Origin of the sequence: Limosilactobacillus mucosae, from assembly GCF_046939755.1 — a bacterium.
In the GTDB taxonomy this organism is placed as follows: Bacteria; Bacillota; Bacilli; order Lactobacillales; family Lactobacillaceae; genus Limosilactobacillus; species Limosilactobacillus mucosae_A.
Window position 1 is genome coordinate 1 of the sequence record NZ_JBKZAY010000019.1, and the last position, 41,864, is coordinate 41,864.

Here is a 41,864-nt window from a genome sequence, read left to right on the forward strand (position 1 = left end):
ATTATTTATTACAGGTTTTCATCTGTGTTAAAATTCAAAGGACAGTAATCCGTCATTTTGGTGATTAATTCTAAGCTTAACTGACGATAGGCGTTTAAAACATCGGTCGCGAAGTTTTCCGACTGACGCGTCAAGTAGTTGGTGAGTTTGGCGCCGGCCAGACCAGCTGCCTTTTCATCAGTGGCTTGGATCATGGCAATAGCTTTAGCGTTGCAGTCTTTTTGGACATCGCGCAGCATTGGCAGAAAGTCATGCAGGTGACTGTCGACCAAAACGCTGGCGTGCTTAAAGATCCAGTATGCGGAATTGAGCTGAGCCGGCAGCTTGCCCCGTTTGTATGGCGCCGGCGTGTCGTTGATATTGCTGAAGAATGGGACAAACGTTGATTCATTGGCAACGCCCATGGCAATCCAGTGAATGCTGTTTTTGGAAGCTCGCGACGTCTGCAGAATATGGGCTTCCTGTGTCTTGGCCAGGCTGATCGGGCGGTAGCGGTGCTTTTCTTCATCTGAACCGGTACCAATTGGATCAAATGGCGTTCCTTCATAATGCGAGCCAAGGTAGGCCTGGGCGTCAAAGATTGACAGCTTGCGTTCGGGCTTCATCAAAAATGGCAGGTCGGTAGCTTCCGGCTGCTCGTCTTGTGCGGCTTTTGGGCTGAACATTTGATGACCATACCAAACGCGTGGTTCACTGTAGACGGCATCTGAGCGGTCAGCCGTACCAAAAATCTGGCGGAAGTTAAAGGTACCAGGGTGCGGATTAAGATTGTTTTTTTCAACGAATTCCTGAATTCCGGGATGATACATGAAGTTCTCCGAATCGTCAAAATCAATCTCTTGAATGGCTAATTGATTGGCAACGACAGCATAGCAGTCATCAGGAATCCGCTGAGCAACCCAGTAGTGACCAGCACCAGTCTCGAGGTACCAAGCTTCATCGTCATCAGCAAACAGAATGCCGTTGGTTTCGCCAGTTCCGTATTTGGCAACCAGCTCGCCAAGTCTTTGCACCCCTTCGCGAGCAGTCTTGACGTATGGCAAAACGACCGTAACCATGGCCTCTTCATTTAAGCCTTCTTTAACGAGTGGATCATAGCCTAACACCAGATCGTTGGAATAGGCGCTTTCGGTTGCACTCATGGCCACACCGTATTCATTGATGCCGGCTTCTTCAAACAGGCCGTATTTGTCGGTCCATTCTGGTGTTGCCGTATAGCGAGCACTGATCTTAGGCAGCGTCAGTTCAAGTTTGGTATCCTTAGAAACGAATTGAGATGGCATTTCGCCGCGTGCGTGGACAACCAAGCGTTTGGGCCAGGCTGCCTTGGCATCTTCATTGCGGCCGATCATGATTGAGCCATCGCGACTGGCCTTTTTGCCAATCAGAATGCTGGTACATGCCGATAGTTTTTGTGACATTTTCAGGTCCCCTTATCTGGATTTTGTAACTTCATGTATTTATTTTAACCCAAACAATCAATAAAATTAAACGAAAAGTGGAGGAAATTAAATAATGGAACAGCTTTCAATGTTTGTTATTATGTTTTCAGCCCTGCTGATTCCAATCTTAATGGCGCGCTTTAAAGTTGCCAGTGTGCCAACTGCTGTAGCGGAAATTATCGTTGGGATTATCTTGGGCAAGAGCGGCTTTAATCTGGTCGTCCAAACTCATGACTTGACTTTCTTATCCAGTCTGGGCGTGATCGTCTTGATGTTTTTATCAGGGATGGAGATCAACTTCAGCCTATTCAAGAAGCGGCCTGGGGCACCCAAGGACAAAAAATCACCGGTTAATCTGGCCGTTGCTTCATTTGTTGGTATCATGCTAACCGCGTTTGTTCTTGGAATGGCATTGAAGACAACGGGGATGTTCAATGACGTTCTACTGGCAACGATCATTTTCTCAACGGTGGCGCTGGGCGTAGTGATTGCCACGCTGAAGGAAAAAGAAATTCTCAGCCGGCCGATGGGACAGACGATTCTTTTGACGGCCGTTTTAGGCGAGGTCGTTCCCATGCTTTCGCTGACGGTGTATGCGTCGATCAATGGTGGCAATGCCGAGCGTTTATGGATGATCGTGCTGCTTTTTTTGGCGGCAATCGTGCTTTTGAATCGGTTCAAGCAGCCGTTTATCTGGTTTAACAAAGTCACCAAGGCAACGACACAGCTGGATATTCGGCTGGCTTTCTTTCTGATCTTTACGCTGGTGACGCTGGCTGAGACGGTTGGGGCCGAAAATATCCTGGGAGCCTTTTTAGCCGGGATGGTAATGAAGCTGCTGGAGCCAAGTGAAGCTACCCAGGACAAGCTTACCTCAATCGGCTATGGCTTTTTCATCCCGATTTTCTTTTTAATGACCGGTGTCAAGCTGAATCTGCGCACGCTGCTGACCAATCCGCATGCTCTGGCGCTGATTCCGGTACTGGTAGTCTGCTTTATCCTGGCAAAAATTATACCAATGCTGGTCTTTCGGCAGCGATTCAACGGTCGGAATGCGTTTGCTGGCGGGTTCCTGCTGGTTACGACGATTACGCTGGTTCTGCCAACGCTGCAGGTCGCGCGCAATCTGCATGCCATTACTGCGACACAATCAGATGCCTTTGTCTTGGCGGCCGTGATCGTCTGCATTATCGCGCCAATCGTCTTTAACTCAGTCTATCGTCTTGCACCAGAAGACAAGCTCAAGCAGCGTGTCGTCTTTTTGGGGACCAATGTTTTCAGTGTTCCCGTTGCTCAGCAGCTGTCGCGTAACTGGTATGAGGTACGAATGGTTACGGACAGTCAGGACAACTATAAAACCTATGACAGTGAAGTTAAAAATCTGACCTACCTGCCGGAACTAAGCGAAGCAGCCTTAGAGAAGGGTAAGTTTTTTGACTGCGACATCATGGCGATTGACTATCTGGATGATGCCAAAAACTTCCGGCTGGCCAAACTTGCTAAAGCGCACCACGTCAACCGCGTGATTGCTGGTCAGAATCAGCGTAATCTGGATGAGGATCAGCGCAACAAACTGCAAAAACTCGGGGTTGAGATCTTTAATGTCTACAATGTGCAAACAAGTGTGCTGCGGGCCTTGATCGAGTCACCATCCATTATGACGATGCTCAATAGTACCGAAGCCGGGCTTTATGAAGTCGTGGTCCGCAATCGCCGCTATACCGGTCAGCAATTGCAGGCACTGCCGTTTATCGATCAGATGACGGTCAGTCGGATTCGTCGTGGGACGCAGTGGCTGATTCCAAGGGGGACGACGGTGATCGAACCTGGCGACCATTTGATCTTTACTGGTAAAGCCAGCGATGTTGCCAATATTCGGGCCGAACTGCGCAAACGCAACTAGGAAAAATCAAAAACAGTGCCATGGCAGGTTGATGATCAAATCTGCAATGGCACTGTTTTATATTACTGAAAGCTGCCGATAACGGGATGAACGGGATGTCAGTTTGATTATTTTTGCTCAAATAAAAGCGCGCAGACAATCATGACGGCAGCCAGACCCCAGGCAGCTGCTTTAAAGATCAGCAATCCCTTAGGCGTGGTCTTAATTTCGGGATGGCGTTTCCAGTAGATCGGCATTAAAACGGCCAACAGCACACAGCCGGTTGCAATTATCCAAAACATATTAATCACCTCACGTATATTCGTAAAAACTTTACCATATATCCAGCAGGTTTTGACAATCATTAATCATTTTTTGGATAATTTGGGATTGATAAAACGAACATAAAAGGTAGCCATTAATCAATAAAGCAATTAATTGCACTGGACAGCGAAAATCGATAAACTAGGTTACGTTTGCAAGATTTCATATTGTGGGGGAAATTTAATGGAAAAAACATATATCGTTGCTGCGCGACGGACGCCAATTGGTAAATTTGGCAAGTCTTTAGCGGCCGTTTCTGCCGTGGAGCTTGGCGCAGCCGCAATCGCAGCCGTCGTCAAGGATAGCGGCGTGACCAAAGAGGCAATTGATCAAGTTTTGATGGGCAACGTAATTCAAGCTGGGGCTGGCCAGAATCCAGCTCGTCAAGCCGCAGTTAGGGCCGGGTTGGACTATGCCACGCCCGCAATCACGATTAATGACGTTTGTGGCTCAGGATTGTCAAGCGTTAATCTGGCAGCCAGTCTGATTCAATCAAATCAAGCGCGGATTGTGATTGCCGGCGGGATGGAAAGCATGTCGCGGGCGCCATATATCTTAAATCAGGCTCGTGGCGGCTATCGATTTGGGGATGGACAATTAATCGATGCTTTACAAAAAGATGCCCTGATTGATGTTGAAAATAACTATCCAATGGGAATTACCGCGGAAAACGTTGCTGAGCTTGATCAAATCAGTCGTCAAGCGCAAGATGAATTTGCCCTGCGCAGTCATCAAAAAGCAGTTGCGGCACAAACCAGTCATGCCTTTGATCATGAAATCGTCCCAGTCGAGGTTCCGACCCGCAAAGGCACCATGCTCGTTAAAGAAGATGAGTCCCCGCGCGCGGATACCTCACTTGAAGCATTACAGAAGCTAAAGCCGTCATTTACCAGTCAAGGAACGGTTACGGCGGGGAATGCTTCGGGACTTAATGATGGGGCGGCAGCCGTGATGCTGGTCTCGGAATCGGCAGTCAAGCAATATGGACTGCAGCCTTTAGCCGAGTGGCAGGCCGCAACCCTGGTCGGTATTGATCCGGCCTATATGGGACTAGGGCCAGCCTACGCGATTGAAAAATTGTTTAAGGATAATGGGATCAGCCGTGATGATATTGACCTGTATGAAATCAACGAAGCCTTTGCCTCACAATCAGTTGCCTGTCTGCGGCGGCTCAAGCTGGACGAACGGCGTGTTAACCCTCGTGGTGGTGCATTAGCGTTGGGGCATCCGGTGGGCTGTTCCGGAGCTCGAATTCTGGTGACGCTGATTCATGAAATGCATGATCTCGATGCACAGACTGGGATTGCCAGCCTGTGCATCGGTGGCGGCATGGGCGTGGCCTGCCTGGTTGAAAAGGCATAGAAAAGATTAATCTTAAAACAGCCAAAGCTCTTTTAACGAGTCAGGCTGTTTTTTAGACCAATGATTGGTTGAGAGATGAGCCTTGCCAGCGTGTCTGAGCAGCTTGGCTCAAAAGAAGCAATCAGAAGTAATGACTGGTCGAGAATAAACATTGGTAAAGGAATGGAAAAATAGTAAAATACTAATTTAGATGCTTAGTTTTGAGAGGATTTTGATTATGAAAAAGTCGCGTTGGATTGATTTTGGCGTTGTCTGTGGTTTGTTTTTTCTGGCTTTCATGTTTGCTGTTTTGCGTCATGACTCCCAGATCAAAACCATGGACCAGGCTGGCTTTGCTTTAACGATGCCAATTACGGCTATGAAAACTCGCGTCATGCTTTTCATTACCGCATTCGGCTCGCCACAGTTTCTAGGACCGGTAACGCTGGTAATGATGCTGATTCTATGGTGGAAAAAACAGCTTGGCATCAGCATGTGGTATGGCGCGATGCAGTTTGTGGGGTATCTGCTGGTAATTTTCTTTAAGACCAGCGTTATGCGGCCTCGTCCTGCTCATCGATTAGAAAAAATCGGCGGGTATAGTTTTCCTAGCGGCCATACCTTTGCAACCGTAATTTTTGTCCTGACGATTTTGGCTTTGCTTTGGCCACTCTTCAAGTCGAACTGGAGCCGACTGCTTGGCAGCGTTCTTGGCGCTTGCTGGATTTTTCTGATTATGTATTCGCGCGTCTATCTGCACGTCCACTATGCCAGTGACGTCTGGGCTGGTTTGTTGCTGGCGCTTTGCTGGTGGCTGATCGCCAACTCGCAAAAAGAACGCTTTATGAATTGGCTGGCTGAAATTCAAAAATAATTACTTACTACTCTTGTCAAATCTGTAAAAATTCGCTATACTAGTTAGCGTTGACTTATGGAGAGTTGGCAGAGTGGTAATGCACCGGACTCGAAATCCGGCGAACCCGTGTTGAGCGGGCGCGCAGGTTCAAATCCTGTACTCTCCTTTTTCAAGGTTTTTAACGAAAAATAATAGCCTTCAAACGTTGATATATCAGCATTCTTGATTTTGCTAATATCCGTTTGAAGGTTATTTTTTATTAAATCCACGACAATTTCACGACAAAATAAAACCTCTTGCTGGCATGGATAGGCCGCCTTTTTTAAAGGGTGGTCTTTTTTTATTTTGCCGTAATTGCGGGGTTCGATTTAAGGCTTCAAAGTCAAGTTTTGACTGGTTTTAATGTTAGGTTTTGTTAGGTAGCTAAGCCCCTTGTTCATCTCTTGAAAGCTGCCTATTAGGTGAGTCCAAAAATGGATTGTCCAAAAAAAGGGCCAAAACCGGAAATTTTTGGAAATTAGGCAGCTTGTTCCTGGTTGTTATTTCGCCATTTTCTCGGCTGCGGGATTTTCCGCAATCGAATTATTATCTTTATATCTGATTGCGTTGCTAGGTTCACAATTAAATCAATCAGAATTATCTGACTACCTTTATTTCATCCCTCGCAAGTCGCTTTGCCTATCCCTTAAAAGCCGCTTAATTGTGTAAAATTGTGAACTAACAACCGTAACTGTTCCCACTACTGATTCCTTTTTATACCAGTCTAATCTGCCACTTTGAGTAGAAAACTAGCTGCTTGATATGGCTTTGCTAGTTTTTGATAACTGCTAAAATGTCCAATTTTGTCCAGCCTTTGCTTTGTGTCCAATTGTGGACAATCTAATCATTTTGAGTTGTCCAGTTGTGGCCAACTTTTTTCAGGTTTTATCAGGTTTCAACCAATCCAGTTTTGGCTTGGTTCATCCCTGCCACTTGTTGGGTTTCCTTATTTTTAAGGTGGCCCAATCCAGTTTTGGATTCGGCTGCTTTCGGCAAAAGTGTCGAAAGTGCAATATCTGCTACTTGTTGGGGATGTCATTCTCCACTTGTGGTGAAAGTTTATTTATGGCCTGTAATGAGCGGACTTTAAAGTACGGTCGTTACTCAATAACAAAACGTTATTGAGTTTCAAAACTCTTATTTAACCGGGCTCAATTTTGATCTGGGCTTTTGATAGTCCATTTTTGGGCTCTCCATTTTCTCGACTGTCGAATTTTCGACTGTCGAATTAACATTTAGACTCATTTAAGCGGCGTTTTTCCCAATATGTTGAGAAAATGATCGCTCTGCCAAGCCTTGATGTCTTTCATCAAATTTGTAAAAAGGGCCGTTTTGTCCAATTTTGTCCAAGTCAATCATGGTAAATAGATAAAACCAATACTGGATTCATTTTCGCTTGTCTATGTTGGGCTTTATCAAACATGAATGGTCAACTATAAGCGGCTACTGCTTTTCATTGCGTTTAAATTGCGTTTAACCCTAGCATTTCCTAGCTTTTAGCGTTTAAGGTTAACATTAGTTAACAAAGATAGGCTCAATTTTGATCCTTTCTCTTTTAATGATCATGAACGATCAACTATTAACAGATACTGCTTTTCATTGTGGCTCAGTGCCGTTTATAGCCCCCCTACACTAAAATGTTTTTAAAAGCCGTTACCGTTAAAAGCAATGGCAATGTGTGCGCTCTGCCAATTTTTAGGCAGGGCGGGGGGATGTTTGTTTTAGGTGGTTTAGGAACAATTTCTTTATTGCTATATCCGTCTTCAAAGTCAAGCCTGACAATGGTTTGCTGATCTTTTGTCAGCCTTGAAAAAGGGTCGTTTATTGCTCCATCTTGCTTAAGCCAATTAAAAAAGGGGTCGGTAAAACGCCGATCCCTTTTAATTCCTACATTTTCCTACATTTCAAACAACTAATTCAGTTTTCAGCAAATACTCTTAATTCTCTGCCGTATCTAGCATAATTTTCGGCAAACTCGCAAAGGGCCTTTTGTTGATACAAGCCATATTGCGACTTGCTAAGGCAAAAATATTCCTCCATTTGTCGGTGTGGCCGTTCTTCAATGCACCTCATGATAATTATCTTTTTAGTTTTTTCGCTACACGTGTTAATGGCTGCCGCTATGGTTTCTAATTCTTGGTCAGCATTAACTGCCTCTAAATAGCATGATTCAATGCCATTGATTGCGTGGTTGCTGCTGCCAGTCTTGGTTAAGTTTGGGGATGTAATAAAGCCGGTTAGTTTTCTGCCAGCCATTGCTTGCAATTCTTGCACGTCATTTTTAAAAAAGGCTCTAACGTTTGCGCCGGTCTTTACTTTATCTACCGGTTTTGTTTTAAACAATACTCCCAAAGTTTCATCCCCCTTAACTCAAAACAAAAAGCACGGTTACACTTATAAGCTGCTACAAGTGTTATAATTAGGCGTGCTTTTTACTTACTATGCTTTAATTTTAAGTTTTTCCCCGTTGCCTGCTGGTAGCGGGGTTTTTATTTTGTCCAGCTGACCGCTGACCATAGCCCGCAATAGATTAGCAGCAATATTTGTTTCGTCCATATTGGCTAAAAAGTCATTGGCTCGCTGAACTGCTATTGATTGATGTTGTGTTAGATGTAAGGCTGCTAGGCTATTACCGCTAACGGTTCGCTTTTTGCTCTTTGTATTTCTGTAAATCGTGTCCAGTCTTTCAACCGCTGACAATGTTTTGAACGTATCACCATTTAATGCCAGCAAGTCCATTACTTTCTGATATACGCCATTGTTTAGGCTCAATACAAGCCAATAGCAGGCTTTGATGTTATTCAGGTCATGGCCAAGTAGTGGCAGCATAGTTTCAGCAATATCATTTAGTTTCTTGTCGCCTTGCGTTAACTCATAGCGATATAGGCTTTTAATGCCTTTTAGTGCCGTGTGGTAGTCATATCGTAAGGCGTGGCCGTGTTGGTCGCTGATTGTGATTAATCTCATGTTCATCCCTCAATTCTTTCTATTAATTATTTGCGGTGCAATTCTAGCTTATTTTGCACTGATAAATATATTCTTGATAAAAAGGCGGCCTTAATAACCGCCTTTATTTGCTTAATACCATTCGTTGTTGTCTGAATCCTCTGCATCTGCTAACCGGTCTAACAAGCTCCAAGCAATGTTCCTTTGCTCCTCTGTTGATGTGGGGTCATTTAGTACAGTACTAGCTGCCATCCTAACTGCGTAACCATCCATTAATACATGGCCATCTTGTACTTTAAAATGCTGGTCGGGGATGTTACCAAGTTACTGTTTTTTGTCTGCTTCTCATTCCTATATATATGGATAGGGGTATAGCTTTTTTACTATATATTTATTTACTTTATATAAATAATAGTAACTTGGTAACTCGCTTACTGTCGCAAGGGTTAACGTGGCAAAAATAGCGGTAACCGGGTAGTAACTTCGGTAACTTTTACACTTTTTCAGACTGGTTTAATTTGATGTTGATGTAACTCTTATACGCTCTACCATCAATTTTTGCGGTGGTGTCATATATTTTAGGTGTAGTATCCAACCGCTTTAATTCTTTGGTAAATTGAACGCTGGAAAGTGGCTTATAACCATTCTCAAAGCAGAAATTCTTGTACGCTTGATAAACGTAAACTTTCTTTTCTCTTGCATCCTCTTCAACAGTGCAATAATCATCTACAAATTCAATAACATGGTTGTTTGCCCCGCTCCATTCATCATTTAGTTTGTCCATAGTTGGGGATGTTTTAATACGTTCCTGGTTGTGAACTTCCCAAAAAGCCCGCATACACTTATAAGCAAACTGTGGAATTTCACGATAGATAGCCTTTAAACTGAAACGCTCTCTAAAATTAGGAATCTTTTTAAAAGGGATGATGATTGCCCGGCGTTTGAAGCCACCAGAATTGTCTTTGAAGGCTGGTAAGTCATTAGCTGCAAACATTAACTTAGTAAACAATTTGACTTTATAGGCGTCCTTCCCTTTGTTTTCTACGTCTATTCTGTCATTACCAGATATTTTTTTAAGTTTATCTGGCTTTCTGATTAGTGCATTGGTAATGTCTGCATCATAATTTAGTTGCATTCCAACAAGGCGGGAAAGTGCAAACTTGTTGTTCTCAATAGCTAAGTTTTCCAGTGATACCGTGCTAGTATTTTCATCCCCAATTAATTCATCTAGCCAATTAAAGAATGTACTTTTACCATCCCCGCCATTAGCAAGTAAAATAATGAATGCTTGCCAGGTTATATTGGTTCGATAAAACAGATAGCCGATATATTGCATTAATAGGGTATAACCATCTTCCCCTACGCTTTCGATTAACCATTTATCTGTGTTCGGTGTAGGCCGCTTGCTAGGATTGAGTGAGTAGTTGCGACCTCGTGAAAAATAATAATTAGGTGAGTGGGGTAGCATTTTATCTTCTGCAAAACTATAAACACCATTTTTAAAATGTACTTTGTCAACGTCCACAACGTCATTGATGGTATAACTAGCATTAAGCGTATCAATTGAACTAATAACAAATGTTGTTGTGTCGTGCATTTTACGGCTTGACCAGTCATTAATTTTGTTAAGTTGGTTTGTAACCTGTTTGTCTATTTGCTGCTTAGTGATAATCTGCCATAGTCCTAGTTTTGAATTGTAAGAGTATAAATCTAAGTTTTTGCCATGCTGGAAGTACATAAACTTATTACTATCTAGGATATGTTTTCCTAGTAATGGCGGGGTCGTATAAATTCCATTTTTCCCTTTGATAGCCCACGCTGGGACTGTGGGGGATTTTTTCTTTTTGTTGTCTAATTCATCAAATAAGGCATTAACAGTGGAATCATTAATTTGATGGTTGTTACTGCTCATTTTTCAGCTCCTCTCTTAATACACTGGCAACAATTCGGCTTAACTCTTTATCATTCAGTGGTGGGGTATTGAATTGATTAGCATAATTAATTAGCGTCCAAACGGTGTATTTTTCTGCGCCGGCGTGAATCATCTGCCCGCATAACCGGGTCATGTAATCATTCCTCTGGCCTTCTGGTGCGCCTTGTACAATGTTATCTAAAACAATACCCGTCCATTTCTTGCCAGGCTCATAGTGCCATTTTTGGTGGCTTGTTTGGGGATGATAATTGCTTATCATATCAACTAGTAGCTTGCTGGGTTTTCCTATTGGCGTATATGAATTAATCCAATGATAATTGCCTTTATCTGTTGTTGACGGTGGAACTAATACATAGTTGTTTTTATGTGCCTTAATATCTATGCCAGGAAGTAATCCAATTACTTGTTTAACCTGGCCATTTTTGGGCTTGCTATAAAACATTTGAAAGCCACCGCTTGATGTTTGCTGCGTCTTAGTCGGTAAAATAGTACCTTGTGGAAGGTTCTTAATTGATGTCAGCCCATCATGCCCGTGTGCTTTCTTGGTATCAATATCAACTACAAAAAAATCAATGGTTCGCAATGCAATGTTGGCATTAGGCCACTTCCCCCAATAATATTTAATCTGGTCAACGGTCAGCGGTGGACGGTTAGCGAACTTAATTAACGGCTGCTTGCCATTCATTGGCAGAACTGAAAAACCTAATTCAGCATATTTAATAGCGGCGCTTAGCTTATTCATTGGCTTTCATCCCTTCTAGCCGTGTGATTTACCGTCCGCTTTAACTGTTGCATGATTCAGCAGACTTTTAATTTTGTTGATGGTTTCGCCATAGTCTTTAAAAAATCGTTCATCTGTAATGATTCCATTGTTTCCTAATTTTTCCATTTCTTTAGTGAAATGCCCTTGAACCGCTACTAGCGCTTTGTTGCCTTTGTGGTCATCAGTCATGTAAAATTTGTATTCTTGTTCAGCCATGTTTTACCTCTTTAATTTCTTGTATTAGTTAGCATTAAGGGGTCGATACTTCATAGACCCCCAGATAAATATTGGGGATGTCCCCGCTAAAAGTGATTCATGATAAAATAGGCAAGGCGGTTTAATTACTGCTTTATCTATTTATTTGGCCTGTTAATGCTGTTTGATGTGGTAGTTAGTCAGCATTAACGGCTTTTTTTGTTTCATGAAGCATTATTCTTGGTCCTCTAAATTAGCGTTACTGATTGCTTCTGCCCGCCGGGTGATTTGTGCAATTTGTGATGTTAACGGGGCTAGGGCTGCCATTCGTTCATCATTGTTAGTAATTTGAAAATAACCGTTATTTGGATATTCATACTTTGCACCAATAGGTTGATGATGTACAACTATCAAACGGTAAATGGTGGCCCGGACTTTGCGACTATTCCAGCCGGTCAGTGTAACCAGCTCTTTTAATGGTCGTGGTCGGTCCATCCCTTTTGGAATTAGCGTTAATAATTGCTGCTCTTCTTTGTCCATATTGATATTTCATCCCCTTAATCAAATACTAGGAACAGTAAATCTATAATCAAAATTACGGCGGGCATTGTTGCCAGATATGCCCAAAACCTATCTTCTGGATAGGCATACCAAAAATTTAAAATCTGATTGTCGATTGCTTTTAATAGTTTCATCCTCATTACTCCTAAAAACTCCATGCCGGCAAGCTGTGGAATTGTTATTTTTCGATAGTATCCATAAAGTTATCTAGGGATGTACGCTTGTAGCGTTTAACGCCTTCAATCTGAACAACAGGGATGTTATAAATCCTTTGCCATTTATTAAAAGTGCCTGGTGAAACGTGCAAATATTTACTAGCTTCTTGTTGTGTCATATACGGCGGGAAGCTGTTTTTATTTCGGGCTTCTGCTATTGCTGATTTAATAGCGGTGGCCACCATTTCACGGGTAGCCTGTTCCAATTCCGGTGGCAGCTTTAATCCAATATCCATGACTTTCACCTCGATTGTTTTTTCAGATTGTCATAAATAGTCTTTGATACTGAAATATCGAGGTTGAAACGTTTTTTAGCATTCATTAGGTCCACAACGTCATTGAGAACAGTAGGCCGGTCACGTTTCATGTTAGAAGTCATTTGATTTTTACTAATCATCTTGGGCAATCCATATTTATTGGCAATTGCCTTATTTGCAATGGAATTGGCCTTGATGTAGTCCACTTTGTTGTTAGCGTCCAGCCGTTGCATGGCCTGTTTTTGAATACGAGTATCAAGCATTTTAAAGGCTTCATAGCCCTGTAAACCCGTTTGCCTTCGTAATTGCTTAATTACCTGGTAAACCCAGTCTTGGAACTGTTCAGCTTCTGGTTTATGGCTGCCAAACACAGCTTTATAAATGCCCGGTTCAGTTAATAAGATGATTTTCCCGCCTTGACTATTAACCCCCAGTTTGGGGGTTAACTTATATTTAGCGGGGATTCGCCGGGTAAGGTGTTCAGCGTCTGAATAGTCAAGCGCTGCTGCTACGTCTTTAGCAACAACCGGCCAATCATTATTAATCTGAACAAAATGAATAGGGAAGTCATCCCAATATTCAACCTTGATAGTTAAATCATGTTTCTTTGCTGCGGCTTTAATAATTTCTTCTGTCATAAATCGCCATCCCTTTTATTTGTCTTGCGTTGTCACTACACGATGGTCAGTCATGAATTTATCTATGTCAGATTTTGCAATACGTTTAGAATTACCTACTTGGATAGTTGGCAAACCGTCTTTGATGTATTTTCGCAATGTGGTAGGTGACTTAATTCCTAAAATTTTCATAGCTTGTTGATAATTAAAATATTCAGTCATTTTTCTTCCCCCTTTTCTTCCGTTTTTAGTTAAAAGACAAGTATTGTTGTCTTTTAATGTTGAAAATCATAGCATAATAAAAAATAAAAGACAACTATTATTGGCTTTGAATGACAATAATAGTTGTCTTTTGACTGATAATGCTTTATCTTTGATAAAAAAAGAGGTGCTTATAATGATTCGGAACAGATTAAAAGAACTAATGGATGTACGAGGGTTAAAAGCTACTCGTATAGCTAACGATATTAACAATTTATCCAGAAATACTATAAACGCAACTGTTAGTAATAGCGGAAAAATGATTCAGTTTGAAACCGTTAACTTATTATGCCAATATTTAGGCGTTACACCTGCTGAATTCTTTGAGTATCTACCATTTGATGTGGATGTATCTATTGATGCTGATAACGACCCATTTATCGATTCTTCAGACCTTAATGTTGCTGCGTCTGACTGGTATATCGAACCTTTTTATTTAAATCTTTATCTAACAAAAACTAATAACAACTATTCAGCAGGGGAAAGTAAAAAAACATTCGAATTATCAGTTATTTCTGAAAATAAAATTTCTTTTAATCCTTCTAATGAATTTGGAAATAATAATCTTATTATGGATATTCCCAAACTTAAAGTTGTTTTGGGGAATCCACCAAAAGAGGAAAATATGAAATTACAGAAGGAAAACTTTTTAAATTTTTGGAATAATGATTTAACAGAAGGTTTTAGGCAAGTAATTCAAAGTAATATAAAAAATTCAATTGATAACTATCTCATAAAATTTCAATCACATATTGCTTCTGTTGAACTTCCACAATATATTTCTGTAAGCTTTAGGTTTGATGATTTTGAATCTGATTATTCAAATTTATCTAGCGGAATAGTTATGACGTACCAGCATCAACAACTTCCCTTTTAATTAAAATAAATCTTGTTTTCTAAGTAATATTTTTAGCTGCTAGGGATGTACTCGTTTATCAATAAGGGCACAAAACTGTGCTGTTCTAACTCTGCCACTTTTGGCAGAATTGTTTTTGCATTCAGTCGTGGCCATAAAATTCACGTAAGCAATCAAAATCCATTTTTGGTTTTTGAATTCGTGCTGCTAGGGATGTAGCAATTTGTAGTAGCATAGCCGTTTAGATAGCTAAATATAGTTAGTGAATAGCTTGAATGTTCATCCCCTACTATTGCCCCAATGTTGTTTTTTCGTTGGGCCTTCTTCATATTATGGACTGGACCGGGTAAATGTCCGGGCTGGTCCGCTCATAAAAATAACCTTCAATCCATGCCGGCAAGCTGTGCGATTGAAAGGGGTAATAATATGAGTTATGTAAGAAAAGCTAAAAAAGGCTATTACGGTTATGCCAGCTTTCGGGATAGCAATGGCAAATGGCGGCAAAAATCTGTTGGCTGCTTCAAGCTAAAACGGGAAGCACTGAAAGCTGCTGCTGATAAAGAAAACGAACTGGAAGCCGTGAACATAGATTTAGCGTCAATGTCCTTTGTAGACTATTACGAAAGATGGTACAAAATCTATAAAGCTAACCAAGTTTCTAGTATTTCTTTAAGTCGATATAGGACAATTCAAAAAGTAATTGGCCAGTATTTTGATAATACGGCATTGGTTGATATTAAACGTTCTGAATACCAGGAATTCATTAATTGGTTTGGGAAGAATCATGCTCAAAGTACAGTTTCTAAGTTGAATAGCATTATTAGGGCTTGTATTGGCTACGCAATTGATGATGATGTTATCACCAAAGACTTCACTCATAATGTTCAGCTTGTCTTTAACATGAAAAAAAGGAAAGTTGAATATTTAAATAACGATGAACTGATAAAACTTAAAACGGCCGTTATTGAAAGCCTTAATCATTACAATACTAGCCGCTATATGATATTAACTGCCATCTATACAGGGATGAGAAAGAGTGAAATACAGGCGCTTACCTGGAAAGATATAGACTTCCTTCACGCTACGATTACCATAAATAAATCGTGGGATGATACAAAAAAGGCCTTCAAACCAACTAAAACAGAATCTAGCAACCGGATAATCAAGGTTAACCGGGAATTGCTGAAACGATTAGCAGATTTGAAGGCTAATAATACAACTATGGTATTTCAAAATGTGCTAGGGACTATTCCAACTAGCAGCGCTTTAAATAAAACTCTTTTATCTATTATGAAGGATGTCGGCATAGAAAAACAAGGCTTTCACTTCCATTCATTACGTCATGTTCATGTGGCCTATCTGTTAAGCAAGGGGATAGATATATACGCCATTAGCAAGCGTTTAGGTCATTCAGATATTACTATTACACTACGAGCCTATTCATACTTGATTGATGAGTATAAGGCCAAAAATGATAGTTTAATTATTGATAAACTTGCGGAACTTTAAGCTCCACGACAATTTCACGACAAAACAAGCGACAAACGTTGATATATCAATGACTAGTTTTCCTGTACTCTCCTTTTTCAGAGACATCTAAAACTGACTAAAAGCCCCAAAGCCTTGATATGATAGGTTTTGGGGTTTTAGTAATCACTAGAAATTGCAAAGTGTAGACACCATATAGACACCTAGACACTTAATAGTTTTGGGCCTTTGTTAAATCGGATTGGTGAAGATCAATTCCCTGCTTCAAAAATGAAGTGGGGATTTTTTTACTGCGAAACTGGTTGATACACCGCTCAAATTTTCAAAATTATGTCGAGGCCGTGGCTGAATTTATTCAATAATGAATTTAAAAGCTGAAACTTGAAAGCACAGAACCGTGGGATTTTACCTTCGTTCTGTGCTTTCTTGCTCTAAAAACAAAAAATGCAGTTGCCCATCAGCAATAATGCAAGGTTGAGATGCTTTCTGGACGTTTTTGCACATTTTAGTTAATCTGGTTCATTAATAGACAGACTAGTAATCTGAACTTGTTCCAACGATTTGTAAGCGCTATAATAAACGTATGAACTGATGTTATCGCTTTCGCAAGGTTTATTTTACACTGGAGGGGTTTTTATGTATTATTCCAACGGTAATTATGAAGCATTTGCACGTCCTCGCAAACCTGAGGGAATCGAACAAAAACACGCCTATATTATTGGTGGGGGGCTGGCCGGCTTGGCAGCGGCCGTTTTCATGATTCGTGATGCTCAGATGCCTGGCGAAAACATTCATATCTTAGAAGAGTTGCCGGTTGCGGGGGGCTCACTTGATGGTGAGAAGCGTCCCGGCGTTGGCTACGTCATTCGGGGCGGTCGAGAAATGGAAAACCACTTTGAATGCCTTTGGGACATGTATCGCTCAATTCCTTCCCTGGAAATCCCAGGCGCCTCTTATCTGGATGAGTACTACTGGTTGGACAAGGATGATCCCAATTCATCAAACTGCCGCCTGATTCACAATCGCGGCGATCGGGTACCTAGTGATGGCAAGTATGGCGTCGAGAAGTTTTCAAAATATATCGTTAAGCTGGTCTTGACCTCAGAAGACAAATTAGAGGGCAAGACGATTGGCGACTGGTTCCCAGATGAGTTCTTTGACACTAATTTCTGGCTGTACTGGTCTACTATGTTTGCCTTTGAAAAGTGGCACTCCTTGATTGAAATGCGGCGCTACTGCATGCGCTATATTCACCATATCGATGGGCTGCCAACGCTGAGTGCCTTGAAATTCAACAAATACAACCAGTATGAGTCAATGACTAAGCCGGTCTTGGCATATCTGCAGGATCACAATGTCGACATTCAATACGACACCGTGGTCAACAATGTCTTGGTTGATACCAGCAATGACAAGAAGATTGCCAAAAAGATTCTGCTGACTAAGGATGGCAAGGATGAAGAAATCGTCTTGACCGACAACGATTATGTCTTTGTTACCAATGGCTCGATTACTGAGAGTTCAACTTATGGCGATCAGAACACGCCGGCACCGATTACGCACAGCTTAGGGCCAAGTTGGAAGCTGTGGGAGAATCTTTCCTATCAGGATGCCGATTTTGGTCATCCCGATGTCTTCTGCAAGAACGTTCCTGACCGGGCCTGGTTCATCTCAGCTACGGCAACGCTTAAGAACCGCAAGCTGGCACCATACTTTGAACGGCTGACCAAGCGCAGTCTTTATGATGGCAAGGTCAACACCGGTGGGATCATCACGGTTACCGACTCAAACTGGATGCTGAGCTTTACGATTCACAGACAACCGCACTTTAAGGATCAAAAGCCGGATGAAACGGTTGTCTGGATCTACGCGCTTTATTCCGACACGGAAGGCAACTACATCAAGAAACGGGTCGTGGACTGTTCAGGCAAAGAGATTACTGAGGAATTGCTCTACCACCTGGGCGTTCCGGTTGATGACATTGAGGGCTATGCCGAAAACGACGTCAATACCGTACCAGTATACATGCCTTATGTTACCAGCTACTTCCAGCTACGTAAAAAGGGTGATCGGCCGGCAGTCGTGCCAAAGGGATCGCAAAACCTGGCCTTCTTGGGCAACTTTGCCGAATCGCCAACTCGCGACACGGTCTTTACCACGGAATACTCGGTTCGGACCGCGATGGAAGCCGTCTACACGCTCTTTAACGTTGATCGCGGCGTTCCTGAAGTCTTTGATTCCGTCTTTGACATCCGCCAAGAACTGCGGGCCCTGTACTACTTGAGTGACAAGAAGACATTGCCAGAGATGGATCTGCCGGTACCAAAGCTGGCTGCCAAGACCGCGCTGCGCAAGCTAAAGGGAACTTGGATCGAAGAAATTCTCAAAGAGCAGCATCTGCTTGAATGATTGAAGCAATTTAAATAACCAGAACGTCAAAAGACCACCAGCGCTGATCTGCGGGTGGTCTTTTGATATTGAGCAAATAAATTAAGATAAGTGAGTCAACTTATGGCTGCTGATTGGGCGGACTAGTCGTGATGAATCAAGCGGACGCGAGTGATGGCATCGACTTGGCTTAAACGGTCAATCACTTTTTGCGCGGTTGCCGGCGTGAGGTTTGAAACATCTAGCATCGTATAGGCATAATTGCCGCGCGAACGGTTGACCAGGTTTTCAATGTTGATGCCTTCATCGGCCATAAACGTCGAAATCTGCCCCAGCATGTTCGGGATGTTTTGGTGAATCAAGGTGAAACGATCAGGACTGGCAAATGGCGCGGCTACATCCGGCAGATTGACCGAGTTTTTGATGTTGCCGGTTTCCAGATAGGTCATGATTTCATGAGCCGCGATCTGTGCACACTTGACCTCAGCTTCGACCGTTGAGCCGCCGATATGCGGCATGATGACGATATCAGGATTATTCAGGATCTGAGCCTCGCTGAAGTCAGTGTAGTACTTTTTCAGCGTGCCATCAGCCAGGGCCTTGACGGCAGCGGCATTGTCAACGATTCCTAAACGCGAGTAGTTGAGCAAAACGGCGCCGTGCTTGAAATGCTTTAATTCTTCCGTGCCGATCAGTCCAGTGGTTTCTTCATTTTTAGGAACGTGAACCGTTACGAAATCGGCGCCTTTGATAGCATCGGCAATTGTCTGTGCGCGTTTGACCTGACTTTCCAGCTGCCAAGCCGATTCAACGGAAAGATAAGGGTCATAGCCGATGACGTCCATGCCCAGATCAACGGCGGCGTTGGCAACCAGCGAGCCAACGTGGCCCATGCCAATGACGGCGATGCGCTTGCCTAAAAGCTCAGTGCCGTTGAAGCTGGTCTTTTGTTTTTCGGTCCGCAGCGTAATATCAGCACCAGGCTTGGCATTGGCACTCCACTGAACGGCCGCGATGATGTTCCGGCTGGCCATAATCATTGAGGCAACGACCAGCTCCTTAACGGCATTGGAATTGCCGCCAGGTGTATTGAAGACGACCGTGCCGTTTTCAAGGGCTTTGTCCAATGGGATGTTGTTAAAACCGGCCCCACAGCGCGCGATGACTTTCAGACTCTTGGGAAACTCATGATCATGCAGATCCACGCTGCGAATCATGTAGGCATCGGGCTGGGCTTCAGGATTATTGATCTGGTAGTCAGTCGTAAATTCATCAAGTCCGGCTTGAGCAATAGCGTTATAGGTTTTGATCTGGTACATGAAAGATTCCTCCTAGCGATTTTCTTTTTCGAATTGCTGTATAAAGTCACACAAAGCAACGACACCATCATATGGCATGGCGTTATAGATACTTGCCCGCATGCCGCCAACGAGTCGGTGACCTTTTAGATTCAATAGACCGTGTTCCTGAGCTTCTTTGATGAATTTGGCATCCAACTCAGCATTGCCGGTTACGAATGGCACGTTCATGAGCGAACGATAGCGAGGATCGACATTGTTTTTAAACAGCTTGGAGTTATCCAGACAGTCGTACAGCAATTGGGCCTTCTTGCGGTTGCGAGCGTCCATGGCCTTAACGCCACCTTGTTCATCGATCCATTTCAAAACCAGCCCGGCAACATAGATTTGGAAGATAGGCGGCGTGTTGAGCGCGGACTTTTTGGCGGCCTGCTTGGTGTAGTCGAGCATGCTTGGCAGTCCCTTGACATGACCCAGCAGCGATTTTTTCAAGATTACGATCGTGACGCCAGCAGGAGCCAGATTTTTTTGCGCACCGGCATACATCAGGGCGAATCTTTCAAACGGATAGTCTTGACCTAAGAAGTTGGAAGAAAGGTCGCCAACCAGCGGCGTACCGTTAGTTTCCGGCAGTTCTTGCCAAGCCGTACCCATGATGGTGTTGTTGGTCGTAATGTGTACGTAGTCATAGGTATCTTGTGGAATGGCTGGTACTTTTGGCAGGGTGGTGTAGTGCTGGTCTTTAGAGGAGGCCAGAATATCGGCTTCCACGCCTTTGATCAAGCGTGCTTCTTCAACGGCGCGTTCAGACCAGTGACCAGTGTCGATATAAGCGGCACGATGATGCTGACAGGCAAGGTTCAATGGCACGGCCGTAAACTGCGTGGTACCACCGCCCTGCATGAACAAAACGTCGTATTTCTGATCATCCAGATTCATCAATTTGTAGATGCGCGCCTTGGCATCCTCATAAACGTCAACAAACAGCTGAGAGCGGTGCGAGATTTCCAGAATGCTCATACCGGAATTATTGAAATCTAATAATTCAGCCTGCACTTTTTTCAAGACTTCTTTTGGCAAGACGGCCGGACCAGCCGCAAAATTATAGACAGTCATTGTCATTCCTCCAAATCTTAAACTAAAAAAGCACCCACTTGATTAAGTGAGTGCCCTTCAAATTCAGTCTCGGATTTGAATTGACCTCACTTATCGCGAAGGCCAACTCAAAATACGGCCTTCTAAACGCGGGAAGACCATGATGAGGAAACCATCAATGCAAAATCAAAATTGTTTAACAGCATATTCAGTTCCCTCCTCATCAAATTATTAATTATTGTTAACAAAATTATAATCTGATTGCAAAAAAACGTCAATAATAAATTTGATTCTGGTATAATGACCAAAAACCAAAGTCGAAAGGAAAAGAATATGACCGAATTTTACATCGTTCGCCATGGCCGCACTTTTGCCAATGCGGCCGGGCTCAAGCAGGGAACCATTAATACGCCGCAGACCTATCTGACTGACGAGGGACGCGCGCAGGCACAGCTTCTGGCCCAAAATTTTGATCTGCGTGATTTTGACGCGCTTTATGTTTCGCCTTTGGAACGCACCAAGCAGACCGCGGCGATTCTAAATGAGGAAGCGCGGCTGCCGGTCATCGAAGACAGGCGTTTATTGGAGATTTCTTATGGGGACTGGGATGGTCAACCGAATGCTGATCTGATGAATCAATATCCAAAATTGTTTTCGACGTTTGTCAAGGATGTACGTCCCGAATATGCTGCGGTTGCCCATGGCGAAACATTTGAACATGTGGAAAAGCGCGTTCAGGACTTTATAAAAGACGTTACGGCTCAGCATCCAGACGAGCGGGTCGTTGTTGTTACGCATGGCTTTACGGTCCGTTCGTTTGCGGCCAGTGCCACGCATGCGCCAGGCTTGACGATTCTGGAGCCAGAAAACTGCAGCGTTACTAAATTAATCGTTGAGCCCACCTCGCTTGAGCAGCATCTGATCTATTACAACCGTTCTACTCAAGGATTCTAAAGCATCAAAAAGACTGATCACGCGCAATGCGGGATCAGTCTTTAATTGTTTGCTGACGTTTAAGAACAGCCGTCAAAATTAGCTGAACCGCTGAAAATGCTGCTAGTTTTGTTTTTGCATACCATGCTTAGGCTTTTGACCAAGGTTGGCGAAAAAGTGCTCGTAAACCAGATCCGTCCAGCGCGTCAGGTGGGTCAGACTGGAATCGCCGGTCAAAGAAAGTACGAAGGCAAATCCCAGAGCAACTGCCGAAACGTGGTCAATGCCAAACAGACTGCCAAACAGCGACGCACAGACTAAAAGACCCATGATGCAGCCATAAAAGATGATGCTGCGGAACTTGTTAAGTGGATGACAGATCTGGTAGAGCACCATGAAGCCGACCGCGGCCAGAATCATGGTTGAGGCCGTTGAGATGTCTTGGCGGCTGAGGCCAAACAAGGCTCCGCAAACCACAATGACGCCAACCGTAAACATATCGGTGATTCCACCAGGCAGGGCCCGGCGCAAAACGTTGGGCAGAAACTTGCCATGGATGCGCTGATGATTGGTTTCCAAGGCCAGCAAGAATGAGGGCGTCCCAATCGTAAACAGGCTGATCAGCGTGATGTGAGAAGGATCGAGCGGGTAGTTGAAGGCAAAGACCAGCGTAAAGATGGATAAAAGCAGTGAAAAGATGTTTTTAACCAAAAACAGACTGGCCGACCGTTCAATATTATTGACGACTTGCCGTCCTTGCGCGACAACCTGCGGCATTTTGGCAAAGTCAGAATCAAGCAGAACCATCTGAGCGGCATTCATGGTGGCCTCGTTGCCTGAAGCCATGGCAATACTGGTATCTGCCCGCTTCATGGCTAAAATGTCATTGACGCCATCGCCGGTCATGGCAACGACTTCACCTTGTTTTTGCAGCGCGGTGACGAACTTTTGCTTTTGATCTGGCGTCACTCGGCCAAAAACCGTGTATCGCTGTAGGGCACTTTCATATTCGCGATCAGTTAAGGCAGCCGCGCTTACACAATTTTGCGCGCCTTCAATCTGCGCCTGTTTGGCTACGCTGGCAACCGTTAATGGATCATCACCCGAGATAACCTTGATCTTGACGCCTTGTTCGGCGAAATAGCGGAAGGTGGCAGGGGCAGTCTTGCGGACGGGATTTCTCAGCAAAACGAATCCTAGTGGGATAACTGGGGCGCTAAGACTAGCTTTGCTCAACTGACCTTGATACTTTCCGAATACCAGGACCCGATAGCCTTGCTTGGCATATGGCTCAAATTCATTGCTAAACATGGCGACACTGTCTCTTAGTACCATTTCTGGGGCGCCTAAGACGTAGCTTTCATTGCCAAAGCCCACGCCCGAGTACTTCCAGGCAGAACTGAACGGCACGATCTGATTAGCTTGGCGGCCGCTGCCTTGCGCAAAGTATTCTTTCATGGCTTTCATCGTTGAGTTGTCGCCAGGCATGACCGCGCAAAAATCACTGATCAGGCTGCGCAGCTGATGGTCGTTGATCGGAGCCTGCTGGGCAATAAAGAAACGCTGAACCTGCATTTGATTTTCGGTGATCGTCCCGGTTTTATCAACGCACAACACCGTAACACGGGCCAGGGTCTCAATGCTTTTCATACTGTGCAGCAAAACCCGCTGCTGTGCCAAGCGCATGGCACTCAAAGCCAGCGCGACGGTTGCTAAAAGGTAGAGCCCTTCAGGAATCATGCCGATCAAGGCTGCTTCCATGGAAACGATGCTTTGCTTAAGCGGGTTGCCATTATGCACGTATGATTCATAAAACAGTGCGGCACCAATTGGAATAATAATGATGCCGACGAATTTGATCAGCCGATTGAGTGATTTGATCATGGCTGATTCTTCGGTCGTATCCATTTTTTGTGCCTTGGCTGTCAGCTTGGCGGCATACGAATCAGCACCGACATGCGTCAAGCGAACCCGTGCCGAACCGGAAACGACAAAGCTGCCTGACATCAGATTGTCGCCGGGATGTTTGGTGATCTCATCAGCTTCCCCAGTCAGCAGCGACTCATTGACGTTGAGCGAACCGGTTAAAAGCTGCGCATCGGCTGGAATCTGCTGACCGGTTTTCAACTCGATGATATCATCCAGCACCAGCTGATCAGTTGGCAGCTGAATCGTTTTGCCATCACGAATTACCGTTGCCTTGGCTGCATTTAGCACTGTCAGCTTTTCCAGCACCTTTTTAGAGCGTAATTCTTGGATAATGCCAATTACGGTGTTGGCAATAATTACGGGTAAAAAGGTCATATCCTTGTATGAATGAACCAGCACCAGTAAGACCGCCAAAACAACGAAAATTAAATTAAAAAAGGTAAACGTATTGCTATAGACAATCTGCCGCGTGGTTTTGAAGGTCGTATTGATGGCGGTGTTGGTCAAGCCAGCCTGGGTGCGCTGCGCCACTTGATCTTTAGTCAAGCCGGTGTCGGGAGCGGCATTGAAGTGCTCAATCTGCTCATCTTTAGTGGTTGCTGATTGTTGATGATGTCTGCGCATCCAATCATCCCTTTCTGCTTTATTTTTAATTTTATTTTAGCATTCTTTGCGATTTGGTACGGTTACCTTTAAGATAAATTAAGAACGATTTTGAGAGGATGGTTGATATGAGCACAGAACCGACTTTTGAACGCGGCGTAATCACGTTTTTAAGCGGCCGGCTGACGCTAAAAGAAGCCGCGGCAATTTTTGCCCACATGCCATATGAATTGGATTACGTTAACAAAAATGATGAATATGTCTGGTATTCGCCCAACCCGTGGCGCGACAACGACCGGCTGCAGAAACGCTTGACGCATTCGGTGCTGGGCTGTCATCCTAAGCCTGTACAGCCACTGGTCAAGCAGGTTTTAAAAGCTTTGCATACCGGTACAAAAGACGTGGTTGAATCGCCACAGGTTATGGGCGGTCATCGCGTGCTGATTCGATATTATGCGATTCGTGATGCTCAAAATCAGTACCTGGGGGCGTTACAGGTTACCGAGGACGTTGAGCGGATCTGCGAGCTTTGTGAAGCCCATGATTTTGAACATGGGATAGTTGATGGTAAAATAATTGATGGCGTATCGGCGGCTTCAATCCATGCCAATCGTTTGCAAAAAGGCGAGCAGCTTGCCGACATCCAGACGCCGGACAAGACGCAGGACGCGGTTTCTGGCGCTTCAGTAGAACAATAGCAGGGGGAATTGATTTGGCTTCAAAAAAGTTTTATGCCGTGCGCCGTGGCAAAAAGCCCGGCATCTACACCAGCTGGCCGGAATGCCAAAAACAGGTTGCTGGCTTTGCTAATGCGCGCTTCAAGGGATTTATGACCAGAGAAGAGGCTTTGGCGTGGCTGCAGCAGCCGGAAAAGAGCAAGCCGCGGGCCGTCAAGCATGCAACACAGACCAGTCTGGATCTATTCGGCGAGGAACAGGGCCCCCGATTTATTCCGACGATTGTTTTTTATACAGATGGCGGTTCACGCAATCATGGCAATCGACGGGGCGATCACGTTCATCAAGACGATCTAGCAGCCTGGGCTTATCTGATTCGGTTTGAGGATGGCTTAAAAATCACCGATTCAGCTGGTGAATTGGGTGCTACCAACAATCGGATGGAGGTCATGGGGCTTTTAAAGTGTCTGCAGCGTCTGCTTGAGTTAAACCTGCAAAACGAGCCGATTGAGGGCATTCTCGACTCGCAATACGTTTTAAATGCGATCAATAAAGGGTGGCTGTACGGTTGGGTACGGCGCGGCTGGAAGACTTCTGGCGGTAAGCCGGTTGCCAATCAAGAACTGTGGGCCGAGGTGAGCGTGCTGCTGCCTAAATTCAAGCAGCTGCGCTTTAAATGGACCAAGGGACATGCCGACAGTCACGGCAACGTTACGGTCGATCAGTTGCTGAATAAAACGATGAATGATTTCAAAGCCTAGGTATCAATAAAATAGAAAACTCGCTTGATTTCGCTGACTGCGAATCAAACGAGCTTTTTAATTATGTATAAATAAAAAAAGCTATCAGATGACGATCCCCCGCAGTTTAAAGAAACGGAATCGCACCAAATAGCTGGTAGTCAAGAAAGAAGTGAATGTCGGCACTCCTTACGATTAATTATATTACTATACTGGATCGAAAATGAAAACCCCTAAATTGAAATTTTATAAGAAAAAACGTGAATATTTTTCACATTTCAGTTTAAAGTTGCAATTACAACCGACAGTCGATATAATATTGATCATGAAAGGAGGCGGGACGGTGATTGATGTATTACGCGAGATGGGAATGGCATCGCGAGCCTTGGATGCCATGGCCAACGCGGAATTTAAAAAAATAGAGCTGGCACGGGGACAGTTCGTATATTTGGTTCGAATCTATGAGCATCCTGGCATTATTGCGCGGGATTTGGCCAAATTAATTTTGATGGATAAAACGACGATTGCCAGAGCGGTTGCCAAATTGGAAAAAAACGGCTTAATCGTGCGACGTTCTGATCCGGCCAATCATCGGATCAAGCGAATGTATGTAACGAAAAAAGGAGCGGAACTATACCCGTTTATTATTCGTGAAAATGAACATTCAAATGAGGTCGCTTTACAAGGCTTTTCGCCCCAGGAAGCTAAGCAGGCTCATGACTATCTGCAGCGGATGCGCCAAAATCTTGAAAAAGACTGGGATTTTGTTAAAGCAGGCGGTCAAAGAAATTATTAACGATATTTAAGAGATAATAGAGACATTAAATGAGTAAAGGAGTTTTATTATGAAACGTGTCGTAGTAGATGAAAGTTTTTGGGAAGTCTTTCCTGATGCAGAGATTGCAATTATGTACGTTGATGGGATTGATAACCATGATACGGATGAGAACAAGGCCGAACGTGCTGAATTATTAAAACAGGCAACCGCGGAATCAGCCAAGTTCACCAAAGAAGAAACTTTCCGTGATAATCCAGTCGTTGCACAGTGGCGTGAAGCCTATGCCAAGTTCCCTAAGCGTAAGGGTGCCCGAGCATCAATTGAGGCACTGCTCAAGCGGGCCAGTCAAGGACACGTTTTTGAACCGATTGAGCCGCTGGTTGACGTCTACAACAGCATCTCGCTGCGCTATGGCGTTCCTGTTGGTATCGAGGATCGTGATAAGATTGCCGGCGATATGCATCTAGGCAAGGCCAAGGGTGGCGAAAGCTTCCAGCCGGTCGGTGCTGACAAGGATGATCCAGCCCGGGAAGGCGAGATTCTCTATTATGACGATGCCGGTGCCGTTTGCCGCAGTTTGAACTGGCGCGATGCACAGCGTACGATGCTGACCAGCGATTCTAAAAACGTGGTCATCGTTATGGAAGCCATTAATGAAGAACAGATTCAGCGGACGCATGCGGCCATGGACGAACTCAAGCAATTGATTGAACACTACTTCGGTCAGACGCCAAGCGAACCGCACTACCTGACTAAAGAAAACCCAGTGGCCGATGTGGATTAGGTAAGTGCAGATGAAGATTGGAATTGATAAGATGGCGTTTGCGACAACGTCAGAATATATTGATTTGACTAAACTGGCTAAAGTGCGCGGTGTCGATCCCAATAAATATCTAATCGGGATTGGTCAAAGCGAGCAGGCAGTTTTACCGCCTACGCAGGATATCGTGACAATGGGAGCTGCTGCTGCCGACAAGCTGCTGGATGAAGATGATCGTGAACGGATTGCTACGGTTATCGTTGCTACAGAATCAGGAATTGACAACTCCAAGGCCAGTGCGATCTATATTAAGCGGCTGCTGAATCTGGATGACTACGTAAGGACCGTTGAAGTTAAGGAAGCCTGCTATTCAGCAACGGCAGCGATTCAGTTTGCCAGAGGTCAGGTCGCGCTGGAACCAGAAAAGGCGGTTTTGGTAATTGCAGCTGACGTAGCGCGTTACGGCTTAAAGACGGCTGGCGAGGTTACGCAGGGTGCTGGAGCGGTTGCCATGCTGATTGCGGCTGAACCAGGGATCTTGGCGATTGAACGGACCAGCGTTGCTTATTCGCAAGACGTGATGGACTTTTGGCGGCCGCTTTATGCTACTGAAGCCATGGTTGATGGCAAGTATTCGACCAACGTCTACATTGACTTTTTCAAGCACACACTGAATCGCTATGAAAAATTAACGGATCGCAAGCTGGATGATTTTGGGGCAATCGCTTTTCATCTGCCATTTACCAAGATGGGCAAAAAAGCTTTGGAAGCTGTCTTGGGTGAACGGGATGATCAAACGGCCTGGCGCCTGCGTAAAGCATTGTTGGCCAGCCAAAACTACAGCCGCCGGGTTGGCAATCTCTATACCGGGTCGCTTTATCTAGGCCTGATGTCGCTTTTGCAAAATGATTCTGAGCTAAAGCCTGGTCAGCGCATTGGCCTGTTCAGCTATGGATCGGGCGCGGAAGGCGAGTTTTACAGCGGAATTCTGCAGCCGGGATATCAAGAACGGCTCAGCAACGTAGCCGGTGATCTCAGTGAACGCCAGCTGATTTCGATCGCAGCCTATGAGCAGCAGTTCAACGACCAGCTGGGGATGAATAAAGAAGACGTTGAATACGACATCAGCGCGGATCCGGCTCGTTTCGTCTTAGCCGGCCAAAAAAATCATCAGCGTCAATACGTGGACAAGCACCAGCTGTAAAGTTTTTAAGCTGACTGAGATTGTAATTTAAGCTTAGCCTGTTTATAATTTATTAAAAAATGATTATAAAAGAGGCGGCTTTGATGAGAGATGATATTTATTTTGACCCCAATACGGTTGAATGGGTAATGACACATTGTAATGTTGCCCAAATCGGCGTACAGGATGGTGATTCGGTTTATATCGTACCGGTTCACTTCGGTTTTGAATTGGATGAGCACCAGCATTTTTGCCTTTACTTTCATGGCAATGACGCAGGCAAGCGGGCGCGCTTAATGAAGGCTGATCCGCATGTTGGCGTAGAGATGTGCAGTGATTATCAGCTACTTCCGGCAGCGCGGGACTGCCTTTTCAGTGCCAGTTTCCATAGCGTAATTGGCAAGGGGACGGTTAAAGAATTGACGGCAGCTGAAGACAAAGTACACGCACTGACCGTAATGATGCACCATTACGTGGCACGTATGCCACATCCGTTAACCGCAGCGATGGTTGACCAGGTTCATGTTTGGCGCGTGGATCTGGATGAGGTTGCCTGCAAGGTGAAAAATCCTGACGAAAACGACCAGCAGATCTTAAAGGAGTTTGGGCATCAAGTTGACGTTCCCGATGCGGTCAGTTCCAGCAGTCAAAAAGCTGATGAAAAAGAGCCGACAGATTAGCAAAACAAAAAAGAGGTGGGAATTGCCCCATCTCTTTTTTAGTAGATGCTGTCGCGGAAAAGCCCGACGACTTTACCTAAAATGGTTACCTGATCCAGAATAATCGGTGCCATCGTGTCGTTTTCCGGTTGTAGGCGATAATGACCGTTTTCCTTGAAGAAACGCTTGCAGGTCGCCTCGTTGTCATCATTCATGGCAATGACGATGTCGCCGTTTTTAGCGGTATCCTGCTTCCGAACAATGACTTTATCGCCGTTTAAGATGCCCATGTTGACCATGGAATTGCCTTGGATCTGCAGCATGAACAGGTCGTTATGGTCCGGGATCGAAGGCGGGATTGGGAAATAATCCGTTGCATCTTCAACCGCGAGAATCGGCTCACCGGCAGCTACGATCCCTAATAATGGAATCTTTTCCTGCTTTGGCGCAATTCCTAAGACGTCCATGCCGGCGGGCGTAATCTCTAGGGCACGCGGCTTGGAAGGGTCCTTTTGCAGATAGCCCTTCTTAATAAGCCGATTGATATGCCCGTGAACGGTAGATGTAGATGAAAGGCCGACAGCTTTACAGATTTCGCGAACGGTTGGCGGATAGCCGTGAGTGGCGACCTGTTGATGAATGTAGCTGAGAACGGCCATTTGCTTGCTGGCTGCTGTTTTTACCATGTTGCCACCTCATTTTCAGATTTAGAGCAATTATATCATACTTGCCAAGCATTTTCAAACATACGTTCGTTGAAACTTAACGACACGGATTGCTTGCTAAATAATGCGGCGTTCGCTACACTAAATAACGTAAAAATCACTGTTTCAGGCAGAGGGGAAGAAAATTATGGCTGATTCAAAAGCACAAGAAAAGCTGCTCAAACGAATTAATGAGCTGGCACATAAAAACAAAACAGAAGGACTGACCGTGGCTGAAAAAGCTGAACGCAAACAGCTGCGTGATCAATATTTGAAGAATTTCCGGGAAGCTTTTCGCTCAAACATTGAAATGATGCGGGTCTTTGACAAAAACGGCAAAGAGGTCACGCCGGAAAAAGTTCGGCAGATTCAACGCAAAAAAGGGCTGCGTGACGACTGATTCAATGATTAATTCATCGAATGCGTCTTTTATTTGACGCCGATATCGTGTAACATTAGTATCGTTATCTAAAATAAGGGGGAAACATCCATGAGTACTGGGCTTAGTATCATGTTGATCATCCTGGCACTGCTGGTTGGCCTTTTGGTTGGCTTCTTTGGTGCTCGGAAATACATGGAAAACTACCTGCGTAACAATCCGCCGATTTCTGAAGATATGCTGCGGACGATGATGATGCAAATGGGCCAAAAACCTTCAGATCGCAAACTGCACCAAATGATGCAAGCGATGAAGGCTCAAGCGCGCAAGGCAGGTAAATAGCAATTAAAAAGGACCGGTGCACTGCATCGATCCTTTTTGATTAGTATTGACAAAAATCCTGGTCAGTCTGACTGATTTTTAGTGGCCAGCTGTCAGGCTAAAGCCAGGACTTAATTTAAAATTAATAAGCCCGATTAAAAATCGTCGTCTTTTGGTTTTTCGGGCATGTAGTAGTGGTAATTGGGATCAAGCTCGTTATCCAGCTGATCGAATGCGATCTGCATCTGGCGTTCCAGTTCCTGTTGATTCTCATCGGTTAGGCGCAGCTTGCGGTCAATATAGATGGGCTCGCCGAAATTGATCTTGCGTTTTTGTCGTTTGAAGATGCTGCTTAGTTTCAACGGTCCCTGGTAGACGGCTGGCACCAGCGGCACGTTGGCCATTTTAGCAATGATCAGCGCGCCGCCTTTGATTTTGCTGGAATAGCGCGAGCCGGTCGGAAAGATGATGGTTGAGCGATCGCCGTTTCTAAGCAGTTTGACCGGTGTTTTAATAGCGGAAGGGCCTGGATTTTTGCGATTGACGGGGAAAGCTCCCAGCTTGCGCAGAAACCAGTTGGCAAACCGGCCTTTGAAAAGCTCTTCTTTAGCCATGAACGTAAATTTCTTAGGGTAGACGGCCAGAGCCAATAGAACCGGGTCCATCCAGGTACGGTGCGGTGCGACGATAATATAGTTGCCCTCAGGAAGGCGATCTTTATGTTCAATCTGAGGCCGACCATTAAACAGCGTTAACAGCGGATTGACCAGATGAACCAAGAAATCATAGAGCATTTAAACAACTCCCAATTTTTAAAGTAATTTTATATATTTAGTATGACGAACCATACTCAAACATGCAAGCAAACATATATAACTACAGCAAATTATTAGCAATTAAGTGAGGAAAAATATGACAACCGTTCAGCTTAAACCAAACGAGCGTATCGATCAGCTCAGCGCGCAAGGAGTACAAATCATTCAATCCAGTGAAGTTTTTGCTTTTTCGTTAGATGCCGTGCTGCTGGCTGATTTTGTGCGGCCAAATCGGCGTCAAAAAACCAAAATCGTGGATCTGTGTGCTGGGAATGGCGCGATCGGTCTGTTTTTGCATCATAAGCTGGGCGGGCATTTTTATGAGATCGAGCTGCAGGAACGGCTGGCTGATATGGCTCAGCGATCAGTGGCCTTAAATGATCTGACGGCCCGCTATGACGTGGTCAATGACGATGTTGCCAACGTTTACCAGTACGTAGCTAAAGACCATGCCGATGTGGTTGTCTGCAACCCGCCGTATTTTAAGAACGCGCCAGCCAGTCAGAAAAATCCCAACCGCTATCTGGCAATTGCCCGCCACGAATTAACGATTAATCTGGCAATGGTCTGTGATCGCATGAGTGGCCTTTTGAAAATGAATGGGCGCGGCTATCTGGTACATCGGCCAGATCGGCTGCCGGAAATTCTGGCTACGATGACGACCCATCGCTTGGCGCCGAAAAGAATCAAGTTTATCTATCCCAAACCGGGGATGGAAGCCAATATGGTGCTGATCGAGGCGATTAAAGACGGTAAGCCAAATGGGACGCGCATTATGCCGCCATTGATCGTAGCGGGTGAAGATGGTGAGTATGGACCGGAAGTGCAGGCGATGTTTAATGGTCAAAACGTCTGAGCGGCATTATTATTTTTACGTGCTCTATTGCGCGGACCAAACACTGTATGGCGGCTACTCCACGGATGTCTGGCGGCGTTTGGCAATGCATCAATCCGGCAAGGGAGCCAAGTATACCCGACCACAGAAACGCCGTCCGCTCAAGCTTTTGTATTATGAAGAATTTGATAACCAGCATGATGCGCTGAGTGCGGAATGGCATTTTAAACATCAGTCGCGCGCTAAGAAAATTGCCTACTTGCGAGCACACGATATTAAAATTTGATTAAAAAATCTTCCATTCAATTAAATCTGTCTGTATAATCTTTTTTGGAGATAAAGATTTGTTTATGTAGTGGAGGAATTTGAGATATGAAGATTATTGCGTACGGGATTCGTGAAGATGAACGTCCTTATGTTAAAAACTGGCAATGGGCCAATCCAGACGTTGAGCTGATCTGTACGGACAAGCTGCTGGATGTTGAGTCAGCTGAATTGGCCGCGGGCTGCGATGGTGTGGTTGCCTACCAGCAGAAAAGCTACTCGGCTGACCTATTAAAACGGCTGCATGAAATGAATATTCACAACCTTTCTTTGCGTAACGTTGGCGTTGACAACATCGATGCTGAAGCGGCAGTCAAGTATGGTTTTAAGATTACCAACGTGCCGGTCTACTCGCCAGCTGCCATTGCTGAATTTGGCGTCACGCAGCTGCTGAACCTATTGCGGCGAACTAAGGAATTTCAGAATAAGTTTGCCAAACGCGACTATCGTTGGGCGCCAAATATTGGTAAGGAACTTAATCAGCAGACGGTCGGCATTGTCGGGGCTGGGCACATCGGCCGCGTTATGGCGCATATCTGCCGAGGATTTGGCGCACGCGTCATGGTCTACAATCACCGTCCTAAGCCAGATTTGGTTAAGGCCGGTGTATTTACGGATTCTTTGGATGAGCTATACAAAGAATCTACGGTGATTTCGTTGCACGTGCCAGCTGTCAAATCAACATACCATATGCTCAATCGGGATTCTTTTGCCAAAATGCAAAAGGGTGTTTTGATTATTAATATGTCGCGCGGCTCTTTAATCGATGAGCAGGATCTGATTGAAGCGCTCGACAGCGGCCAGGTTGGCGGGGCGGCCTTAGATGTTTTGGAGGATGAAACCAAGATTTTTAACAAGAATATGGCCAACCAACCATCCAATTATCCAGCGTTTGATAATCTTGAATCGCGCGAGAACGTTTTGATTACACCGCATACAGCATTTTATACGGATGAGGCCGTGCGCAATATGGTCGAACAGAGTCTGGATGCCAGTCGCGAACTGATCTTGACGGGAGCCAGCGACAAACTGGTTAAACTAGGATAATAATTTTGACACGATGTTTTGCAGACATCGTGTTTTTTTGAACGCTAAATTAGATTTTTAGAAGCGTTTTCGCGCTGAGTTGGTTTCTTTTAAAGAGCTTTCATAAACAAAAATAGCTAAAATTGTTAAATTATTAACTTTTGGGTTATACTGGAAACAACGATGAAAAACAACTAAGCCAATCGGAGGTATGAAATCAATGAAGATCTTAGCTTATGGTATTCGTGAAGATGAAAAACCTTTCGTTAAGGAATGGGAACAAGAAAACCCAGAAGTTGACGTTGAAATCACCGACAAGCTGTTGGATGAAGAAACGGTCGCAATGGCAAAAGGATTTGATGGGGTAGTTGTTTACCAGCAAAAGCCATATACCGATGCGGTTTTTGAAAAGCTGAACGCTTATGGCATTCATAATGTTTCACTGCGTAATGTTGGGGTTGACAACATGAATCCAGCTACGGTTAAGAAGTATGGGTTTAAGGTTACCAACGTGCCAGTATATTCACCAGCCGCCATCGCTGAATTTTCTGTTACGCAATTGATGAATCTGTTGCGGCGGACCAAGGAATACTTCCATAAATTTGAACGCGGCGACTTCCGCTGGGCACCTCAAATTTCTCAAGAACTGAACCAGCAGACGGTCGGCGTTATCGGTACTGGTCACATTGGCCGGGTTGCGATCGATATCTACAAGGGCTTTGGCGCCAAGGTGATCGCCTATGACGTTTATCACAACCCCGAACTTGAAAAAGAAGGACTCTATGTTGATACTTTGGATGAACTCTATGCCAAGGCGACGGTGGTTACGCTGCACATTCCGTTGTTCCCATCAACTGAGCATATGCTGAACCAAGAAGCTTTTGATAAGATGCGTGATGGCGTCTTTATCGTTAATGCGTCTCGTGGCCCGCTGATTGACGAGCAGGCATTGATCAATGCGCTTGACTCTGGCAAGGTTGCCGGGGCAGCATTGGATGTTTTGGAAGACGAAACCAAAGTCTTTAACCACAATATGGTAGGCAAGAACATGTCCTATCCAGAATTTTGGAATCTCAACTCGCGTGAAAACGTTCTGATTTCGCCACACACGGCTTTCTACACCAATATTGCTGTCAAGAACATGGTTAAATTCAGTCTGTCAGCCAACAAGGACCTGATTGAAACCGGGACCTCTGACAAGCTGGTCAAGTTTGACTAATTCAAATAATTGAAGAAAAAAAGGCTTGCGGTGGCAGGCCTTTTTTTGTATACTATCAGTCGGTGCTAAATGCCCAATTCACACCTGGCGGGATGTCAGAGGAAGTGCCAACTGGTGCCCCTGACAGATGAACGGCAGGGAGGAAAAAACTATTTGGAGGTATGATTCATGTCTGTTGTTAGCATGAAGCAATTGCTTGAAGCCGGTGTCCACTTTGGTCACCAAACTCGTCGTTGGAACCCTAAGATGAAGCCATTCATCTTTACGGAACGCAACGGTATCTACATTATCGATCTGCAAAAGACGGTTAAGATGATCGACACGGCCTACGACTACATGAAGGACGTTGCTGCTAAGGGTGGCGTTGTTCTGTTCGTTGGTACGAAGAAGCAAGCACAAGACTCTGTTGAAGAAGAAGCTGTGCGTGCAGGTCAATACTACGTCAACCACCGTTGGCTGGGTGGTACCCTGACCAACTGGAAGACGATCCAATCTCGGATTGCTCGCCTGAAGGAATTGAAGAAGATGAGCGAAGATGGTACGTTTGACGTACTGCCAAAGAAGGAAGTTTCCGTGCTGACTAAGCAACGCGAAAAGCTGGAACGTTTCTTGGGCGGTATTGAAGACATGCCACGCATCCCAGACGTTTTGTACATTGTGGACCCACACAAGGAACAAATCGCTGTTAAGGAAGCTCAAAAGCTGCACATTCCAATCGTTGCCATGGTTGACACCAACACTGATCCTGACGATGTTGATGTTATCATCCCATCCAACGATGATGCTATTCGTGCCGTTCGTCTGATCACGGCTAAGATGGCAGATGCTGTCATCGAAGGCAAGCAAGGCCAAGACGATGCCAAGCAAGCTGAAGAAGCCGTTGAAGCTGCCGACGAACCAAAGGAAGTTTCTTCAGACGATCTGCAAAATCTGAAGAACAGCGTTGAAGGCAACAACTAACCAAATTAGTTAACGCTTGGGCTGTTTTGCAGTTTGGACCATTTTGGCCTAAGCGCAAAACAGCCTTTTTTATTAAAAAACATCTATTTTTAAGGAGAGACGTACTCATGGCTGAAATCAAAGCTAAGCAAGTAATGGAACTGCGGAAAAAGTCCGGTGCCGGAATCATGGACGCTAAAAAGGCCCTGGTTGCCAGTGATGGCGACATGGACAAGGCAATGGACTGGCTGCGTGAAAAGGGGATTGCCAAGGCTGCCAAGAAGAGCGACCGTATCGCTGCTGAAGGTCTGACCAACATTGCGGTTGATGGCAATACGGCAGTTATCGTTGAATTGAACTCAGAAACGGACTTTGTGGCTGCTTCTGACCCATTCAAGGAATCACTGGCTGACGTTACCAAGGTGTTGCTGGAAAACAAGCCAGCTGACCTGGACGCTGCTTTGGCTTCCAAGACGGCTAACGGTACGCTGAACGATGACCTGATCTCCACGACTCAAAAGACTGGTGAAAAGGTTTCTCTGCGTCGTTTCGCCTTTGTTAACAAGGAAGACGGCGACAACTTTGGTGTTTACCTGCACCAAGGCGGTCGAATTGCTGCGCTGGTCGTTTTGCAAGGCGCTGACGAAGAAACGGCTAAGGACGTTGCAATGCACGTTGCTGCCGTTAACCCAGAATTCATGACTCGTGAAGAAGTTCCAGCTGATCGTCTGGCTCACGAACGCGAAGTCTTCAAGGAAGAAACGCTGAACGAAGGCAAGCCTGAAAAGATCGTCGACAAGATCGTTGAAGGCCGTCTTAACAAGTTCCTGTCCCAAATCTGCCTGGCAGACCAAGACTTTGTCAAGGATCCAGACGTTACGGTTGCTGAATACGTTGAATCCAAGGGTGGCAAGCTGAAGAGCTTCATCCGCTACGAAGTCGGTGAAGGTATCGAAAAGAAGCAAAGCGACCTGGCTGCTGAAGTCAAGGAACAACTGAAGTAATTCGTTAATTGACGAAATGCGCACTGGTCGATGACATCGGTGCGCTTTTTTTGCAAAATCATGCATAGCAGGAAGGAATTTCAAATGTCTAAAGTAAAATACAACCGGATCGTTTTGAAGCTCAGTGGTGAAGCTTTAGCGGGCGAAAAAGGCTTTGGTATCAATCCACCGGTAATCAAGAAGATCGCTGAAGAAATCAAGCAGGTCTGCGATTTGGGCGTTCAAGTCTGCATCGTCTGCGGCGGTGGCAATATGTGGCGCGGCGTTACGGGCGAACAAATGGGAATGGAACGCGCTCAGGCTGACTACATCGGCATGTTGGGCACGATCATGAATGGTCTGTCGCTACAGGATGCTCTGGAGTCAGTCGGCGTGCCAACCCGCGTTCAAACGGCGATTGAAATGCGGCAGATCGCTGAACCATACATTCGTCGCAAGGCCATTCGTCACCTGGAAAAGGGTCGCGTCGTAATCTTCTCTGCCGGTACGGGCTCGCCATACTTCTCGACTGATACGACGGCGGCATTGCGGGCTGCCGAAATGGATGCCGATGCGATCTTGATGGCTAAGAATGGCGTTGACGGCGTCTACTCTGCTGATCCAAATAAGGTTAAGGATGCCGTTAAGTTTGATCATCTGACGCACATGGACATTTTGGATAAACACCTGCAAGTGATGGACTCCACTGCCAGCTCGCTGTCAATGGACAATCACATTCCATTGGTAGTCTTCAATCTAAACACGCCTGGCAACATTGTCCGTGTTGTTAAAGGCGAAGAGATTGGAACCACGATTGAGGGGGAATAAATAATGGCTGAAGGTAAACAAATCCTAGCAGAAGCTAAAGAAAAAATGAGCAAGTCCGGCGATGCACTGCGGCGGTCTTTGGCTGACATTCGAGCCGGTCGTGCTAATGCCAGTCTGCTCAACTCAGTGAAGGTTGAGTACTATGGTGTGCCAACACCTTTGAACCAAGTAGCCGGAATTACGGTTCCAGAAGCTCGCCAGCTACTGATCTCGCCATATGATGAAAGTCTGCTTGGTGAGATCGAAAAGGCAATCTATGCTTCCAACCTGGGCTTGACACCGCAAAACGATGGCTCGGCAATTCGGCTGGTAATTCCACAGCTGACGGAAGAACGGCGTAAGGAACTGGTCAAGCAGGTCAAGGCGGAACTGGAAAAGGCCAAGGTTGCGGTTCGTAACGTGCGGCGCGAAGCCATGGACGACTTGAAGAAGGGCAACAAGAACGGCGACTTTAACGATGACGAATTCCACAAGCTGGAAGACAAGGTTCAAAAAGAAACCGATGAAGGAATCAAGAACCTGGAAAAGATTGCCGATGAAAAAGAAAAGGAACTGATGGAAGGCTAATTCTGTCAATAGGTTTGATTGAGGGAAATGGTTGCGTTAAGCGATCATTTCCTTTTTTTGTTCAATTGGTATATTTATAAAATGTTGATAATCATCATAAAAATGAAATTAAATGTATACATAGTTACCAATAAGATATATTCTCTATGTTGAAGTTTTGTTTAATGGAGGCATTAGCAAAATGAGGGAGAGATATCAAATTGGGAAGAAATTTATAACTGATGAAATTTGCCGAATTAAGCTGTATAAGGCTGGCAAACATTGGGTAAGCGCACAATCCAAAATACTTAGTATCTTGAATCATGGCATCCTGGTCAAAGGAATGATTGGAGTAGCTGGCGCACTGTTGATGGGCAGTGTTTCAACTATGCCGGCCGCTGCCGATAGCATAGCCGTTAGCCAGTCTTCAACACCAACGGCTGCGGTTGTAGAAACCAGCAGCAGTCAAGCAGCATCGGGAGCAACACAAAACGTTTCGCTAAAATCAGCAACATCGATACCCGTGGATGAATCTTCAGCAGTCGCACCATCTGAAATGACATCCAATGAGTCGCAATCGGCTGAAAATACGGATCAGCTCGTTAATGAGAAAGAATCATTATCCAGTTCGACGATTATACAAACGTTAGCGATTAATTCCGCAGATGCACCAGCAAGTTCAGCGCCTGGCAGCACAGGAAATGCTGCCGATACGACAAGTAATGCTGGAAGTTCGACTGACGGTAATTCATCGTCTGCAACAGTCCAGCAGATTGCTGATGATGATCCAATGAATCACACATCGCTTCAGCTGACGCTTCACTACAAAAAAGCTGGTCAAGATGATTATTTTATGCCCGATACGGTGATTACTACCAAATATAAGCGGACGACAACTTATAATTCGGAAACAAAGGAATACACCGCCACGCCGTTCGTGCTTGATTCAATTACGCAGACGGGCACTAAGATTGAAGGCTTGGAAACGCCAACTGAATCTACCAAAAACGTGCCGGCTGGATGGCAGTATTTTGTCTACTTTATCCCGTATGTCAAAGTCGATGGCTGGAGTCCTATGAATAGCGGTAATGTTTCTTCAGGAGTAAGCTACACAGATTCTATTTCTCTAAAAGCTGGTCAGTCACCTACTAAGGTTGCAAGCAGAGAATTAACGGTTACATATTATTCAACAACGCATATCATATATATTGATACTACTGGTAAGACAATCAAAACTGATACGATTTTTGGCCAAGTCGGGGAGACGCAAACGATTAGCAGCACGGTGCCAGCTGGCTGGAAAATGACAACACCACAGCAGATTCCAACTAGCATAACGTTTGGTAGCGAGATTATCCCAGATACGATAATTAAAATTGAGCATGATCACGTTACCGTAACGCATGATAATCCGCAGACTGCTGGGACGCAGATTCCAAATGGTGCGACAACCGCGAAATTTAAAGGCGTTGATCAAAGCAATCTGAATAAGACGGTAACGCGGACGGTAACGATCACCAATCCCGGCGGTACAGCTAAGACTACGAAACAGACCTTTACGTCGACACGAGACGCGGTCGTTGATATGGTTGATGGTTCCGTTGTTTACGGTGATTGGACTAAGGGCCAGTGGGACGCCGTTGACATACCCGCAATTGAACACTATACGGCCAGTCAGACCAATGTCCCTGCTCAAACCGTTGATGGCTCAACAGCGAATGCCACGGTTAATATAACCTACAAGTTGAATACCGAAACCGTTACGGTACAGTGGGTTGATGATACCGAAAATGGCAAGGTTGTTTATTCGACCAACGTTTCCTTACAGCCTGGTAAAACCAAAAACGTTTGGATTTTCGGCTTGGACGATAACGGTCGCGCATCAACGGACGCCGTTGCTTTAAGCAGCATGTACAATCTCGTTGGCGTTTTGGATGCAAACGTGCTGAAACTTTATAAAGGAAAATACTATGATGTCGTTACGCTGACAATGCCGGCTATTGACAGTTGGATTGATGGTAACACCTACACGATACATTTAACGCACAAGATTAGTAAGACTGATGGCTACTCATCCCCGACTAAAGTTGCCTTGCGGACGACCAATTCAGAACGCTACCCTAATCTGATGTACACCGATGACGCGGCTTGGGACAAGACACATAGAACTGTTAAGCGGACGATTATTCTACATAAGCCAACTGGGGATGAAACAATTGAACAAACCGTTAGTTTTAGCCGTCAAGCCCAATACGACATGGTAACCGGTGAGTTTAAGGGGTATACGGATTGGTATTCTAAAAATAATTCGCTAATCAAATATAGCGTACCTACAGTTTCAGGCTATAAAGCCTATTCTGATGATGGAAAGCCGATTCAGACGATTGATGAAGAGAGTGTTAATGCCGATTCGCCATCATCAACGGTCGAGATATTCTATCGGTCAGAAACCATTACAGTGCAATGGATTGATAAAGATGAAGAGGGTAAAATCATTTATTCAACGTCAGTCGTGGGCAATCCGGGTGAAAATAGTACGTCAGTTTATGTTTATGGATTAGATGATCAGGGTAAAGCCTCTGAAGATGCAATATATCTTCAGCAATACTATGAGCTGGACAGCGTATCAGATTCAAGTGTGTTGACTGATTGGATTGCGGGGGAAGGTTATTTCAATGCCTTTAAAGTTGCTTTTCCAACTCAGTCAATTAACGGGAACACTTACACAGTTTATTTGAAACATAAAGTTGCATCTTTTAACGGGCCAGAGGATCCAACAAAAGACCCAACGAAAATTGCTTTACGGACGACTAATTCAGAACGCTACCCTAATCTGATGTACACTGATGACGCAGCCTGGAACAAATTGCATAAAGACGTTACCCGGACAATTACGGTAGTTAAGCCCGATGGTTCGCAGTCAACTACGACACAAAAACTGACTTTCAGCCGTCAAGCTCAATACGATATGGTAACTGGCGAATTTAAGGGTTACACGGATTGGAAGGAAGGCACGCAGACGTTCGCGGCCTACACGCCAAGCGCGATTGCGGGTTATACGGCCGAAACGGCGCCAACGGCAACAGTGACGAGCGATTCTGACAACTCAACGGTTACTCTGCACTACACGGCTGATCCACAAACGGCCAAGATCGTTTATGTCGATGAAAATGGCAATACGGTCAAGACTGACACGGTTAATGGCGTTACCGATCAAACCGTTGACACAAATAGCACCGTACCAACGGGCTGGAAACTGGTTGACGGTCAGACGATTCCGACAACGATCAAGCTGGGCGTCAACACACCAGATACCAAGATTATCGTTGAACATGATCACGTAACGATTACGCCCGACAATCCACAAACTGATGGCACTGATATTCCTAACGGAGTGGCTAAGTTCAAGGGCGTTAGCGATAGTGATTTGGATCAAACGATCACACGGACGATTACGATCAATGACCCACATGAAGGCGTTAAGACAATTACCCAGACGGCCAAGATCTATCGAAACGCCACGGTTGATATGGTTGACGGTTCGGTTGTCTACGGTGATTGGTCAACGGCGCAGTGGCCGGAATATCCCGCGCCAACCATTGATGGCTACACGCCGAGCCAAGCCACGGTTGAAGCCAAAGCAGTTGCCAATGGTGACAAAGACGATGCAGTTACGATCAACTACACCGCTGACAAGCAAACGGCCAAGATTGTTTACGTTGACAAAAACGATAATCCGGTCAAGACGGATACGGTTAATGGCGTTACCGATCAAACCGTTGATACCAACAGTACCGTGCCAACGGGTTGGAAACTGGTTGATGGTCAAACGATTCCAACAACGATCAAGCTGGGGGTTGCTACGCCAGACACGATTGTTAAAGTCGAACACGATCATGTTTCAGTCAGTCACGACAATCCGCAGA

The 41,864-nt window shown here is 44.9% G+C and carries 41 protein-coding genes and 1 tRNA gene; 25 read left to right on the forward strand and 17 right to left on the reverse strand.

The features are described from left to right. Positions 1–8: 8 nt before the first annotated feature. Entirely contained in the window at positions 9–1,421 is a 1,413-nt protein-coding gene (locus ACLUWI_RS07190) for a C69 family dipeptidase (RefSeq protein ID WP_412146759.1), read from the reverse strand. Positions 1,422–1,515: 94 nt separating this feature from the next. Here ACLUWI_RS07190 and ACLUWI_RS07195 point away from each other — a divergent pair, with 94 nt between their 5' ends. Beyond that, a complete protein-coding gene (locus ACLUWI_RS07195; protein ID WP_412146760.1) occupies positions 1,516–3,345 on the forward strand; it encodes a monovalent cation:proton antiporter family protein in 1,830 nt (609 codons plus the stop codon). 107 nt (positions 3,346–3,452) lie between these two features. Here ACLUWI_RS07195 and ACLUWI_RS07200 read toward each other — a convergent pair whose 3' ends face one another. After that, a complete protein-coding gene (locus ACLUWI_RS07200; RefSeq protein ID WP_155403349.1) occupies positions 3,453–3,626 on the reverse strand; it encodes a hypothetical protein in 174 nt (57 codons plus the stop codon). Between the two features lie 205 nt (positions 3,627–3,831). Here ACLUWI_RS07200 and ACLUWI_RS07205 point away from each other — a divergent pair, with 205 nt between their 5' ends. The 3 genes from ACLUWI_RS07205 to ACLUWI_RS07215 all read left to right on the forward strand — a co-directional run bounded on the left by ACLUWI_RS07205 (position 3,832) and on the right by ACLUWI_RS07215 (position 6,011). After that, complete coding sequence (locus tag ACLUWI_RS07205) at positions 3,832–5,010, forward strand: thiolase family protein (RefSeq protein WP_412146761.1); 1,179 nt, start codon at positions 3,832–3,834, stop codon at positions 5,008–5,010. Between the two features lie 217 nt (positions 5,011–5,227). Next, a complete protein-coding gene (locus tag ACLUWI_RS07210) occupies positions 5,228–5,863 on the forward strand; it encodes a phosphatase PAP2 family protein (RefSeq protein WP_412146762.1) in 636 nt (211 codons plus the stop codon). Between the two features lie 59 nt (positions 5,864–5,922). Continuing rightward, a tRNA-Ser gene (locus ACLUWI_RS07215) sits at positions 5,923–6,011 on the forward strand. Between the two features lie 1,790 nt (positions 6,012–7,801). Here the strand turns inward: ACLUWI_RS07215 and ACLUWI_RS07220 are convergent. From ACLUWI_RS07220 to ACLUWI_RS07265, 10 genes are all read right to left on the reverse strand, one after another. Next, the gene (locus ACLUWI_RS07220; RefSeq protein ID WP_412146763.1) at positions 7,802–8,236 is read right to left on the reverse strand and encodes an ArpU family phage packaging/lysis transcriptional regulator; all 435 of its coding nucleotides are present in this window, start codon (positions 8,234–8,236) and stop codon (positions 7,802–7,804) included. A gap of 87 nt (positions 8,237–8,323) precedes the next feature. Further along, positions 8,324–8,851, reverse strand: coding sequence for a hypothetical protein (locus ACLUWI_RS07225; RefSeq protein WP_412146764.1), 528 nt, complete (start codon positions 8,849–8,851; stop codon positions 8,324–8,326). A 472-nt stretch (positions 8,852–9,323) separates the two neighbouring features. Continuing rightward, positions 9,324–10,742, reverse strand: a complete 1,419-nt coding sequence (locus ACLUWI_RS07230) for a phage/plasmid primase, P4 family (RefSeq protein ID WP_412146765.1) — start codon at positions 10,740–10,742, stop codon at positions 9,324–9,326. After that, positions 10,732–11,505: a bifunctional DNA primase/polymerase gene (locus ACLUWI_RS07235; RefSeq protein WP_278770023.1), complete on the reverse strand. Its 774-nt coding sequence runs from the start codon at positions 11,503–11,505 to the stop codon at positions 10,732–10,734. The genes ACLUWI_RS07230 and ACLUWI_RS07235 overlap by 11 nt, the downstream gene beginning before the upstream one ends. 15 nt (positions 11,506–11,520) lie before the next feature. Further along, a complete protein-coding gene (locus ACLUWI_RS07240) occupies positions 11,521–11,742 on the reverse strand; it encodes a hypothetical protein (RefSeq protein ID WP_278770020.1) in 222 nt (73 codons plus the stop codon). 213 nt (positions 11,743–11,955) lie between these two features. Further along, positions 11,956–12,261 (reverse strand): hypothetical protein, encoded by a 306-nt coding sequence (locus tag ACLUWI_RS07245; RefSeq protein ID WP_412146766.1) that lies wholly within the window; start codon positions 12,259–12,261, stop codon positions 11,956–11,958. A 17-nt stretch (positions 12,262–12,278) separates the two neighbouring features. Next, positions 12,279–12,416 carry a hypothetical protein gene (locus ACLUWI_RS07250; RefSeq protein WP_278770016.1) on the reverse strand — a complete coding sequence of 46 codons (138 nt, stop codon included), beginning with the start codon at positions 12,414–12,416 and terminating at the stop codon, positions 12,279–12,281. Between the two features lie 44 nt (positions 12,417–12,460). Next, a complete protein-coding gene (locus ACLUWI_RS07255; RefSeq protein WP_278770013.1) occupies positions 12,461–12,733 on the reverse strand; it encodes a DNA-binding protein in 273 nt (90 codons plus the stop codon). Between the two features lie 5 nt (positions 12,734–12,738). After that, positions 12,739–13,392, reverse strand: a complete 654-nt coding sequence (locus tag ACLUWI_RS07260) for a Bro-N domain-containing protein (RefSeq protein ID WP_412146767.1) — start codon at positions 13,390–13,392, stop codon at positions 12,739–12,741. A gap of 15 nt (positions 13,393–13,407) precedes the next feature. After that, a complete protein-coding gene (locus tag ACLUWI_RS07265; protein ID WP_412146768.1) occupies positions 13,408–13,593 on the reverse strand; it encodes a helix-turn-helix domain-containing protein in 186 nt (61 codons plus the stop codon). A gap of 175 nt (positions 13,594–13,768) precedes the next feature. Here ACLUWI_RS07265 and ACLUWI_RS07270 point away from each other — a divergent pair, with 175 nt between their 5' ends. The 3 genes from ACLUWI_RS07270 to ACLUWI_RS07280 all read left to right on the forward strand — a co-directional run bounded on the left by ACLUWI_RS07270 (position 13,769) and on the right by ACLUWI_RS07280 (position 18,385). Beyond that, entirely contained in the window at positions 13,769–14,509 is a 741-nt protein-coding gene (locus ACLUWI_RS07270; protein WP_412146769.1) for a helix-turn-helix domain-containing protein, read from the forward strand. Between the two features lie 405 nt (positions 14,510–14,914). Then, positions 14,915–15,997, forward strand: a complete 1,083-nt coding sequence (locus ACLUWI_RS07275) for a tyrosine-type recombinase/integrase (protein ID WP_278769863.1) — start codon at positions 14,915–14,917, stop codon at positions 15,995–15,997. 615 nt (positions 15,998–16,612) lie between these two features. Continuing rightward, entirely contained in the window at positions 16,613–18,385 is a 1,773-nt protein-coding gene (locus ACLUWI_RS07280) for an oleate hydratase (RefSeq protein ID WP_412146770.1), read from the forward strand. 122 nt (positions 18,386–18,507) lie between these two features. Here ACLUWI_RS07280 and ACLUWI_RS07285 read toward each other — a convergent pair whose 3' ends face one another. Both ACLUWI_RS07285 and serC read right to left on the reverse strand, forming a co-directional pair. Continuing rightward, positions 18,508–19,683: a phosphoglycerate dehydrogenase gene (locus tag ACLUWI_RS07285; RefSeq protein ID WP_412146771.1), complete on the reverse strand. Its 1,176-nt coding sequence runs from the start codon at positions 19,681–19,683 to the stop codon at positions 18,508–18,510. Between the two features lie 12 nt (positions 19,684–19,695). After that, complete coding sequence (serC, locus tag ACLUWI_RS07290) at positions 19,696–20,778, reverse strand: 3-phosphoserine/phosphohydroxythreonine transaminase (protein ID WP_412146772.1); 1,083 nt, start codon at positions 20,776–20,778, stop codon at positions 19,696–19,698. A 312-nt stretch (positions 20,779–21,090) separates the two neighbouring features. Here serC and ACLUWI_RS07295 point away from each other — a divergent pair, with 312 nt between their 5' ends. Next, positions 21,091–21,711: a histidine phosphatase family protein gene (locus ACLUWI_RS07295; RefSeq protein ID WP_412146773.1), complete on the forward strand. Its 621-nt coding sequence runs from the start codon at positions 21,091–21,093 to the stop codon at positions 21,709–21,711. 102 nt (positions 21,712–21,813) lie between these two features. On the opposite strand, the gene ACLUWI_RS07300 is transcribed toward ACLUWI_RS07295, so the two are convergent. Next, positions 21,814–24,243, reverse strand: a complete 2,430-nt coding sequence (locus ACLUWI_RS07300) for a cation-translocating P-type ATPase (protein WP_412146774.1) — start codon at positions 24,241–24,243, stop codon at positions 21,814–21,816. Positions 24,244–24,350: 107 nt separating this feature from the next. On the opposite strand from ACLUWI_RS07300, the gene ACLUWI_RS07305 reads away from it, so the two are divergent. From ACLUWI_RS07305 to ACLUWI_RS07330, 6 genes are all read left to right on the forward strand, one after another. Next, positions 24,351–24,920 carry a PAS domain-containing protein gene (locus ACLUWI_RS07305; protein WP_412146775.1) on the forward strand — a complete coding sequence of 190 codons (570 nt, stop codon included), beginning with the start codon at positions 24,351–24,353 and terminating at the stop codon, positions 24,918–24,920. Between the two features lie 14 nt (positions 24,921–24,934). Next, positions 24,935–25,660 carry a ribonuclease H family protein gene (locus ACLUWI_RS07310; RefSeq protein ID WP_412146776.1) on the forward strand — a complete coding sequence of 242 codons (726 nt, stop codon included), beginning with the start codon at positions 24,935–24,937 and terminating at the stop codon, positions 25,658–25,660. 322 nt (positions 25,661–25,982) lie between these two features. Then, positions 25,983–26,435 carry a MarR family winged helix-turn-helix transcriptional regulator gene (locus ACLUWI_RS07315; RefSeq protein ID WP_169461414.1) on the forward strand — a complete coding sequence of 151 codons (453 nt, stop codon included), beginning with the start codon at positions 25,983–25,985 and terminating at the stop codon, positions 26,433–26,435. Positions 26,436–26,484: 49 nt separating this feature from the next. After that, positions 26,485–27,201, forward strand: a complete 717-nt coding sequence (locus ACLUWI_RS07320; RefSeq protein WP_412146777.1) for a B3/4 domain-containing protein — start codon at positions 26,485–26,487, stop codon at positions 27,199–27,201. A gap of 10 nt (positions 27,202–27,211) precedes the next feature. Further along, positions 27,212–28,381, forward strand: coding sequence for a hydroxymethylglutaryl-CoA synthase (locus ACLUWI_RS07325; RefSeq protein WP_412146788.1), 1,170 nt, complete (start codon positions 27,212–27,214; stop codon positions 28,379–28,381). A gap of 83 nt (positions 28,382–28,464) precedes the next feature. After that, positions 28,465–29,040: a pyridoxamine 5'-phosphate oxidase family protein gene (locus ACLUWI_RS07330; RefSeq protein WP_412146778.1), complete on the forward strand. Its 576-nt coding sequence runs from the start codon at positions 28,465–28,467 to the stop codon at positions 29,038–29,040. Between the two features lie 38 nt (positions 29,041–29,078). Here the strand turns inward: ACLUWI_RS07330 and lexA are convergent, their stop codons facing one another. Further along, a complete protein-coding gene (gene lexA / locus ACLUWI_RS07335) occupies positions 29,079–29,705 on the reverse strand; it encodes a transcriptional repressor LexA (RefSeq protein WP_033935046.1) in 627 nt (208 codons plus the stop codon). A gap of 166 nt (positions 29,706–29,871) precedes the next feature. On the opposite strand from lexA, the gene ACLUWI_RS07340 reads away from it, so the two are divergent. Together ACLUWI_RS07340 and ACLUWI_RS07345 are read left to right on the forward strand one after the other, a co-directional pair. Beyond that, a complete protein-coding gene (locus tag ACLUWI_RS07340; protein ID WP_412146779.1) occupies positions 29,872–30,123 on the forward strand; it encodes a DUF896 domain-containing protein in 252 nt (83 codons plus the stop codon). Between the two features lie 90 nt (positions 30,124–30,213). Further along, positions 30,214–30,444, forward strand: a complete 231-nt coding sequence (locus ACLUWI_RS07345; protein ID WP_034540131.1) for a YneF family protein — start codon at positions 30,214–30,216, stop codon at positions 30,442–30,444. Positions 30,445–30,578: 134 nt separating this feature from the next. On the opposite strand, the gene ACLUWI_RS07350 is transcribed toward ACLUWI_RS07345, so the two are convergent. Continuing rightward, on the reverse strand, positions 30,579–31,217 hold the full coding sequence (locus ACLUWI_RS07350) for a lysophospholipid acyltransferase family protein (protein ID WP_412146780.1): 639 nt from the start codon (positions 31,215–31,217) through the stop codon (positions 30,579–30,581). Between the two features lie 118 nt (positions 31,218–31,335). Between ACLUWI_RS07350 and ACLUWI_RS07355 the strand changes: the two genes are divergently transcribed. The 9 genes from ACLUWI_RS07355 to ACLUWI_RS07395 form a co-directional block, all read left to right on the forward strand. Further along, on the forward strand, positions 31,336–32,094 hold the full coding sequence (locus ACLUWI_RS07355; RefSeq protein WP_412146781.1) for a tRNA1(Val) (adenine(37)-N6)-methyltransferase: 759 nt from the start codon (positions 31,336–31,338) through the stop codon (positions 32,092–32,094). Then, positions 32,078–32,359, forward strand: coding sequence for a GIY-YIG nuclease family protein (locus ACLUWI_RS07360; RefSeq protein ID WP_412146782.1), 282 nt, complete (start codon positions 32,078–32,080; stop codon positions 32,357–32,359). Before ACLUWI_RS07355 ends, ACLUWI_RS07360 begins: the two co-directional genes overlap by 17 nt. A gap of 86 nt (positions 32,360–32,445) precedes the next feature. Continuing rightward, positions 32,446–33,444 carry a D-2-hydroxyacid dehydrogenase gene (locus ACLUWI_RS07365; RefSeq protein WP_412146783.1) on the forward strand — a complete coding sequence of 333 codons (999 nt, stop codon included), beginning with the start codon at positions 32,446–32,448 and terminating at the stop codon, positions 33,442–33,444. A gap of 199 nt (positions 33,445–33,643) precedes the next feature. After that, positions 33,644–34,642 (forward strand): D-2-hydroxyacid dehydrogenase, encoded by a 999-nt coding sequence (locus ACLUWI_RS07370; protein ID WP_412146784.1) that lies wholly within the window; start codon positions 33,644–33,646, stop codon positions 34,640–34,642. A gap of 168 nt (positions 34,643–34,810) precedes the next feature. Further along, entirely contained in the window at positions 34,811–35,602 is a 792-nt protein-coding gene (gene rpsB, locus ACLUWI_RS07375; protein ID WP_412146785.1) for a 30S ribosomal protein S2, read from the forward strand. Positions 35,603–35,709: 107 nt separating this feature from the next. Then, positions 35,710–36,585 carry a translation elongation factor Ts gene (tsf, locus tag ACLUWI_RS07380; RefSeq protein WP_006499136.1) on the forward strand — a complete coding sequence of 292 codons (876 nt, stop codon included), beginning with the start codon at positions 35,710–35,712 and terminating at the stop codon, positions 36,583–36,585. 84 nt (positions 36,586–36,669) lie between these two features. Then, positions 36,670–37,392, forward strand: coding sequence for a UMP kinase (pyrH, locus tag ACLUWI_RS07385; protein ID WP_006499135.1), 723 nt, complete (start codon positions 36,670–36,672; stop codon positions 37,390–37,392). Positions 37,393–37,395: 3 nt separating this feature from the next. Then, positions 37,396–37,959, forward strand: coding sequence for a ribosome recycling factor (frr, locus tag ACLUWI_RS07390; RefSeq protein ID WP_412146786.1), 564 nt, complete (start codon positions 37,396–37,398; stop codon positions 37,957–37,959). Between the two features lie 181 nt (positions 37,960–38,140). After that, on the forward strand, positions 38,141–41,864 hold a 3,724-nt coding region (locus tag ACLUWI_RS07395), incomplete at its 3' end, for a mucin-binding protein (RefSeq protein ID WP_412146787.1).

What these genes read in the sequence shown, in the direction of transcription:
- ACLUWI_RS07190 (WP_412146759.1), bottom strand. Translation starts at nt 1,421, where the DNA reads ATGTCACAAAAACTATCGGCATGTACCAGCATTCTGATTGGCAAAAAG.
- ACLUWI_RS07195 (WP_412146760.1), top strand. Translation starts at nt 1,516, where the DNA reads ATGGAACAGCTTTCAATGTTTGTTATTATGTTTTCAGCCCTGCTGATT.
- ACLUWI_RS07200 (WP_155403349.1), bottom strand. Translation starts at nt 3,626, where the DNA reads ATGTTTTGGATAATTGCAACCGGCTGTGTGCTGTTGGCCGTTTTAATG.
- ACLUWI_RS07205 (WP_412146761.1), top strand. Translation starts at nt 3,832, where the DNA reads ATGGAAAAAACATATATCGTTGCTGCGCGACGGACGCCAATTGGTAAA.
- ACLUWI_RS07210 (WP_412146762.1), top strand. Translation starts at nt 5,228, where the DNA reads ATGAAAAAGTCGCGTTGGATTGATTTTGGCGTTGTCTGTGGTTTGTTT.
- ACLUWI_RS07225 (WP_412146764.1), bottom strand. Translation starts at nt 8,851, where the DNA reads ATGAGATTAATCACAATCAGCGACCAACACGGCCACGCCTTACGATAT.
- ACLUWI_RS07230 (WP_412146765.1), bottom strand. Translation starts at nt 10,742, where the DNA reads ATGAGCAGTAACAACCATCAAATTAATGATTCCACTGTTAATGCCTTA.
- ACLUWI_RS07235 (WP_278770023.1), bottom strand. Translation starts at nt 11,505, where the DNA reads ATGAATAAGCTAAGCGCCGCTATTAAATATGCTGAATTAGGTTTTTCA.
- ACLUWI_RS07240 (WP_278770020.1), bottom strand. Translation starts at nt 11,742, where the DNA reads ATGGCTGAACAAGAATACAAATTTTACATGACTGATGACCACAAAGGC.
- ACLUWI_RS07245 (WP_412146766.1), bottom strand. Translation starts at nt 12,261, where the DNA reads ATGGACAAAGAAGAGCAGCAATTATTAACGCTAATTCCAAAAGGGATG.
- ACLUWI_RS07250 (WP_278770016.1), bottom strand. Translation starts at nt 12,416, where the DNA reads ATGAAACTATTAAAAGCAATCGACAATCAGATTTTAAATTTTTGGTAT.
- ACLUWI_RS07255 (WP_278770013.1), bottom strand. Translation starts at nt 12,733, where the DNA reads ATGGATATTGGATTAAAGCTGCCACCGGAATTGGAACAGGCTACCCGT.
- ACLUWI_RS07260 (WP_412146767.1), bottom strand. Translation starts at nt 13,392, where the DNA reads ATGACAGAAGAAATTATTAAAGCCGCAGCAAAGAAACATGATTTAACT.
- ACLUWI_RS07265 (WP_412146768.1), bottom strand. Translation starts at nt 13,593, where the DNA reads ATGACTGAATATTTTAATTATCAACAAGCTATGAAAATTTTAGGAATT.
- ACLUWI_RS07270 (WP_412146769.1), top strand. Translation starts at nt 13,769, where the DNA reads ATGATTCGGAACAGATTAAAAGAACTAATGGATGTACGAGGGTTAAAA.
- ACLUWI_RS07275 (WP_278769863.1), top strand. Translation starts at nt 14,915, where the DNA reads ATGAGTTATGTAAGAAAAGCTAAAAAAGGCTATTACGGTTATGCCAGC.
- ACLUWI_RS07280 (WP_412146770.1), top strand. Translation starts at nt 16,613, where the DNA reads ATGTATTATTCCAACGGTAATTATGAAGCATTTGCACGTCCTCGCAAA.
- ACLUWI_RS07285 (WP_412146771.1), bottom strand. Translation starts at nt 19,683, where the DNA reads ATGTACCAGATCAAAACCTATAACGCTATTGCTCAAGCCGGACTTGAT.
- serC (WP_412146772.1), bottom strand. Translation starts at nt 20,778, where the DNA reads ATGACTGTCTATAATTTTGCGGCTGGTCCGGCCGTCTTGCCAAAAGAA.
- ACLUWI_RS07295 (WP_412146773.1), top strand. Translation starts at nt 21,091, where the DNA reads ATGACCGAATTTTACATCGTTCGCCATGGCCGCACTTTTGCCAATGCG.
- ACLUWI_RS07300 (WP_412146774.1), bottom strand. Translation starts at nt 24,243, where the DNA reads ATGCGCAGACATCATCAACAATCAGCAACCACTAAAGATGAGCAGATT.
- ACLUWI_RS07305 (WP_412146775.1), top strand. Translation starts at nt 24,351, where the DNA reads ATGAGCACAGAACCGACTTTTGAACGCGGCGTAATCACGTTTTTAAGC.
- ACLUWI_RS07320 (WP_412146777.1), top strand. Translation starts at nt 26,485, where the DNA reads ATGAAACGTGTCGTAGTAGATGAAAGTTTTTGGGAAGTCTTTCCTGAT.
- ACLUWI_RS07325 (WP_412146788.1), top strand. Translation starts at nt 27,212, where the DNA reads ATGAAGATTGGAATTGATAAGATGGCGTTTGCGACAACGTCAGAATAT.
- ACLUWI_RS07330 (WP_412146778.1), top strand. Translation starts at nt 28,465, where the DNA reads ATGAGAGATGATATTTATTTTGACCCCAATACGGTTGAATGGGTAATG.
- lexA (WP_033935046.1), bottom strand. Translation starts at nt 29,705, where the DNA reads ATGGTAAAAACAGCAGCCAGCAAGCAAATGGCCGTTCTCAGCTACATT.
- ACLUWI_RS07340 (WP_412146779.1), top strand. Translation starts at nt 29,872, where the DNA reads ATGGCTGATTCAAAAGCACAAGAAAAGCTGCTCAAACGAATTAATGAG.
- ACLUWI_RS07345 (WP_034540131.1), top strand. Translation starts at nt 30,214, where the DNA reads ATGAGTACTGGGCTTAGTATCATGTTGATCATCCTGGCACTGCTGGTT.
- ACLUWI_RS07350 (WP_412146780.1), bottom strand. Translation starts at nt 31,217, where the DNA reads ATGCTCTATGATTTCTTGGTTCATCTGGTCAATCCGCTGTTAACGCTG.
- ACLUWI_RS07355 (WP_412146781.1), top strand. Translation starts at nt 31,336, where the DNA reads ATGACAACCGTTCAGCTTAAACCAAACGAGCGTATCGATCAGCTCAGC.
- ACLUWI_RS07360 (WP_412146782.1), top strand. Translation starts at nt 32,078, where the DNA reads ATGGTCAAAACGTCTGAGCGGCATTATTATTTTTACGTGCTCTATTGC.
- ACLUWI_RS07365 (WP_412146783.1), top strand. Translation starts at nt 32,446, where the DNA reads ATGAAGATTATTGCGTACGGGATTCGTGAAGATGAACGTCCTTATGTT.
- ACLUWI_RS07370 (WP_412146784.1), top strand. Translation starts at nt 33,644, where the DNA reads ATGAAGATCTTAGCTTATGGTATTCGTGAAGATGAAAAACCTTTCGTT.
- rpsB (WP_412146785.1), top strand. Translation starts at nt 34,811, where the DNA reads ATGTCTGTTGTTAGCATGAAGCAATTGCTTGAAGCCGGTGTCCACTTT.
- tsf (WP_006499136.1), top strand. Translation starts at nt 35,710, where the DNA reads ATGGCTGAAATCAAAGCTAAGCAAGTAATGGAACTGCGGAAAAAGTCC.
- pyrH (WP_006499135.1), top strand. Translation starts at nt 36,670, where the DNA reads ATGTCTAAAGTAAAATACAACCGGATCGTTTTGAAGCTCAGTGGTGAA.
- frr (WP_412146786.1), top strand. Translation starts at nt 37,396, where the DNA reads ATGGCTGAAGGTAAACAAATCCTAGCAGAAGCTAAAGAAAAAATGAGC.